This is a genomic window from Chengkuizengella axinellae, assembly GCF_030730905.1.
GTDB lineage: Bacteria > Bacillota > Bacilli > Paenibacillales > KCTC-33759 > Chengkuizengella > Chengkuizengella axinellae.
The window spans coordinates 461,373-519,043 of record NZ_JAVAMP010000002.1 but is presented as its reverse complement, the minus strand read 5'-3'; the positions used below and the strand labels follow the sequence as shown (position 1 = coordinate 519,043).

Annotated in this window: 59 protein-coding genes (2 of these 59 cut by a window edge); 12 read left to right on the top strand and 47 right to left on the bottom strand. The window is 34.3% G+C overall.

The window, feature by feature from the left end; all coding sequences use genetic code 11:
* From iolB to Q5Y73_RS08040, 17 genes are all read right to left on the bottom strand, one after another.
* A protein-coding gene (iolB, locus tag Q5Y73_RS08120; protein ID WP_305991359.1) for a 5-deoxy-glucuronate isomerase crosses the window boundary here: on the bottom strand, nucleotides 1–728 show its 5' portion. It extends 103 nt beyond the left edge of the window; 728 of the gene's 831 nt are visible here — the first part of the coding sequence; the start codon lies at nucleotides 726–728; the stop codon falls past the left edge of the window.
* 97 nt (nucleotides 729–825) lie between these two features.
* Nucleotides 826–1,746: a myo-inosose-2 dehydratase gene (iolE, locus tag Q5Y73_RS08115; protein WP_305991358.1), complete on the bottom strand. Its 921-nt coding sequence runs from the start codon at nucleotides 1,744–1,746 to the stop codon at nucleotides 826–828.
* 165 nt (nucleotides 1,747–1,911) lie between these two features.
* The gene (gene iolD / locus Q5Y73_RS08110) at nucleotides 1,912–3,777 is read right to left on the bottom strand and encodes a 3D-(3,5/4)-trihydroxycyclohexane-1,2-dione acylhydrolase (decyclizing) (protein ID WP_305991357.1); all 1,866 of its coding nucleotides are present in this window, start codon (nucleotides 3,775–3,777) and stop codon (nucleotides 1,912–1,914) included.
* A 31-nt stretch (nucleotides 3,778–3,808) separates the two neighbouring features.
* On the bottom strand, nucleotides 3,809–4,849 hold the full coding sequence (iolG, locus tag Q5Y73_RS08105; protein WP_305991356.1) for an inositol 2-dehydrogenase: 1,041 nt from the start codon (nucleotides 4,847–4,849) through the stop codon (nucleotides 3,809–3,811).
* 204 nt (nucleotides 4,850–5,053) lie between these two features.
* Entirely contained in the window at nucleotides 5,054–5,569 is a 516-nt protein-coding gene (locus Q5Y73_RS08100) for a hypothetical protein (protein WP_305991355.1), read from the bottom strand.
* Nucleotides 5,570–5,820: 251 nt separating this feature from the next.
* On the bottom strand, nucleotides 5,821–7,032 hold the full coding sequence (locus Q5Y73_RS08095; protein WP_305991354.1) for a carbohydrate-binding protein: 1,212 nt from the start codon (nucleotides 7,030–7,032) through the stop codon (nucleotides 5,821–5,823).
* 585 nt (nucleotides 7,033–7,617) lie between these two features.
* Nucleotides 7,618–8,388, bottom strand: coding sequence for an SDR family oxidoreductase (locus Q5Y73_RS08090; protein ID WP_305991353.1), 771 nt, complete (start codon nucleotides 8,386–8,388; stop codon nucleotides 7,618–7,620).
* Nucleotides 8,389–8,458: 70 nt separating this feature from the next.
* Complete coding sequence (gene uxuA, locus Q5Y73_RS08085; protein ID WP_305991352.1) at nucleotides 8,459–9,499, bottom strand: mannonate dehydratase; 1,041 nt, start codon at nucleotides 9,497–9,499, stop codon at nucleotides 8,459–8,461.
* Between the two features lie 26 nt (nucleotides 9,500–9,525).
* Complete coding sequence (gene uxaC / locus Q5Y73_RS08080; protein ID WP_305991351.1) at nucleotides 9,526–10,935, bottom strand: glucuronate isomerase; 1,410 nt, start codon at nucleotides 10,933–10,935, stop codon at nucleotides 9,526–9,528.
* Nucleotides 10,936–10,958: 23 nt separating this feature from the next.
* Nucleotides 10,959–12,032: a Gfo/Idh/MocA family protein gene (locus Q5Y73_RS08075; protein ID WP_305991350.1), complete on the bottom strand. Its 1,074-nt coding sequence runs from the start codon at nucleotides 12,030–12,032 to the stop codon at nucleotides 10,959–10,961.
* 20 nt (nucleotides 12,033–12,052) lie between these two features.
* The gene (locus Q5Y73_RS08070; protein WP_305991349.1) at nucleotides 12,053–13,216 is read right to left on the bottom strand and encodes a Gfo/Idh/MocA family protein; all 1,164 of its coding nucleotides are present in this window, start codon (nucleotides 13,214–13,216) and stop codon (nucleotides 12,053–12,055) included.
* A gap of 21 nt (nucleotides 13,217–13,237) precedes the next feature.
* Nucleotides 13,238–14,455: an enolase C-terminal domain-like protein gene (locus tag Q5Y73_RS08065; protein WP_305991348.1), complete on the bottom strand. Its 1,218-nt coding sequence runs from the start codon at nucleotides 14,453–14,455 to the stop codon at nucleotides 13,238–13,240.
* Between the two features lie 118 nt (nucleotides 14,456–14,573).
* The gene (locus Q5Y73_RS08060; RefSeq protein WP_305991347.1) at nucleotides 14,574–15,338 is read right to left on the bottom strand and encodes an SDR family NAD(P)-dependent oxidoreductase; all 765 of its coding nucleotides are present in this window, start codon (nucleotides 15,336–15,338) and stop codon (nucleotides 14,574–14,576) included.
* A 69-nt stretch (nucleotides 15,339–15,407) separates the two neighbouring features.
* A complete protein-coding gene (locus Q5Y73_RS08055) occupies nucleotides 15,408–16,088 on the bottom strand; it encodes a GntR family transcriptional regulator (RefSeq protein WP_305991346.1) in 681 nt (226 codons plus the stop codon).
* 351 nt (nucleotides 16,089–16,439) lie between these two features.
* On the bottom strand, nucleotides 16,440–16,844 hold the full coding sequence (locus Q5Y73_RS08050; protein ID WP_305991345.1) for a hypothetical protein: 405 nt from the start codon (nucleotides 16,842–16,844) through the stop codon (nucleotides 16,440–16,442).
* Between the two features lie 414 nt (nucleotides 16,845–17,258).
* Nucleotides 17,259–17,417 (bottom strand): hypothetical protein, encoded by a 159-nt coding sequence (locus Q5Y73_RS08045; protein WP_305991344.1) that lies wholly within the window; start codon nucleotides 17,415–17,417, stop codon nucleotides 17,259–17,261.
* Nucleotides 17,418–17,552: 135 nt separating this feature from the next.
* A complete protein-coding gene (locus Q5Y73_RS08040; protein WP_305991343.1) occupies nucleotides 17,553–18,263 on the bottom strand; it encodes an alpha/beta fold hydrolase in 711 nt (236 codons plus the stop codon).
* Between the two features lie 175 nt (nucleotides 18,264–18,438).
* Here Q5Y73_RS08040 and Q5Y73_RS08035 point away from each other — a divergent pair, with 175 nt between their 5' ends.
* Nucleotides 18,439–18,633 (top strand): hypothetical protein, encoded by a 195-nt coding sequence (locus Q5Y73_RS08035; RefSeq protein ID WP_305991342.1) that lies wholly within the window; start codon nucleotides 18,439–18,441, stop codon nucleotides 18,631–18,633.
* 107 nt (nucleotides 18,634–18,740) lie between these two features.
* Here the strand turns inward: Q5Y73_RS08035 and Q5Y73_RS08030 are convergent, their stop codons facing one another.
* Nucleotides 18,741–19,478 carry a hypothetical protein gene (locus tag Q5Y73_RS08030; RefSeq protein ID WP_305991341.1) on the bottom strand — a complete coding sequence of 246 codons (738 nt, stop codon included), beginning with the start codon at nucleotides 19,476–19,478 and terminating at the stop codon, nucleotides 18,741–18,743.
* A gap of 430 nt (nucleotides 19,479–19,908) precedes the next feature.
* Between Q5Y73_RS08030 and Q5Y73_RS08025 the strand changes: the two genes are divergently transcribed.
* The 5 genes from Q5Y73_RS08025 to Q5Y73_RS08005 all read left to right on the top strand — a co-directional run bounded on the left by Q5Y73_RS08025 (nucleotide 19,909) and on the right by Q5Y73_RS08005 (nucleotide 25,961).
* On the top strand, nucleotides 19,909–20,922 hold the full coding sequence (locus Q5Y73_RS08025; RefSeq protein WP_305991340.1) for a LacI family DNA-binding transcriptional regulator: 1,014 nt from the start codon (nucleotides 19,909–19,911) through the stop codon (nucleotides 20,920–20,922).
* Between the two features lie 185 nt (nucleotides 20,923–21,107).
* Complete coding sequence (locus tag Q5Y73_RS08020; protein ID WP_305991339.1) at nucleotides 21,108–22,136, top strand: ABC transporter substrate-binding protein; 1,029 nt, start codon at nucleotides 21,108–21,110, stop codon at nucleotides 22,134–22,136.
* Nucleotides 22,137–22,285: 149 nt separating this feature from the next.
* A complete protein-coding gene (locus tag Q5Y73_RS08015) occupies nucleotides 22,286–24,004 on the top strand; it encodes an ABC transporter permease (RefSeq protein ID WP_305991338.1) in 1,719 nt (572 codons plus the stop codon).
* Entirely contained in the window at nucleotides 24,001–25,140 is a 1,140-nt protein-coding gene (locus tag Q5Y73_RS08010; RefSeq protein ID WP_305991337.1) for an ABC transporter ATP-binding protein, read from the top strand. Before Q5Y73_RS08015 ends, Q5Y73_RS08010 begins: the two co-directional genes overlap by 4 nt.
* Nucleotides 25,137–25,961 carry an inositol monophosphatase family protein gene (locus Q5Y73_RS08005; protein ID WP_305991336.1) on the top strand — a complete coding sequence of 275 codons (825 nt, stop codon included), beginning with the start codon at nucleotides 25,137–25,139 and terminating at the stop codon, nucleotides 25,959–25,961. The genes Q5Y73_RS08010 and Q5Y73_RS08005 overlap by 4 nt, the downstream gene beginning before the upstream one ends.
* 77 nt (nucleotides 25,962–26,038) lie before the next feature.
* Here the strand turns inward: Q5Y73_RS08005 and Q5Y73_RS08000 are convergent, their stop codons facing one another.
* Nucleotides 26,039–26,584 carry a hypothetical protein gene (locus tag Q5Y73_RS08000; protein ID WP_305991335.1) on the bottom strand — a complete coding sequence of 182 codons (546 nt, stop codon included), beginning with the start codon at nucleotides 26,582–26,584 and terminating at the stop codon, nucleotides 26,039–26,041.
* Between the two features lie 478 nt (nucleotides 26,585–27,062).
* On the opposite strand from Q5Y73_RS08000, the gene Q5Y73_RS07995 reads away from it, so the two are divergent.
* Nucleotides 27,063–27,809: a class I SAM-dependent methyltransferase gene (locus tag Q5Y73_RS07995; protein ID WP_305991334.1), complete on the top strand. Its 747-nt coding sequence runs from the start codon at nucleotides 27,063–27,065 to the stop codon at nucleotides 27,807–27,809.
* A gap of 98 nt (nucleotides 27,810–27,907) precedes the next feature.
* On the opposite strand, the gene Q5Y73_RS07990 is transcribed toward Q5Y73_RS07995, so the two are convergent.
* From Q5Y73_RS07990 to pilM, 4 genes are all read right to left on the bottom strand, one after another.
* Complete coding sequence (locus tag Q5Y73_RS07990) at nucleotides 27,908–28,108, bottom strand: hypothetical protein (RefSeq protein WP_305991333.1); 201 nt, start codon at nucleotides 28,106–28,108, stop codon at nucleotides 27,908–27,910.
* Between the two features lie 78 nt (nucleotides 28,109–28,186).
* Complete coding sequence (locus Q5Y73_RS07985; protein WP_305991332.1) at nucleotides 28,187–28,756, bottom strand: hypothetical protein; 570 nt, start codon at nucleotides 28,754–28,756, stop codon at nucleotides 28,187–28,189.
* Between the two features lie 19 nt (nucleotides 28,757–28,775).
* A complete protein-coding gene (locus Q5Y73_RS07980; RefSeq protein ID WP_305991331.1) occupies nucleotides 28,776–29,342 on the bottom strand; it encodes a hypothetical protein in 567 nt (188 codons plus the stop codon).
* The gene (pilM, locus tag Q5Y73_RS07975; protein ID WP_305991330.1) at nucleotides 29,342–30,358 is read right to left on the bottom strand and encodes a type IV pilus biogenesis protein PilM; all 1,017 of its coding nucleotides are present in this window, start codon (nucleotides 30,356–30,358) and stop codon (nucleotides 29,342–29,344) included. Before pilM ends, Q5Y73_RS07980 begins: the two co-directional genes overlap by 1 nt.
* A gap of 158 nt (nucleotides 30,359–30,516) precedes the next feature.
* Between pilM and Q5Y73_RS07970 the strand changes: the two genes are divergently transcribed.
* Both Q5Y73_RS07970 and tlp read left to right on the top strand, forming a co-directional pair.
* On the top strand, nucleotides 30,517–31,155 hold the full coding sequence (locus tag Q5Y73_RS07970) for a DsbA family oxidoreductase (protein WP_305991329.1): 639 nt from the start codon (nucleotides 30,517–30,519) through the stop codon (nucleotides 31,153–31,155).
* 113 nt (nucleotides 31,156–31,268) lie between these two features.
* A complete protein-coding gene (gene tlp / locus Q5Y73_RS07965; protein WP_305991328.1) occupies nucleotides 31,269–31,505 on the top strand; it encodes a small acid-soluble spore protein Tlp in 237 nt (78 codons plus the stop codon).
* Between the two features lie 59 nt (nucleotides 31,506–31,564).
* Here the strand turns inward: tlp and Q5Y73_RS07960 are convergent, their stop codons facing one another.
* The 10 genes from Q5Y73_RS07960 to Q5Y73_RS07915 all read right to left on the bottom strand — a co-directional run bounded on the left by Q5Y73_RS07960 (nucleotide 31,565) and on the right by Q5Y73_RS07915 (nucleotide 44,312).
* Nucleotides 31,565–31,750 (bottom strand): hypothetical protein, encoded by a 186-nt coding sequence (locus tag Q5Y73_RS07960; RefSeq protein WP_305991327.1) that lies wholly within the window; start codon nucleotides 31,748–31,750, stop codon nucleotides 31,565–31,567.
* Between the two features lie 11 nt (nucleotides 31,751–31,761).
* Nucleotides 31,762–32,703: a ribonuclease Z gene (gene rnz, locus Q5Y73_RS07955; RefSeq protein ID WP_305991326.1), complete on the bottom strand. Its 942-nt coding sequence runs from the start codon at nucleotides 32,701–32,703 to the stop codon at nucleotides 31,762–31,764.
* Nucleotides 32,704–32,887: 184 nt separating this feature from the next.
* Nucleotides 32,888–36,328: a methionine synthase gene (gene metH / locus Q5Y73_RS07950; RefSeq protein ID WP_305991325.1), complete on the bottom strand. Its 3,441-nt coding sequence runs from the start codon at nucleotides 36,326–36,328 to the stop codon at nucleotides 32,888–32,890.
* Between the two features lie 495 nt (nucleotides 36,329–36,823).
* Nucleotides 36,824–38,449, bottom strand: coding sequence for an ABC-F family ATP-binding cassette domain-containing protein (locus Q5Y73_RS07945; RefSeq protein ID WP_305991324.1), 1,626 nt, complete (start codon nucleotides 38,447–38,449; stop codon nucleotides 36,824–36,826).
* Between the two features lie 46 nt (nucleotides 38,450–38,495).
* Entirely contained in the window at nucleotides 38,496–40,058 is a 1,563-nt protein-coding gene (locus Q5Y73_RS07940) for an ABC-F family ATP-binding cassette domain-containing protein (protein WP_305991323.1), read from the bottom strand.
* A 245-nt stretch (nucleotides 40,059–40,303) separates the two neighbouring features.
* Nucleotides 40,304–41,110, bottom strand: coding sequence for an HAD family hydrolase (locus Q5Y73_RS07935; RefSeq protein WP_305991322.1), 807 nt, complete (start codon nucleotides 41,108–41,110; stop codon nucleotides 40,304–40,306).
* A 50-nt stretch (nucleotides 41,111–41,160) separates the two neighbouring features.
* Nucleotides 41,161–42,168 carry an aldo/keto reductase gene (locus tag Q5Y73_RS07930; protein WP_305991321.1) on the bottom strand — a complete coding sequence of 336 codons (1,008 nt, stop codon included), beginning with the start codon at nucleotides 42,166–42,168 and terminating at the stop codon, nucleotides 41,161–41,163.
* Between the two features lie 173 nt (nucleotides 42,169–42,341).
* Nucleotides 42,342–42,518 carry a DUF896 domain-containing protein gene (locus Q5Y73_RS07925; protein WP_305991320.1) on the bottom strand — a complete coding sequence of 59 codons (177 nt, stop codon included), beginning with the start codon at nucleotides 42,516–42,518 and terminating at the stop codon, nucleotides 42,342–42,344.
* A gap of 126 nt (nucleotides 42,519–42,644) precedes the next feature.
* Entirely contained in the window at nucleotides 42,645–43,853 is a 1,209-nt protein-coding gene (locus Q5Y73_RS07920) for a winged helix-turn-helix domain-containing protein (protein ID WP_305991319.1), read from the bottom strand.
* 81 nt (nucleotides 43,854–43,934) lie between these two features.
* Nucleotides 43,935–44,312, bottom strand: coding sequence for a LysM peptidoglycan-binding domain-containing protein (locus Q5Y73_RS07915; protein WP_305991318.1), 378 nt, complete (start codon nucleotides 44,310–44,312; stop codon nucleotides 43,935–43,937).
* Nucleotides 44,313–44,567: 255 nt separating this feature from the next.
* Here Q5Y73_RS07915 and lexA point away from each other — a divergent pair, with 255 nt between their 5' ends.
* Nucleotides 44,568–45,185: a transcriptional repressor LexA gene (gene lexA, locus Q5Y73_RS07910; RefSeq protein ID WP_305991317.1), complete on the top strand. Its 618-nt coding sequence runs from the start codon at nucleotides 44,568–44,570 to the stop codon at nucleotides 45,183–45,185.
* A 403-nt stretch (nucleotides 45,186–45,588) separates the two neighbouring features.
* Entirely contained in the window at nucleotides 45,589–45,741 is a 153-nt protein-coding gene (locus Q5Y73_RS07905) for a hypothetical protein (protein ID WP_305991316.1), read from the top strand.
* Between the two features lie 140 nt (nucleotides 45,742–45,881).
* On the opposite strand, the gene Q5Y73_RS07900 is transcribed toward Q5Y73_RS07905, so the two are convergent.
* The gene (locus tag Q5Y73_RS07900; protein WP_305991315.1) at nucleotides 45,882–46,136 is read right to left on the bottom strand and encodes a spore germination protein; all 255 of its coding nucleotides are present in this window, start codon (nucleotides 46,134–46,136) and stop codon (nucleotides 45,882–45,884) included.
* Nucleotides 46,137–46,437: 301 nt separating this feature from the next.
* Nucleotides 46,438–46,890, bottom strand: a complete 453-nt coding sequence (locus tag Q5Y73_RS07895; protein WP_305991314.1) for a hypothetical protein — start codon at nucleotides 46,888–46,890, stop codon at nucleotides 46,438–46,440.
* Nucleotides 46,891–47,381: 491 nt separating this feature from the next.
* Here Q5Y73_RS07895 and Q5Y73_RS07890 point away from each other — a divergent pair, with 491 nt between their 5' ends.
* On the top strand, nucleotides 47,382–47,702 hold the full coding sequence (locus Q5Y73_RS07890) for a hypothetical protein (RefSeq protein WP_305991313.1): 321 nt from the start codon (nucleotides 47,382–47,384) through the stop codon (nucleotides 47,700–47,702).
* Between the two features lie 320 nt (nucleotides 47,703–48,022).
* Here the strand turns inward: Q5Y73_RS07890 and Q5Y73_RS07885 are convergent, their stop codons facing one another.
* From Q5Y73_RS07885 to Q5Y73_RS07830, 12 genes are all read right to left on the bottom strand, one after another.
* Entirely contained in the window at nucleotides 48,023–48,166 is a 144-nt protein-coding gene (locus Q5Y73_RS07885) for a hypothetical protein (RefSeq protein ID WP_305991312.1), read from the bottom strand.
* A 151-nt stretch (nucleotides 48,167–48,317) separates the two neighbouring features.
* Nucleotides 48,318–48,653 (bottom strand): hypothetical protein, encoded by a 336-nt coding sequence (locus tag Q5Y73_RS07880; RefSeq protein WP_305991311.1) that lies wholly within the window; start codon nucleotides 48,651–48,653, stop codon nucleotides 48,318–48,320.
* A 454-nt stretch (nucleotides 48,654–49,107) separates the two neighbouring features.
* On the bottom strand, nucleotides 49,108–49,593 hold the full coding sequence (locus Q5Y73_RS07875; RefSeq protein WP_305991310.1) for a hypothetical protein: 486 nt from the start codon (nucleotides 49,591–49,593) through the stop codon (nucleotides 49,108–49,110).
* Between the two features lie 547 nt (nucleotides 49,594–50,140).
* Nucleotides 50,141–50,623: a hypothetical protein gene (locus Q5Y73_RS07870; protein ID WP_305991309.1), complete on the bottom strand. Its 483-nt coding sequence runs from the start codon at nucleotides 50,621–50,623 to the stop codon at nucleotides 50,141–50,143.
* Between the two features lie 117 nt (nucleotides 50,624–50,740).
* On the bottom strand, nucleotides 50,741–50,920 hold the full coding sequence (locus tag Q5Y73_RS07865; protein ID WP_305991308.1) for a hypothetical protein: 180 nt from the start codon (nucleotides 50,918–50,920) through the stop codon (nucleotides 50,741–50,743).
* The gene (locus tag Q5Y73_RS07860) at nucleotides 50,913–51,095 is read right to left on the bottom strand and encodes a hypothetical protein (protein ID WP_305991307.1); all 183 of its coding nucleotides are present in this window, start codon (nucleotides 51,093–51,095) and stop codon (nucleotides 50,913–50,915) included. Before Q5Y73_RS07860 ends, Q5Y73_RS07865 begins: the two co-directional genes overlap by 8 nt.
* Nucleotides 51,096–51,105: 10 nt before the next feature.
* Nucleotides 51,106–51,789, bottom strand: coding sequence for an HNH endonuclease family protein (locus Q5Y73_RS07855; RefSeq protein WP_305991306.1), 684 nt, complete (start codon nucleotides 51,787–51,789; stop codon nucleotides 51,106–51,108).
* A gap of 1 nt (nucleotide 51,790) precedes the next feature.
* The gene (locus tag Q5Y73_RS07850) at nucleotides 51,791–52,627 is read right to left on the bottom strand and encodes a terminase small subunit (RefSeq protein WP_305991305.1); all 837 of its coding nucleotides are present in this window, start codon (nucleotides 52,625–52,627) and stop codon (nucleotides 51,791–51,793) included.
* 654 nt (nucleotides 52,628–53,281) lie between these two features.
* Entirely contained in the window at nucleotides 53,282–53,749 is a 468-nt protein-coding gene (locus tag Q5Y73_RS07845; protein ID WP_305991304.1) for a hypothetical protein, read from the bottom strand.
* A gap of 163 nt (nucleotides 53,750–53,912) precedes the next feature.
* Nucleotides 53,913–54,386, bottom strand: a complete 474-nt coding sequence (locus Q5Y73_RS07840) for a hypothetical protein (protein WP_305991303.1) — start codon at nucleotides 54,384–54,386, stop codon at nucleotides 53,913–53,915.
* 200 nt (nucleotides 54,387–54,586) lie between these two features.
* Nucleotides 54,587–56,161: a Kelch repeat-containing protein gene (locus Q5Y73_RS07835; RefSeq protein ID WP_305991302.1), complete on the bottom strand. Its 1,575-nt coding sequence runs from the start codon at nucleotides 56,159–56,161 to the stop codon at nucleotides 54,587–54,589.
* A 377-nt stretch (nucleotides 56,162–56,538) separates the two neighbouring features.
* Nucleotides 56,539–57,671: the 3' portion of an ImmA/IrrE family metallo-endopeptidase gene (locus Q5Y73_RS07830; protein ID WP_305991301.1), read on the bottom strand. The gene runs 7 nt beyond the window's last position; the window shows 1,133 of its 1,140 coding nt (coding positions 8–1,140); its start codon lies off the right edge, out of view — the gene reads right to left on this strand; it ends in the stop codon at nucleotides 56,539–56,541.

Genomic DNA, 57,671 nt, shown 5'->3' with positions numbered 1-57,671 from the left:
AGGTAGTAAACCTCATAACCAGGAGGGGCAGATACAGGGTGATATCCTTTAGGTACAAGTACTGCATCCCCATTTTTTACTGTTAAAGTTTCATCTAATGAAAGGTCATCTGTATACACACGCTGGATAGCAAAACCATGTTCAGGATTAACTTTATGATAGTAGGTTTCTTCTAAATAAGACTCTTCTGGAAGGTTATCTTGATCATGTTTATGAGGCGGATAACTAGACCAATGCCCTTCTGGAGTAAATACTTCTACTACTAATAGGCTATCTGCTTCAGCTTGCTCAGGTAAGATGTTGTGAATGGTACGTTCCATATTGCCTGATCCTCTTAATTCTACTCCAACATCTTCTGGAGCGATTAAACGTGCTGGTAGTGTTCCTTTTCCGGGGGCAGCACAAACAGCAAGTTGAAGTTCTGTTAACGCTAATACCTCATAAAAGTCTCCCGATGGAATGTAAACGGAATATGGAGGTATTTTTTCGAACACACTCATACGCTTTCCAATATTTTCCCATCTCTCAAGCTTTGTATTTACAGATGCTTTTCCACTTAACAAAACTATACAAATCTCTTTATCTTCCGTTACTTTTTTGATGGATTGACCTTCATTTAAGGAGAACACTTCAAAGCCTACATATTCCCAACCTGCTGATTCAGGTGTAATTGAGATTACTTGACCTTTGTCATCTGGTTGTTTCGTTGATACTATGAATTCTGACATTTTACCATTCCTTTCTACTCTAAATTTGCTGAAAATCGCTTCTGATTTGATGATGAACCAATTTATTAAGCAATGATGTCACTATCCTCCAGGTGTATCATACGTTTTGCTTGTTATTTAATTCATTAAATGTATTTTGTATATAATCCTTTGATTTTTGTGCGTACTCAACTGGATTTTTTACCGCTGGATCCTGTTCTGCTTCAAGGATTGCCCAGCCCGTGTAATTTTGTTTTAAAAGATATTCAAAAATGGGTTTGAAATCAATAATCCCATCACCAGGTACTGTAAAAACATTTTTTGCAATCGAATGTTTGAAGCTGATTTTTCCTTTTTTAACCTCATCCAATACGTCTTGTCGTATGTCTTTAAAATGAATATGTTTTATACGGTCATAATGTTTAACGAGCACTTCATATGGATCAGCACCACCATAGTAAGCATGACCACTATCAAAAGTTAAAGACACCAAATCTGGATCTGTGGTTTCCATTAATCTATCAATTTCTTCCGGGTTTTCAACATTGGTACCCATATGGTGGTGATACACCAATGTCATTCCGTTTTCCTTGCAAATTTGACCTGCTTTCTCCAGTCCTTCAACCATGTTCTTCCACTCTTTATCTGTCAGTGGTTTTACATTTGCTACATTGGAATCTCTTCTTGGATCACCAATCGTTGAACCACCAAGCTCACATGTGACAACAACTTTACATCCCATGCTTTTCAAAAAGAGCACATGCTTCTTGTATGCTTCTAGTTCACTTTCATGTTTCGATTTATCTGCAAATAATACGCCTTTCCATTGAGAAACAAGCTGCATTCCTTTCTCTGAAAGTACATTTTTCAATTCACTTGCGTCACTAGGAAACTTACTGTGCATTTCTGTACCAACAAACCCTAAAGATTTCATTTCACTTAAAATTGTACTGCTTGTGTAATGCTCTCCAAGTTCTTTCACATCTTCATTAGACCAGTTGATCGGTGAAATCCCTAGATTAAAAGGGTATCTATTCATTTATGATCTCCTCCTTGTCGCTTCTCTTTTTTTAAAAGCAGTTTACTCTTGTGACTGACTTTATGTACAGGAAGTACTGATGTCGACGTTAACCTTATGGACTTGGTTGATATTAGTAGATCATTAAATTAAGTGCAGAAATATGAGTAAACTACTTTTATTTTTCTAATACTGTTTCGTTAACTTGATATCTTGCTCCATTTGTTTATGCGCTTGTTGTACTTTTTTACTTTCAGATACTTCTGCAACGCCTACACGCCACCATGATTCATATCCATCTGTATTTGTACCTGGAAGAACTTTGATATCTATTAATGTGGAAACAGTATCTTTTTTAGATTGTTCAAGTGCTTCCTTTAACTCTTCTAAAGTATGAACTTTGTAAGCTTTTACTCCTAAGGCACCAGCATAAGCTGCAAAATCGATAGGAACATAATCCGCTGTTAATCGATTTGTTTCTTTGGAGCGAAAGCGGAATTCATTGCCGAACCCATCACTGCCATGCCCTCTTTGTAAATTGTGAATACATTGGAAACCGTGATTGTCCAATAAAATCACATTGATTTTTTGACCTTCTTGTATGCTTGTTACAAGCTCGGAGTGAAGCATTAAGAAACTGCCATCTCCACACATGGCATACACTTCTTGATTTGGTACTGCCATTTTTACTCCTAAGGCACCTGAAACCTCATATCCCATACAAGAGAAGCCATATTCTAAATGATAGGTTTTGGGCTCAGTTGTACGCCATACACGATGTAAATCTCCTGGTAAACTTCCAGCAGCACCAACAATCACATCTTTTTCTTGAATGAATTGATTGATTTCACCTAACACTCTTGTTTGTGATAAACCTTGATCACTTTCTATTGCAAATAAACGATCTACCTCTGTATCCCACTTTTTCTTCAATCTGGATAAATCACCTTGGTCATATTCTGTTTTATACCCTTCTTGAGCTAAGGCTTCTGTTAGTGATGTTAATGCTTCTTTCGCATCCGCTACAATGCTTAATCCGTTCATTTTTAAAGCATCAAATGAACTAACATTAATACTCAATATGTCTACATCTGGATTTTGAAAAGCTTGTTTGGATGAGGTGGGGAAATCAGCTAATCTAGTTCCTACAGCGATTACTAAATCAGTCTCTTTAGCTAATAGATTTGCCGCTAGCGATCCTGTAACACCTACTGCACCCATGTTTAAAGGATGCTCCCAAGACATTACGCTTTTCCCTGCTTGTGTATCCGAAACAGGAATTTGAAAGGTTTCAACAAAATCTTTCAGCGTTTCACTTGCAAGAGAGTAATGAACACCACCACCCGCAATAATCAAAGGTTTCTTTTTAGATTTAATTAGTTGTACCGCTCTTTGGCAAGTACTTTGAGGCAACGGCCTTCTATCTATGTGGAAGACTCGTTTTTCAAAAAATTCCACTGGGTAATCGTATGCTTCACTCTGTACATCCTGCGGGAGGCTTAAAGTTACTGCTCCTGTATCCACTGGGTCTGTTAACACACGCATTGCATTTAAAGCTGCCGACATTAATTGTTCTGGTCGAGAGATACGGTCCCAATATTTGCTTACAGGTTTAAATGCGTCATTTGCAGTGACATTGTAATCAGTAGGGTCTTCAATCTGTTGTAAAACAGGATCAGGTTGTCTACAAGCAAAAATATCACCTGGAAGAAACAACACAGGGATGCGATTCACCGTTGCTGTACCTGCCGCAGTAACCATATTTAAAGCACCTGGACCGATGGAGGATGTACACGCAAAGGTTTCTAATCTATTTTTTTGCTTTGCATATGCCATAGCAGCATGTGCCATTCCCTGTTCATTTTTCCCTTGAATATAAGTTAAACTTCCTGTATCTTGCTCTAAGGCTTCGCCGATTCCTGTTACATTACCGTGACCGAATATACCCATTACACCTTTAAAAAAATTTATCTCTTTTCCATCAAACTCAACGTATTGCTGATCTAAAAACTTTAGTAACGCCTGCGACATAGTTAAACGAATCGTTTCCATAGTGACCTCCTTTGAATAAAAGTGAACATTTCTATGAATTCATGATTTCACTTTTTAATTGTTCAATTTTAATGGGTTTACCTAGTTCCAGAGATTCCTTAGCTGCTTTCGCAATTAATTCCGCTTGATAACCATCATTTCCAGTACATACAAGAGGCGAATCTTGAAGTAATGAATATATAAATTCTTTCGTTTCTACAACATATGCATCTTTATATCTTTCTAAAAAGAAATATTGAGGTTTATCCCTATAAACCCCTTGGATAGTACTGATTTCAGCTGTGTTTGGATGATCGTTTTGAATCGAAACCGAACCTTTTGAACCAAAAACCTCCACTCTTTGATCATATCCGTACACAGCCTTCCTACTGTTGTCGATTACTCCAATGGCACCGTTTTCAAACTTTAATGTAATTATCGCCGTATCCACATCTCCATAATGTTTAAAGACCGGGTCTACTAAACTAGCACCTTGTACATAAACTTCTTCTACTTCACTACCTGTTACATAACGTGCAATGTCAAAATCGTGAATGGCCATATCCATAAATAACCCACCTGAGGCTTTAATGTATTCAGCAGGAGGCGGTTCCGGATCACGTGAAGTTATTTTTACAATATGCGGATCACCGATAACATCATTTTTCACTGTATCATGTACCTTTTTAAAATTATGATCAAAACGACGATTAAATCCTACTTGTAATTTCACTCCGTATTGTTCAACTATTTTTAATGCTTCGAATGTTTCCTCAGCAGAAAAACTGATCGGCTTCTCACAAAAAATATGTTTCCCAGCTTCAGCCGCTTCTTTAATCATTTGTGCATGTGTATTTGTTGGTGAGCAAATGTATACTGCGTCAATTTCAGGGTCATTTAAAATGTCCATATAATCCTTTGTCGTAATTTTAATCCCAATTTTCTTAGCCCAATCTATGACTTTATCTACATAAATATCTGAGATCGCTTTCAATTCAACCTGATCTAATGAAACTAAATTCTCTGCATGCAATTTTCCTATTCTTCCAGCACCAATCATACCTATCTTTAAAGTTTGTTTCACTGTTTCCATTCACCATCCTATCTTGTTATCACACATATGTATAAATCAATTTAAATTTAAATTAAGCGCTTAACTCACAAGCTGCAAAGATTATACCAGGGCTGTATAGTAAAAACTCAGGAAGAGTTTTAAAATCAGTTTAGGGTTAAGCGCTTTCTCAATCCTATTTTATATTGTTTTCAATCGTATTTCAAGAGTTCTTTTTTATTTTACTTAGTCTCTTGATACATGTCTTAGCCGATTAGCATGTTGTAAGATGTTAGATGAAGCATCTACTGGATTCATTTCAGTTATAATACAAGCTGATATCGCTGCAATTTCCAATCCAGATATCCCCTCAAATTCAATCAATACAATGCCTTCGCCAACGTCAATGATCAGGCCCTGAAGAGGCCCAATTGGTTGTAAATAATTAATAAGAACTCTTTTTCCAATCAATGATTTTGCTAAGTTTGTGATAGGGTCCTCACAACAAACACATTCTCCTTTACTTTTTTTAATAGGTTTTATGTTTAGAGGAAAATTTACAGGTAGTATAACAGCAGATATATTACAAATTGATAATGTACCTTGATTAGTGAAAGCAATAAAGTTTTTCACCTCATTTAATTGAAATGCGGCTGAACTCGTTTGAGTTTCAATACCAACTTCTTGACTTACTAATTGTTCTAATACAAACTGCATTGGACATACACAACAATCGCATTTTGTTTTATCAAAAAAAACCATATGATCACTTCCTTTTAATGTTTTGTAAAAATTTCAAACTTAATTCAATAATGACAATGCAGTAGTTCTGAGGCTTCGTTATCTAGTATTAATTATTGCTCTCCATATCATATGAACCATCTAAGAAATTTGCTTGGACTCCTATCCATAGGTAATTTCTTTGTTTTTTTGGACAGAAATTATAAAAAAATACCTCAACAATAAACATTGCTGAGGTTTTTCTAACATCAAATTTGAAAGTCTTTTTTTTATCAGTCTACTTTTTCAAAGTTAATCCAGTTTATATTATAGCCTCCACTTGGAATTCCAATCCCTATGTCTTGTACACCTGCTTCTAAATAAACGGTATGCGAAATCGTTTGCCAGTTCTGCCATCCACCTGTGCTAGGAACATTTAATGTACCTAATAAGGTTTGACCTGCATTTTGTTCTAAATTAATTACACCACCACCATTCAGAGAAGCTACTCGATATTCAACTCTATAATTGCCTGCTGATGGTATATTAATTGAATAACTTAACCAATCACCAGGATCAAGATAACCTACATTTTGCCCACCTTCTGAAGCATCTTCTAACTGAACACCACTCATGTAAGTATAATCTTCCGCTTCTATTTTAATAGATGGATCAGTACCTCCCCCAGCTGTATCATATATTCTTACATAATCTACTTCCATTTGCCTTGGCCAAATATTCCAATCAAATCCACCAGCGGCACCCCAATCTCCACCAACCGCAAGATTTAATATGAGGTAAAAAGGCTTGTCAAAAGGCCATTCATCATTTCCTCCATGTTTTTCATATGTGTGATAAAGGGTTCCATCTACGTACCAGCGCATTTCACTTGGTGTCCATTCAAATTCGTAAACATGAAACGCGGATTCCCAATCATTTCCTTCAATACTACCTCCGTTTTGAGTGCCAATCAAATGGTTATATGCTTTTGTATGAATCGTACCATAAATGATGTTAGGTTCATAACCTACATGCTCCATAATGTCGATCTCTCCTACTTCTGGCCAGCTTTGATTATTCCAATCAGTAGGCAGCATCCAAATTGCAGGCCATACGCCTAATCCACCAGGCAGCTTTGCTCGTATTTCAAATCTTCCATATTGAAAATCAGCTTTTGTTACAAGTCTTGAAGATGTAAAATCTTTTCCTTCATAAGGTTCTTTGATTGCTTTTATCTTTAACGTGCCATCTCCAACAAATGCATTGTCTAAGTCAGCATTCGTATAATATTGAAGTTCATTATTGCCCCATCCATGACCTCCAACATCGTATCCCCATTTGCTGGAATCAGGCAATCCATTATAATTAAATTCGTCTTGAAATACTAATGTTGGCTCAGCATTGACTTGACCTAGTGATTTATCATTTGTATTACTGCTAATTAATGTCGAAAGAATGAGGGCGGATGTACATAAAATACTTAAAACTTTCTTCTTTTTTGTCATATTATATCTCCCTTTAAATGGATTGGCTTTCACCTAGAAAATTCAAATTTCCCAGCAATCATTATATTGAATACGCTTACATTATTTGCTAACCCTATTAAATGTTCACAAACTGATTAACCTCGAACATTTAGAACTCCTATATTTTAAATTATGAATTCGATTACATTTTTTGCTAGTACTACTGAATAATCATAGATTTTAAAGTTCCCAGAATACCTTGTTTTAAATACGTTTACATTTTTGTTGGATTTTCGACAATACATAAACTCTAACGATGTTATGGTAGCAATGAAATCGATTGCAAAATATCGTGAAAAAGCAACAAACTTCTTAACTAACACTGAGTTGTCATATAACACCTCCTATTATTTTACAAACCAATCCTTTATCACAAGTTACTTTAAGAGGATCAGATGGCTTGCAATCACTATCCATTTAAGTATACTTAATCTACTATTAGAAAACAAGAAACATTTCAAGTCAATGGACAGCTATTCAACTATCTTTTTGAAACCTTTCTCTCTTCATATAAAAAGAATATTTTCTAAAATAGAAAATATTCCTTTTATTTGTTTTATTCATCTAAATCGTCATGGCTCCAAAACCACCGTCAACCCGGAGCAATGAACCCGTTACATAACTTGAAGCCTTATCTGATGCTAAGTAAACAACTGCTCCCTTCAATTCTTTAGGATCACCGAATCTATTCATCGGTGTATGCTCCATAATAGAGTTGATTCGTTCTTCACTTAATATTTTTCTATTTTGCACCGCAGGGAAGAATCCTGGTATGATCGCATTTACCCTAATTTGGTATGGTGCAAATTCACGAGCTAGAAACTGAGTTAAGTTGTTCACTCCTGCTTTTGAAGCAGAATATGTAACTACTTTAGATAATGGAGTAGTTGATGAAACAGATGATATATTGATGATACTGCCGGGGCGTTTCATCTCTACCATACGTTTCGCAAAAACTTTGCTTGAAAGAAACACACCCTTTAAATTCACATCCATGATATCATCCCATTCTGCTGTTTCAAGATCAAAAAATGGAGTTGCACTGTTTTTACCTGCTGTATTCACAATGATATCAAAACCATCCGCCCAAGCAACAATTTCATCACATACCTTCTTTAATGAACTCTCATCAATCACATCTGCTATGAATGCCTTTACTTCATCTGTGACATCATTCATTTTTGTCACAGCTTTATCCAACTTATCTTTACTTCTCCCTAGCAGTGCAATTCTAGCACCATGTTCAGCTAAACCAACAGCCATTTCAAGTCCAAGTGTACTTGAGCCACCAACAATGACAGCCGTTTTTCCTGTCAAATCAAATAACTTACTCATTTAAATCCCCTCCTTTTAATGAACAAATCATCTTATGAGCCTAGATAGAGCTGGTAGATAAAATATTCGTCTAAGTATTGCTTACCGCTTCCCATAAACCATTCAAATAGGTTGCCCCCAAGGCTCGATCAAATAAGCCATATCCAGCTTTCCCTTCTTCTCCCCATATCATCCGACCATGATCAGGACGCAATGGTCCATTAAAATTCACTTCTTTTAATGCTTTCATGATTTCCAACATGTTCACATCACCTGATGAAGACAAATGTGCAGTTTCTTCAAAAGAATCTTCACCTGTTATTTTTACATTTCTCGTATGTACGAAGTGAATTCTATTTTTTGAACCAAAGGATCTGATCATTTCAACTAAATTATTGGCCGTTCTTGCACCAAATGAACCTGTACAGAAACAAATCCCGTTAGATACACTGTCATATAAGTTAGTGAATCTCTCTAGACTTGACTGATCTACAATAATTCTAGGCAATCCAAAAATCCCCCATGGCGGATCATCTGGATGGATCGCCATTTTTATATTATTTTTTTCAGCTACTGGTATAACTTCTTGAATAAAATAATTTAGATTATCCCATAATTTCTCTTCGTTGATATTTTGGTACTGTCTCATTAAGTCATGTAATTCTTCTTTTTCATAGCTAGAATCCCAACCAGGAAGTGACAGTTCTCCTTTTACCGGATCCATCTTCTGCACTTTTTCATTTTCAAAAATAAGTGTAGTTGAACCATCTTCTAATTCGTGTTTTAGCTCTGATCTAGTCCAATCAAAAACAGGCATGAAATTATAACAAACAACAGTGACTCCTGCTTTCCCTAGATTTTGCAAGGATTGTTTGTAGTTTTCAATATACTTGTCTCTCGTTGGTAATCCTAGCTTAATATCTTCATGAACAGGTAAACTTTCAATGACAGATAACTCTAATTTTTCTTCTTCAATTTTTTTCTTTAATTCAACAATTTTATGGTAAGGCCACACTTCCCCAACCGGCACATCGTAAATTGCAGATACAATACCTTTCATACCTGGAATTTGACGGATATACTTAAGAGGAATGGGATCCTTTTTATCGTACCATCTAAAAGATAAATTCATAGTTTCACCCCATACTATCTAATCATTTAATCCATTTGGATATTAAAATAACTTACAGCATTGCGATAACAAATATCTTCAATTACGCTACCAATAAATGTATAGTCTCTTGGCAGCTCCCCATTCTCAATCCAAGTCCCAAATAAATCACATAAAATTCTACGAAAATATTCATGTCTAGGGAAAGATAGAAAACTTCTTGAGTCCGTTAACATACCTATGAAAGTACTGATTAATCCAATGTTTGCCAATGATTTCATTTGATTCAACATGCCTTCTTTTTGATCATTAAACCACCAACCAGAACCAAATTGAATTTTGCCTCTAGTTCCTTTAGACTGGAAATTTCCAATGGTAGATGCAACCACATCGTTGTGAATCGGGTTCAAGTTATAAACAATCGTTTTTGGTAGATCGTTATCTTTATCCAAATCATTTAAAAACGCATTCAAGTTACGAGCCAAATCAAAATCTAAGATCGAATCATATCCTGTATTTGCTCCAATGAAACCATACATTTTCGTATTATTATTTCGAATGGCTCCAATATGCAGCTGCATAGACCAACCTAAATCGTTATATATTTTCGCTAAATGAATCATGGTTTTGGTTTGAAATTTATTAAGCTCCTCATTAGACAAAAACAACCCTTCTAGTCCTTTTTTGAATAAATCCCCCACATCTTTATCCGTTGCTTCAGTGTATGGGAACTCTCCAAAACCATGATCCGAGATACGACATCCAAATCTATGAAAATAGTTCACTCGTTCCTCTAAAGCTGTTATGAAGGATTCATAGTTCACTATCTTTTTCCCAGTAGTACTCTCTAACTGACGAACATACTCCTTAAAACCTGGAAAATGAATATTTAAAGCTAAATCAGGTCTAAAGGTTGGTAACACTTTTGTCATTATGCTCGAATCTTCATGTATTTTATGATGATACGCCAATGAATCAATTGGATCATCTGTAGTACAAACGGCTTTCACTTGAAATCTTCTTAAAATACCATTCACCGAAAAAGAATCATCCTCGAGCTGCTTGTTGCAATGCTCCCACACCTCATTCGCATTTTCTGATGAAAGTGTTTCTTGTATGCCAAAATACCGACTTAATTCTAAATGAGTCCAGTGATAAAGAGGATTCCCCATTGTATATGGAACCGTTTGTGCCCAAGCCATAAATTTTTCTTTGTCAGAAGCATTCCCTGTAATCAATTGTTCATCTAAACCTAACCAACGCATCGCTCTCCATTTATAGTGGTCTCCTGCCAGCCATAAATCCGTAATGTTTTGAAACTTTTTGTTCTCTGCAATTTCCTTAGCCTCTAAATGTGTATGAAAATCAAAAATCGGCATCTTATCAGCATATTCATGAAAAAGAATTTGCGCACTTTTATTATTCAACATCATGTCTTCACTTAAAAAAGTAGACATATCAACCACCTCATAATTTAAACTTATCTCACACGAACAGCATCTCTTTGAGCAATTAGGCAAAGCTCAGCTGCCTTAAAAGTATGCTCTTGAGTCATTGCATTTTCTGTACCATTCAAACAGTCTAAAATAAACTCTCCAAAATATGGATACCCTACTTTTCCTTTTAAAGAAAGGTGCTGCTCACCCTCATGATTTACAAGATACAAATGATCTCCTGAAGCCTCTCTAGCAATATCAATGTACTTACGAATTTCAATGTACCCTTCTGTACCTAAGATGACAGTTCTACCATCCCCCCAAGTTCCTAATCCATCAGGAGTTAACCAATCCACTCTAAAATAAAAAGTAGTACCATTGTCTCCGACTAAAGTAGCATCTCCAAAATCCTCTAATTCAGGATAGTCACTATGTTTATAGTTCCCGACCTTACTGTTCATAACCTTTGCATCTTTAGCTCCTGCATAATATAAAAACTGCTCAATCTGATGGCTGCCTATATCACATAAAATTCCACCATACTGCTCTTTATTAAAAAACCAATCAGGTCTACTTTCAACATCACTTCTATGAGGTCCTGTTCCCATTACCTGCACTACTTCGCCAATAGCTCCTTCTTTCACTAATTGTCCAGCAAATACAGCACTTTCTACATGAAGGCGTTCACTATAATAAACAGCCCATATTAGTCCCGTTTCCTCTACTTTTTTTCTAGCAGTTTCCAGTTGCTCAAAAGTTGTAAACGGTGCTTTATCCGTAAAATAATGCTTGCCATGATCCATTACTTTTAATCCTAAATCACAACGTTCTGAAGTGATTTTTGCACCAGCAACTAGTTTTATTGAAACATCTTTTAAGATTTCTTCTTCTGATGAGGCAGCTTTGACACCTTGAAATTTCTCACAAAATCTTGCCACTTTTTGTGGGTCAGGATCATAAACCTTTACCAAACTTGCTCCTGCTTCTATCAAACCATTACACATTCCGTTGATATGTCCGTGATCCAAACCTATGGCTGCAAATGGAAACTCTCCTTCTTTTACAACTGGATCAAACTTCCCTTCTGGGGCATAGTTCATACCGTCAGATTTATTCATCTTTTACACTCCTTTTTCATCTAGTGTCTGTTCAAAGTTCCTGTAGTAATTGTATTGTCACTAAAGTTTTCAATGTTGTTTTTCTTTTCAAAAAAATGCCTAACATTTGCTTTAACTCCCTCACTAGTATAAAAAGGGTCATCTTTCGCTAGAGGAAGCTTTACAGTTTGACCTGTGTTTGCAGATTTATAGATCGCCATAATAAGCTCTAAAGTTCTTCTCCCCTGCTCTCCGTCTATTAATACAGGCTCACCTTTTTCAACGGCAGTTAGGAAATTATCGATTTGTCCAGTATGTTCCTCATGTTGCAATTTAGGATAACGATCGTAAATATCTTCAATTTTCTTTTCTAAACTTATATCTGATTCATCATGAGGGAAACCGTTTTCCTTTGCTATAGAAGCTTTAACTTTCCAAGGCACTGAAACTCTAGCTTTTTCTCCCTGAAAAACTAGCTGCTGCTCTTCACCATGATGAACTACTGAGCTAGTCACTTGACCTAATCTACCTTTACTAAATCTAAAAATAGCAACGGATAAGTCCTCTACTTCTGCATTATCGTGCATAACATTTGTTGTGATAGCTGTAACATCTGTAGGTGCCCCCATCATCCATTGAAGCAAATCAATATGATGAACTGCATGATTTAAAGTACAACCACCACCCTCTTTTTCCCAAGTACCACGCCACCATAGATCATAATAACTATGTCCTCTCCACCAGAAGGAATCAATTTGAGCATGTGCGATTTTTCCTAACTCTCCAGAGTCCAGTACGTTTTTCAGTTTAAACATCGGGCTTAAAAAACGATTTTGAGCTATGACAGAAAGGATTTTATGGTTTGTTTTTGCTGCAGCATTCATCTCATCACATTCTTTTAAAGAAGAAGCCATTGGTTTTTCCACTAATACATGTTTCCCTGCGTTAAGAGAATCTACTGTTAGGCTTGCATGTGTGTATGGTGGTGTACAAATGGATACAACATCAATATCTTCTCTTTTCAACAGTTCTTGATGATCACTATATATGTCTGCGTTTAAATTGTATTGCTCATTCAATTTTTTTGATTTTTCAGGATAAATATCCATAAGTGCGACTACTTTACACCGATCTGCAAACTGTTTAAATCCTGCAATATGTTTTGTAGAAATAGATCCTGTACCTATTACAGCTACATTAATCATTTTGATCTTCCTTTCAATTATTTATGTTAATGCTGCCCATCTATCATTTGGAAGTAATGGAAACCAATCAGGACGTTTATAATCTCGGTCATAAGGATACCCGCCTAAAGTTTGATACAATTCTGAATACTCTCCCAGTTTATCTTGATCTATTTCGATTCCTAAACCAGGTTTATTGGGTATCTTCATCTTCCCATCCTTATATTCCATTTTTCCACCCTTGATAATATCGTCAGTTAAATGATGATAATGTGCATCAATAGAAAAGGATATGTTTGGAAGCACTGCCCCCAAGTGCAGCATCGTTGCTAACTGAATTCCTAACTCACCAGATGAATGTACTGCTACACCTAACTGGAAGGTTTCACAAACAGCCGCTGCTTTAATGCATTGTCTAATGCCCCCCCAGAACGTAGTATCTAATAAGATAACATCAACAGCTTGGTTTAATATATTTTGAGACAGCTGTTCAAAATTTACTACCACAGTATTCGTTGCAATCGATAGGTTTGTATTTTCTCTTACTCTTCTTAATCCATTTAATCCCCAGGTTGGATCTTCAAAATAATCGTTGTTTAATAACTCAATTTCTTTTGCAAATTTGATGCTTTGTTCTACACTTAATGCCGCATTTGGGTCAAATCGATAGGAATCGTCAGGTAAGGCTTTCGCTAGTTCTTTGTAACATTCAAGTTCATAAAGTGGATCAAAAACACCACCCTTTAGCTTATGACTTGTGAAACCATATTTCTCCTTTAAATCTAGTGCATGTTGAATCAGTTCTTCATTAGTTTCAACTTTACCTAATCCAGACTTCTCGTTTGGATATCTGAAAAATAAATAACTTGCAAAAGAAACTGAGTCTCTTAGTTTCCCACCTAACAAGTCATAAACGGGAATACTAAGCTTCTTACCTATAATATCCAAACAAGCAAATTCAATCGCTGCCAACATTTGTGTCCGATTGTTATAAAGACTTGCAGTTGGGTTACAAATCTTGAATCGAAGCGCTTCCAATTCAAATGGATTATGACCAATGAGATATTCTTTAAGACCGAGAAATGCAAGCTCAGCGCTTTCTCCTCCACCTCCCATTTCACCCAGTCCAACAATCCCTTCATCTGTTTCGACCTCAATAATGGTACGGACAAATCTTCCCCAATGCACTCCATTACTGTGTCTCAAAGGAGCTTCCAATGGAACTGTCACTGTTGTAGGACGTATATCTACTATTTTCATTTTCACTCTCCTAAACTTAAATAAATATTAAAATTAAACAAATCTTCTACCGCAGTCTCTTTAATACGTGTGATGAGGTAAAACCACAATACGTGAATAAGTTCAGTTTTCATTACATTCATACATAACCGTTAGCCATCCATCCACCATCTACTATCAAAGTGGTTCCGCTTACATAATTAGATTCACTGGAAGCTAAAAAGATTGCAGGTCCTGCTAAATCTTCTACTTCACCCATTCGACCCGCTGGGATTCTTGCCACCATTTTTTCTGGCTTGTGAATTCCTTTGCTAATCAAATCTCTTACGATTTCTGTAACGATAAAACCTGGGCTAATGGTATTCACTTGGATGTTATGTTTAGCCCACTCTACTGCTAAGGTTTGGGATAATTGTTTTACTCCACCTTTGCTAGAGGAATATGCCGCACGTTCTGGAATCCCAGCATGAGATACAATTGATGTAATATTAATGATTTTTCCACCATTAGCCGCTTCAATCATTTGTCCACCAAGTTCTTTACACATTAAAAAGGTTCCTGTTAGATTGATATCTAAACACTTCGTCCAATTTTCTAAAGATAATTCTTCTGACTTTGACACCATAGTAATCCCTGCCGCATTCACTAATATATCTATACGTCCTAATTGTTCCATTACTTTTTTCCTAATCGAGATTACATCTTTCTCTTTAGATATGTCTGCTTCTATAGAGAGATGCTGCACACCGTATTGTTTAATAAACTCCGCTTGTTTTTCAAGTTGTGAAGCTGTCCTACTGATTAAAACAATATGTGCTCCTTCTTGTGCAAATCCTCTTGCAATCGCTGCTCCAATTCCCCTGCCGCTTCCAGTAACTACAGCAACTTTATCTTTTAATCTCAATGAAGTTAACCTCCTTCATCAATCATTTAAAATATAGCCTTCAACTCATCATTGGAATTTCATCTGTCGTCACTTAAAATACTCTGGGTATTGTTGTTTTAATGTATGTAAATCAAAATTCACTAGATTCAAGTGTTCTTTCATCAACTTTTCAGCTCGATCTCCATCCTTTTGTTTAATAAATTCTAAAATTTGTTTATGCTGAGAGATCATAATATCCCAATTATCATTGGATACTAGCCTTAACATACGAATTCGATTAAAATGTGACTTTAATTGTTCAATAATTTTCCAAGTCCTTACTTTATTGCAGCCAATAAATAGGATATTGTGGAATTCTTCATCTAATTCAAATAGGTTCTTATAATTGCCCTTTTCGGAGCATAGATGTTGTGTTGATACGTTGGTTTCTAATTGAAACAGCAAATCCTCAGGGAATTGCTCACATGCTAGTTTCACAATCGCTCTTTCCAGTTTCTCTCGAACAAATCTCCCTTCCTCTACAAAATCAAGATGAATGTACGAAACAACTGTACCGCTTTGAGGATAAATCTCTAACAATTCTTCTTGAGCTAATCTTAGAAAGGATTCTCTTACTGGAGTACGACTGACTTTTAAAGTTTCGGATATCTCTTTTTCTGAGATTTTTGTTCCTGGTTTTAACTCTAGATTCATAATTTGATTTTTTAACGTTTGATATATGTATTCCCTAGTTGATCCACTTTGCCGATTTTGTGTTTTCTGATTCAATCATGATTCACCTCCAGTTTGACATTAACACACTAGTATAACTACCATGGTAGTATTGTAGTTAGTATATCGAATTTGTTTTGAATTTTCAATTATTTTTGATAATTATACCGAAAAATATATATTTTAAATCAACTTGAAAAAGCTTTACCAACAGCAAAAGTTAGAACTAATCATGAAAGAAAAGCTTAGAAACTCACAAAATTCATAAAATAAGACCCTCATTTTCCTCTATTTCGGCACAGGACGTAACTGATTATAATCAACCACATGGACGTGAGGTGACTCGTATTGCCAAAATAGAAAAAGGGCCTTCACAGCCCCACTGTTTATCTATGTATAGTTAAGATTTTATTTCAATTCATCTAAACTTAACCAGTTTTTTCTAATTTTATTGATGACTTTCATCTTATATTTATGTAATAGCTGCCATAATAAAGCAACCAAGAAACTAATGATGGTACCTAAAATAATATAGTTTACAACAAATAAAAAATTGTTCATATAATATATTAAATCAATGAGACTAGTAATATATTTAATATAATGCACTCTAAACAATACTTCGATTAGAAATACCATAATATCGAAAATTATAACAAAAATCAGAACTACAACTATACATATGAACGAGCTGATACTTAACTTATTAAATATAGTTTGTTTTTGATTAGGTTCAGAACGTAACAATTCCAACCAGAGACTACCTGCTAAGCCAGGTAAAAATATGATCAAGACTAAAATAAAATTAACCAAATTAGCACCTCACACTCTTTTTTTCTATCATATCAATTTTCTTATATTATGAAAATATGAACATACTATCCATCCAAGGAAAACAGCACACAAATTTTTGATAGAATTTTTTTTATAAACGATCATAAGTTTTAACTTCTTGAACCAATGAAAACCTCACACAAACTGTTATTTCCCTTCTCGTCTTTGTCCAATTCAGCTTGTTCCATTTCTTGTTCCCTGATATAAGAAATATAGGATTGATCATATTTACTGAAACCCTAATAAGGATTCCTTCATTGGCTATTTGTCTGATTCTCCTATCACTGTGCTCCGATCTGTACTTTAATCGTTTGGATCACGACATAGAGGAGAGGAGAACCCTTTTTTAGCAGGAACAGAGTATATATCAATAATGAGTAGCTATCTTGTTTATCACGCCGTTATCCTCGAAAGTTCACCGCCATTACGCAATATCCTATATATCACTTCAAAAGCAGTAAATGAAACACCACTCTCATCGTTATTTGTAACAGCAATTTGCACCATTGAGTCAAGCAATACCTGTGTTTTCTCTGGTTCTTTGACAAACACTTCTAAAGTTAAAACTTCTTCAGGACTCCCATCAGTAAGAAAAATCGTATCTACTCTCCCATATGGGTTATTTACCGAAACAAATAAGTAATAGCAGATTGAGAGAAATATTCAAGTGATACCATTGTTTTATGCTTATGAGTCTTCGTTAGATTTGTTTTCTTTTAAATCATTTATAAAATCTTTTACAATATGGTTAAAAATATGGGGTTTTTCAATATTTGCAGTGTGTCCTGCACCAGGTATTAAACCTATCTTAATTTCTGGATTCTTACTCTTCATGAAAAGTGCTGCATTTATTTCATGTAGATCATTGCTACCATTTAAAACTAGAGTAGGCAATTTAAATGAAGATATACTCTCTTCGGCAACTGTGGGATATTCATACGTCATGACATAAAGCACCTTTTTTAAAGTATCTTTATACTTTTCACCGTGGACACCTTCTAAGTAAATTGCAGTCTTCCTATCATTTTCTTCAATATTCATAAAGTATTTGTACTGATACTCCATGATATCTTTCAAATCTTCAGGTATAAATGGCGTATAGCCAGTTAAAATAATCCCTTTTACCAAGTTCGGTTCTTTTAAAGCTGCATGAATTGCTAGAGAAGCACCTAAGGACAATCCGATAATATAACCTGCACCTGTTAATTTCAATTGCTCTATTAACCATTCAAGTGTATTCTCAAAATAATGACTGCTAGCTTCTATTTCTGATAGACCATGGCCAGGCAAGTCAAGATTTACAATTTCCATATGATCTTTGAAAAATTCTACTTGTTTTTTAAAGTGCAAATCACCAGTTCCCATAAACCCATGCAACATATAAATACGATCCAACATTTAATACCCCCAATGTTTCAGTGTTTATTGTAATTTTAACATATTATTTAACTTTATTTTGTATAATATTCCATTTTAATCACTAAAGTATAATAGAGAAAAAATGTTATACTTTTCCTATGTTTGTTACAATTGAATTAGAAGTAATAAATGAATTGAAAAAGGATGGTTTAAAATGAATCATAGAGGAGCAGGTGTGATTTTCCTGTTAATAGCTACATTGTTATACTGTTTTCAAAATAATATTTATCTAGTCATACTGGCTGTCTGTATTGGGGTAGTTTATTTATGGAGAGATATCAAAGGTATTTCAATGAAAGTTATCCATTGGTTAACCTCATTGGAAGACAGTTATGTCAAAAAAAAATAACACCGTCCCTATTGGAGTCTGTCCTACAAAAACAGTTTCGAGAAATGTGTATGATTATATACGAGAGTTTCATCATAAATTGCAGCCAATTTTGTAATAGAATCACATTATTCTTCTACTAGTTTTAGTGATTCCAACATTTTATTGATATCCTCATTGTATAGATTTAATATATGATCATTATAATCAACAACCGTTTCATCATTTTTTTTAGGATTCTCTTTTTCATATTTTGGTCTTAATTGCAGCCATATATAATTTTTTGTATAGTGATCCACGTCATATTCAAAAAACAATTCATTTTTATCTTCTAAACCTAATCCTTCTATAAGGATACCCGTTATCTTCCTAGTATCTTCAATACTTAACATCTCTTCTTTGTAACTTTCAAGATAGTTAAATAAGCCTTTTTCCATATCCACATTGTTGAGTTCAGCAATGATTAAAATTGATTCATATCTAAGTGCATTAGTAGTGGCGCTTTGGAGGATTTCTATCGGGTTTATATAATCTGTATTGTCTGACATTACCCTATTTATTACTAACCTTTCAATCCACTTATTGATATATTCCTCAGATATAATAACTTCATACTCATTATTAGCAAAAGTCACAGCATACTTCTCATCCTTAAATTGTTCCAAAATATCATTTTTCAGCTCTACTGCTTGCTTGATATCATTGGCATTAAAAGGAGGATTGAATTCCATTTCATCATTTTCTGATAGAGGTGTTTTTGAGATGTTTGGTTCCTCATTAAATAAGGTGTTGGGTGCTAAAAAAACACTCATGAAAATAAAAAGAATAAATATAAAATAATAGTGACATCTTTTAAGTTTCGCCATAGAACCACCTCCGACTTAGAATACAGTTTTTATTAAACAGCTTAATTTATACAATCAAAATTTAATCATACATTACCCATATATTTATTACAAAAAAAAATCTGCTTATACCAACAAAAGAACTATCAATATAACTCTAAAAATATGAGTGAGTGCAATTAGAAGTGAAGGAAGTGAAGTTTACATTTTGTGTCCAAAATGTTACAAAAAAGTGTTGACTGATCATTATCTGTAGGTTAACATTACCATATCGACTTTCGGTAACGTTACCGAGAACGTTTCCATAAGTATTTTCTAATTTTTAAAAGATATAAATTTATTTTTTACTCATACTTGTAAGCGTTAACAAAATTATTTGCTCATTTTCGGTAACGTTACCGAGATCTTCTTCACACCATATAAGCACTTACATTTAGGAGGTGAGTCAGTATTGGTCACCATAAAAGATATTGCAAAACAACTAGGTATTTCTGTATCTACCGTTTCACGTGCGCTAAATAATCATTCTGATATAAAAAAAGAAACAAAATTAAAAGTTTTAGAAACAGTCAAAAAACTTAACTATCGTCCTAATAGTATTGCTAGAAGTTTAATACATCAGCGTACTTTTACAGTTGGTTTAATGATTCCAGATATTACAGACCCTTTCTTCTCTACTATTGCTGTAGGTGCTCAAGAGCTATTGTCAGAACAAGGTTATCAAGTCATTATAGGCAACACTTTACGTGATAAAGACAAAGAAAAACATTTTATTGATAGTGCAATCGAAAGAAAAATGGATGGATTGATTGTTACACCTGATCATCTGGATGAAGAACTAATTGAATTGTTAGCAAATCTAAGTATACCTGTTGTCTTTTTAAGAAGAAAACCACCCAAAAAATTAAAATTGCCTTATGTTGATGTAAATCACTATAAAGGGGCATGTGAAGCTGTTGAACATATAATTTCTCTAGGACATAGAAAAATTGGCTATCTTGGAATGCCTCTTGAATCCCAAATTGCTATAGACCGTTTCCAAGGGTACAAGGATACATTACAAAAATACGATATTCCATACATAAAAGACTTTATCAAACTTACAGGAGGCAGAACAATACAATCAGGTCGAGAAACAATGGATCAATTCATCCCTAAATTACCTCAAATGACCGCCTTGTTTGCTTATAATGATTTGTTGGCTATTGGAGCATTGGAATCACTTGCACATCATCATATTCGAGTTCCAGAAGAAATTTCAATCATGGGATTTGATGATTTGGAAATATCAAGTTTATATTGGATTCAATTATCAACTATGTCTCAACCACGAAATCAAATGGGACGTTATGCTGCAGAGACCATACTGAAAATGATGAATCCATCCGTGACAAATGAAATACCAGAATATATCATATTGGATTCTACTTTAGTTCAGAGGAATACTTGTACACATGTTGTTTGATTATCATTCATTATTTCTTTACATCATATGGTTAAACGCTTACTCTCTACTGTTCCAAGATATAACTTCTATATCATCAGCTCTTTAAGTGTTCAATGATATTTCATTAAGGGAGGGGATAACAAGTCATTCTGCATTCACTTGTTCGTTGTATTTATTCTTAAATTTATGGAGGGGTCTATTTTATGAAAAAAATGATTTTAGTATTGTTCTCTGTATTGTTGATGTTAAGTATTGTTGCAGCGGGTTGCGGATCAGGGTCTAACACAGTATCCGTTTATACTGCATTTCCAGAGCAGGAAGTTATCGTTTATCTTGAAGCTTTTAAAGAAGAAACAGGCATAGAGGTAAAACATGTCCGTTTATCTGCCGGTGAAACATTAGCACGCATTAAAGCTGAATCATCAAATCCACAAGCTAGTGTTTGGTTTGGGGGACCATCAGATACTTTTGTGGCTGCAGCAAATGATGGTTTATTAGAAGCTTATCAGCCTGAGGGAGTATCCAATATTCCAGAGCAATTCAGGGATGTTAAGAAGGTATGGACACCGATTTATGTAGGAGCTTTAGGCTTCGCTAGTAATAGCGAATGGCTTGAAAAAGAAGGGTTAGAACCTCCACAAAGTTGGGCTGATCTTTTAAAACCTGAATATGCAGGTAATGTAACAATGGCTCATCCAGCTTCATCTGGTACTGCTTACTCTATTTTTGCAACACTTGTACAGCTTAAAGGAGAGCAAGAAGCACTGGATTACTTCTTACAGCTTGATGAAAACATTAGACAATATACAAAATCAGGTTCTGCACCAGCTAAACAAGCTGGCTTTGGTGAAACAGGCGTTGGGATCTCCTTTGCACATGATATCTTAAAACCTAAACATGAGGGTTATCCAATTACGCTTTCTTTCCCAACTGATGGCACAGGTTATGAGGTAGGTGCTGTAGCCTTAATTAAAGGTGGTCCTAGCGATCAAGCTGAAAATGCGAAGAAGTTTATTGATTGGGCTATAAGCAAACAAGCACAAGATTTGTATGCTGACTCTGGATCTTTCAGATTACCAGTTAACCCTGAGGCAAAAGTACCAGAAGGTGCAGTTAAACTATCTGACCTAAGTGTAATAGATTATGATGCAGTATGGGCTGGAGAAAACAGAGATGATTTATTAGATAAATTTGAGTCTTATGTAGTTGGTAAAGAATCTGTAGTAGAATAATTCATTATTTTTTCATGGAGGCAGCCACTTTGCTGCCTCCATATGAATTACCCATCAGCTCCATTTACCCAATATCAAATATCAGTTCATTTATCAACCGTTGGATCCTTAACCAAAATATTATTTTTCGTATAAAGGAGTAGAGGCGCTTGGCAAATACAAATACAACGCCATCAACAAACAAAATAGAAACCAATGGAAGTAGACAGCTCAAACGTATGAAAATGCTCATAAAAGAGCCTTACTTGCTTGCTATAATCATCATTATCTTTGTTTCTTTATTTGTATTTTCAATTTATCCAATCTATCAAGTATTTAAAATCACAGTAGTAAATGATGAGGGACTTTTAGATTTATCATTAATCGTAGAAACGTTTACTAGCAGTTTTTTTCTAAAAACATTATGGAATAGTATCCAGCTTGGTATTTTATCAGCCATTTTTGGGACGATCATCGGGTTTATTTTTGCATACGCGGTAACACGTACCGAAATGAAAGGGAAAAAGTTCTTTAATCTTGTTGCACTGCTGCCGATTATCTCTCCACCATTTGTCATCGCATTGTCTGTCATTTTATTATTTGGTCGAAATGGGATTATCTCAAATGGATTATTTGGTTTTGATGACAGCAATGTCTATGGTTTAAGAAGTTTAGTATTTATACAAACATTAGGTTTTTTCCCTATTGCTTATTTAAACTTAAAAGGGGTTCTTGAAGCCATTGACAGCTCTGTAGAGGATGCAGCATTAAATTTAGGAGCTTCTCGTTGGAAGGTGTTTAGAACCATCACTCTTCCATTAGCTGTTCCAGGTATTCTTAGCTCGCTGCTTCTGGTTTTCATCAAAGCGATTGAAGACTTCGGAAACCCAATGGTTATCGCAGGAGAATATCAAACATTAGCTGTTCAAGCATATCTGCAAATTACAGGGATGTATGATTTAAGAGCTGGATCATTTTATGCTGTTGCTTTATTATTGCCTTCACTTACTGCTTATTTCATTCAAAAGTATTGGATAAATAAAAAATCTTATGTCACCGTTACAGGAAAACCTACACAGGCCAGGATGAAAATTAATGAAAAACATATCGTTCTTCCTTTATTTATTTTCTGTGGTTTGATCACAGGAGCCGTTTTACTTATATACGGAACTGTATTATGGGGGGCATTTGTTAAGGTTTGGGGTGTTGACAACACACTCACGCTCGATAATTTTAAATACACATTTACATTAGGATTTGATTCCGTTCAAAACTCATTGCTCTTATCAGCATTGTCGACTCCTATTACAGCTATCTTAGGTATGATCATTGCCTTTTTAATTATTAGAAAGCAATTTATAGGCAAAAAACTAATGGAAGCATCATCCATGCTTGCTTTTGCAGTGCCCGGTACGGTCATTGGTATTGGATATATTTTAGCATTTAATCAGAAACCATTATTATTAACAGGTACCGCTTTGATCCTAATTATTGCTTTTACCTTTAGAAACATAACTGTAGGAATAGAAGCTGGAACTAATAGTCTTCGTCAAGTGGATCCTTCCATTGAGGAAGCATCTACCAATCTGGGAGCTAGTTCATTTACTACCTTTAGAAAGATTTCACTTCCTTTAATGAAATCTGCATTATTTTCAGGTCTAGTATATTCATTTGTTCGTTCAATGACATCTATTAGTGCAGTTATATTTTTAATATCCGTCAATTGGAATTTATTAACTGTTACTATTTTGTCTCAAGTAGAAGATGCTAGCCTAGGCGCTGCTGCCGCTTACTGTATTATCTTAATCGTTATCATATTAATTGTAATTGGTTTACTAGAATTTTTTGTGAATTACTTATCATCATCCAAAAGGAGGAGTTACAGATGACAAACGTCAGCGCACCTATCAAAACACATTCAGTGGATGTAAAGCTATCTAACCTATTAAAAATTTTCCCCACTCACGACGGAAGTGAAGATTTTTATGCGGTAAATGAAATCGAATTAGATATTAAAGCAGGTGAACTAGTTACATTACTTGGACCCTCAGGCTGTGGTAAAACAACAACATTAAGAATGTTAGCAGGTTTTGAATTGCCCACATCAGGTTCCATTCATATTGGTGCAGACAATGTAACAAATGTTCCTCCCAATAAACGTAATGTGGCTATGGTATTTCAAAGTTATGCCCTCTTCCCTCATCTATCAGTATTTGAGAATATTGCATATGGTTTAAAAATTAACAATGTGCCAAAGGGGGAAGTCATTGATCGAACCTTCAAGGTTATCTCATTGATGCACTTAGAAGAATTTAAAGACCGTTTGCCATCTCAGTTATCTGGCGGACAGCAGCAGCGTGTAGCTTTGGCAAGAGCAATTGTTACTGAACCAAGGGTATTATTGTTTGATGAACCTTTATCCAATCTTGATGCTAAATTAAGAGAATATATGCGGGATGAGTTGAGGAAGATACAACAAAGATTAGGGATCACTAGTCTCTATGTTACACATGATCAAACAGAAGCAATGGCTATATCAGATAAGGTCGTCATTATGAACCATGGGAAAATTCAACAAGCAGACAATCCCATCGATATTTATACTAGACCAAATAATCATTTTGTTGCTGGCTTTATGGGAAAAGCCAACTTCTTGCATGGAGTTGTAAAAGATGTGAAAGATAAAAAAGCAATCATTAATATACTAGGCCAAACCATATCCGTCAGTGTAAATGACAAAGTGAAGCTTTCCGAAAACGGTCCCGTTGATTGTGTAACTCGTCCAGAGTTTTGGGAACTTTCAGAGGAAGGGAAATTTAACGGTGAAATTACTAGAGTTATCTATTTAGGAAATCACGTAGAATACGAAGTAGCTTTAGGAGATGAAACCATCACCATGATGGATTTTGAGCATTATAAACATGGGATTAAACAAGAAGGAGAACGAATTAAACTTCACTTAAAAGAAGAATGTGTGAGTTTATTACCTCCTAGGAAAGAATATGTTAAGGAGGGGCTTGTTTGAATAACTACTTAGAAGTTGCAAAACAAATCGCAAAAGAAGCCGGACTCTTATTAGAAAATAGAGTTACAGATGAATTTCAGGTTGAACAAAAGAAGAACGTTTTTGATTTAGTTACCGAAATGGACCTAGCCTCCGAAAAATTAATTAAAAAACAAATCAAAAAGCACTTTCCTGAACATCAAATCATTGGAGAGGAAGGTGTTTCGGATGGTACAGATAATCTAGAAGCTTTGTTTGATCACATTGCAGACATTCCATTTGCATGGATTGTTGACCCTATTGATGGAACTACAAATTATGTTAACGGACTTCATAGTTATACAGTATCCATTGCATTAGTCTCTTATGGGAAAATTCTAATCGGAGTCATCTACAATCCCTCTCTTGATGAAATGTTTTGGGCTGAGAAAGGAAAAGGAGCATTCTTAAACGGAAACAGCATTCATATTAATCCTACTGAAAAGTTAAACGAAAGTGTCATCTCCACAGGTTTTCCTACAGATATCGAAGGAGCTCGTAAATATGTCCTTCAAGGAATATCTCAGCTTGGTATCGTTGCTCGCAACATTAGGGTATTGGGATCAGCCGCCCTGCATTGTGCTTATGTAGCAGCTGGAAAGTTAAATGCTTATTGGGAAATAGGCATCAATGTATGGGATGTAGCAGCTGGAGTCTTAATAGTAAAAGAAGCTGGTGGTAATGTTATAGATACATTAGGCAACCCCTATCAATTATCAACTCGTAATTTGATCTGCTCAAATGGAAAAATAGATCAGGAGCTTGTCACCCAACTCAAAAAAGCACAAGCAACTGGTTTTTAATAAATAGATACAAAAAACCATGGACTTTTCGTCCATGGTTTTTTGTTAATAATGGATAGAAAATATCCCAATTTTTTTTAGGCAGAACTATCTTTTATTTTAATATTTAGCTGTTTAACTTGTTTATTTGCCTCAGAAGAATGATTCCATTTATCAATTTGATCAAAGCTATACTCCTCTAATTCTGGAATCATAACCTGAATTGTTCCATTATCAACCCATTGATAATCAAGTATAGGATACTCAAACGCTTGTATTTCATTTTCTAGTTCCAATTCTATAAAATTTTCTACATCCATTATTAAAATATTACTTCTTATCACCCGATTCATTTCATTCCTAGCAAACAAAAAAGCTAGATTTTTACCATCTGGTGATAATTTGACCTCTTGAAACAGGCCAAACTCTAAGTGTAAACTATCTATCCGTTGTTGGTTTTGTTTTATTAGTAAGAAATCTCGCAACTTGACAGCACAACCATAACGAAGTAAATAATAATCACTTGAACCTGTTGAATTTAATTCATCTATGTTCATACAGTTCGTTTCCGTTTCAAGTTCAATTCCCATTCCTTCAATAAAGGCATTTAATATAGGCAAATCAGATGATTTTGCCTCGAACACTCCATTATCATATGGAACTTTTAACCCCCCCCCCTTCATTCATTGGTACATAACTGAAGAAAACAATAAAACCAATGACAACTGCAAATACAATTACAGCAGCGTTCTTTTTGTTCATAACTTCACCTTTATTGTATTTTCTTGTTTTTATATCTTTATCTTAACACTGCTTCATAGGAGAAACTATGAATTTATCTTTCACCTCTCATTTCCTAGGAAATGAGAGGTGTTTACAATTTGCACCAATCCAACTATAATATATTCTATCTTTTTAAATGGGGTGAACTGGATGACTTTCCATATTGTTCGAAGTAACTAGTTTCAGGACTGAGAATGGTCTAGTATTAGACCGACATTCTTTTAATAAACTATAGATTAGGATGTTTTTGTTATTTTTACGGTTCTGGAACATAAAAATCACACTAAGTAAATGTAGGCGTAGACTATCTATTACTCTATTTAAAGGTGGAACAAAATAATGAATGAATTAGATTATGAAAAATTTTATGATAAAGTCGGTAAAACAAATGGCTGGGATTTTAGTCAAATGAAATGTAAAACGGAAGAAGAAACATGGGATTTTTACCAAGATGTCACCAAAGAGCTTAAAAAGTCTGATGTATTACTTGATATCGGAACTGGTGGAGGAGAAAGTCTATTAGAAATCGCATCCTCAGCAATGATGTTAATAGGAATAGATTTATCACATTCTATGGTTGATACAGCACAAAAAAATGTATTAAATTCTCCATACGAAAATGCAGCTTTTTTTCAAATGAATGCAGATAACATACAATTTCCAAACCAGTTTTTTAATGTTATATCCTGCCGTCACTCTCCATTCAGTACGTCAGAAGTTGCTAGGGTCTTAAAAGAGAATGGGACTTTTTTCACTCAACAAGTAAGTGAACATGACAAATATAACTTGATGGAGAAATTTGGACGCGGAACAATTCATAAGAAGGATGGCGAACTTAAAAATCGTTATCTCAACGAGTTAAAAGAAATTGGTTTCTCTGAAGTAAAAGCATATGAGTACAATGTAGCGGAATATTATGAGACCGAAGATGATCTTATATTTTTATTGACACACACACCAATCATTCCGAATTTTGGGAAAGACAAAGAAGATTTTAAGCTGCTAAAACAGTTTATTGAAGAAAATCAAACTAAAAAAGGTATTGTTACAAATTCTAAGCGATTTAAAATAGTAGCTCGAAAGTAATTCATACTCCAAAATATAAATATACTAACAGGCAAGTTACTTTTTCTCTTTAAAGCAACTTGCTTTTTTATAACATCAGAGTTTTTGTGACTGACTTATTATTTAGAATCATCATAATCATAACGCAATCCATCTAAAGATGTAACCTCGTAACACTGTTGATTGTCATTTCTTGGCAAATTTTGCAATTTGTTTAATACTTCACGGTAATTTAATGAATTTCTATAACCATTGCAATTACGTATCGCATCATTTAATGCTTGTTCGATCGTAGCCATGTCTTTCGAAGTTAAATTCATAACACTTTCCCCCTTACTTCAATATGGAAAAATATAAGTTATATTTTGTCCAAGATTAATCATCTCATTCTAAAACAATTAATCAAAATAATGAATGAATAGCTTGAGATGGAGTTGAATGAGTTCATCTTCATTTCCTTGGTCCTCTTGTTCTGAACCTTGATCAGAACGCTTAGTCTCCCATTCCATCAATTGTATGACCTTTTCTAGTCTCTCTAGATCATTCATAAAATCAGTTATATCTTGTAAACCTCCTGTTATAAATAACGAAACCGTTTGTCCTAAGAGCTCGTATTGTTCATAATCTATCCATTGAGATGGACTGTATTTAATATAATGGATGTCTACGTTGTTTTTATTGGCAATCAAATTTAAATTGATCGTAAAATCTAAACTATCTTCTTGATTTGCTATTTCAAATTTGTCTTCATCAACAAAATCCATTTGTTTCTGATTTATAATAAGATTGGTTTCATGCTTGCGTTTTATGAACTGCTCTTCTGTAAATTTTATTTGCTTGGTTAAGTAGCTCGATTGAATTATTTTAGGAACAATCCAAGTTAATGCTAATACAAGATGGATCGCTAAGCCAGAAAGTAAGATGATTACCATCATTCGTTTTTGCTTAAACCACCAGGTTTTATTCATCTTACATCCTCTCTTCATTTTAATTTTCCTGGGTCAATACCTCAATACGTGCAGTCCCTAAAGTACTTTTTATTTCCGTTTCAATAGCCTGATCCTTCATTGTTTCTATAGTCATTTCTTTAATTTCTAGATGATCAATGATTTCGTATTTTTCAATTAACTTTAACTCATTCAGAATCATTCTTAAATTTCCATCCAAGAATTGGAAAGTAAGTATATAATCTGTTTCATCTTGATTTGCCAAACCCAGCATTCGTAAAGATGGATTTTTTTTCTTTAATTCGTTAAGTGTTTGAAATAATTTGAAACTGTTTTGGCTTTGAAGTTCTAACTTATGAAATGCCGATGTGCTTTGATTTACATTATTCTCATCTATTTCACCTGCATGATTATTTAAGAATATTTCTAAATCTAACTCTAATTGATGCATTTCATTGGACAATCGTTCTACTTTATTATGATATGTTATACTAATATAGACCATGATAGGCAAACTAATAAAATAGATGATCATGATGAAAATTACAAGGATGATGGTCGATCTACTTATTTTTTTATGGTAAGGTAATAGATTGATTGTTTGCACTATTGTCTCCCCCTCAAGGCTAGTCCTAAAGGAACTGCGAAAAATGGCAACAAGTCATCCTTATCCTGAACTCCTAAACAATTACCTTCTAAGATTTTCACTTCATATGGAAACATTTGATTAAATGCATAACCTATTTCATGTAATTCTTTTATATCCCCAGATATAATCATATACTCAAACTTTTCCTGCCCCTTATTTATTGAATAAACATAATGATGAACAAACTTTTTCACCTCTTGAATTAAATAATTAAATACATCATCATTTTTATCCACCATTTTAAATGAAACAGATTCCTTAGCTGAGTTTCTAACACTGCTGTATTTTTGAAAAGATCTCTTCACAGGGATGACTCGGATTGATTGAAGTGTTCCTTTTTCAAATATGCTCATTTCTGCCACCATCTCATTTATTTCAATGATTAAAAAAGATTTTTCTGTATCTATAAACTCCATAACATGGATTAGTCGATATAAAGACAATGCTTTGATTTCCATACTTATCGGTTTTAAATCTGCAGCTTCTAATGCTTTAACATAAACCTTGATTTCATCTTGTTGTGCTGTGAGCAGAATTACTTCTGTATTTTGATTCGAATCTATATTTAATTTAATAATGTCATAATGCGATTCTTTAAATGGAAGTATTATTCTATTTGAATTCATTGCTTCGTAAATCCATTTATGAATATCATCTACTCTGATATATGGAACCTTAACATAATGTAGATGGACTAGATGACTTGGTAACATAAAATGGACTTGATTAGTCGTTAAATTCATTTCCTTTACCATCGTTTTTAATATATGTATGACTCCTGTTAAATTAATAATCAGTCCGTCTTTGATCAAATTTGCATGAATCGGTTTCATATTGGCCTGATGAATTGTAAAACCATTTTCTTTATCCGATTTTACCTCCACTAACTTAATAAAATCATCTGTTATTTCCAATCCAAGAAAACAATGAATGGAATTTAATTTTTGCTTAAAATATTCTATCAATTTCATCATTTAGCCTAAGTTAAACTCCTTTAACTAACAATATACTTCACTTCCCCATCATATATATATTCGTATCAAGTACAAACTATTCCCACATTTCACTTTACAAATTTTCATAAGTATTGTAAATTACTTATTGTAAGTAAATGACTGTTGAGGTGATTCAAATGACAATTGAAATAAAAGTTTTTTCTGATTATGTGTGTCCTTTTTGTTATATAGGAAAAGCGACTTTTAATGAAGCGATAAAAAATAAAAATGTGAATGTGAGATGGATGCCATTTGAGCTAAGACCTAGCTCTGCTCCTCCAATATATCCTGAACAGATGCAAGGCTTATTTGATCAAGCAGTAAAACCATTAGCTGAACGATTAAATGTCAATATGTCTCTGCCTGAAATGTCACCACACCCCAGAACCCCTATCATCCATGAAGGATTCTTATATGCAAAAGAGCACAATAAAGGAACGGAATATAATGAGATGGTTTATAAAATGTTTTGGGAGGAACAAAAAGATATCGGAGATATTGCTGTGTTAAAGGAAGTTGTGAAACAAATTGATCTAGATGCCGATGAATTTGAAAATGCACTGAACACACGCAAATATAAAAATGAACTGGAAGCATACCTTAAAAAAGCGGCGGAAGATCATATCAGTTCAATCCCTACTTTTATCATTGGAGGTCAAAGACTTCAAGGTGTTCAATCCAAAGAAACCATTGAACAGTTGATACAAGCTGAAAGTGATAAATTCAATTCAACAGATTTGAGCAATGCCAGTTGTAATATTGATGGCTGTGACTGAAAATTGATTTTTTTGGTTTAAAATGGAATGTTTTTCATCTGTGCCTCTTGTATAAATCTTTTATAATCTAGACATCTTATTAATGTTATTAAAGTTCTAATAAGGAGGCATTTATGAAAGCTAAACCTGACAATAGAGATGATAATGTGGAAAAATTACAAGAAGCCGTTCAAAATACGATCGGCAATCTAAGAGAAGCTGAGGATTATTTAGAAGAATTCGGCGATGAACTGGGAAACAATGAGCAACAAGCCATCGAATCAAAGAATGACCGAAGAAAAGAAAGTATCCGAGGATTTCGTGAAGAGATAAAGGACGAAGCTCAAGCAGAACAACAAAGAAACTCCTAATAGAAACAAATAAGAGTCCACATATTTTATGGACTCTTATTTGTTTCATACACATCCTATTAACCTGAACCATAGTCATTTCCATTTATATATGATGATCTTTTAAAATTTTCTAATTCATTGTTTTGGTTTTTTAAATTTTTGGTTTGATTTTTTGTCTTTTTATCCTCAATATTGGCCAAAATAATAAACAAGGTTACTAAGAAAGAAAATAGGGTTAAAAAAAGTATTACTTTAATCAGCATCTCATCCCCCCTTATTCATGATTCCTTTTAATAGGAAATATCCAAAAATCATGGGCAATATGCGTATTCTCATGAACACTTTTCGCTTCTTGAAGTAATCGATCTAAACCTTCATCTTGATACCTTGAGCTTATATGAGTCAGAATTAATTGATCTACATTAGAATCCCTTGCTAACTTAGCTGCTTGTAAAGCTGTTGTATGAAAATACTTATAAGCTAAATCACATAAATCTTCAGTAAATGTCGATTCATGAACTAATACATCAGCGTCCATGGCTATTTGAGGAGAAGTATTGCAAATTCTTGTATCTCCCATAATAACAACTTTTCTTCCTCTGAGTTTTGGACCAACATATTGAGACGCAATCAACTTTTCCCCATTCTCTAATGTAATGTCAATTCCCTTTTTTATTTGAGAAAACAGAGGTCCTGGTGGAATACCAGCTTTTTGAAGTTTTTCAATTAATAATGGACCCGGTTGATCCTTTTCTGTAATGCTGTAACCGTAACTGTCTATTCGATGTTCAAGCTTTGCTGTTTCGATTAGAAATTGATCATCCTCAAAGACAATGCCTTCGTTTAAACTTTCGGGAATTTCCTCTATATGTAAATCATATCCTAAATGAGCTTGACTAATCAATAATACCGACGTCACATAATCTCTAATGCCCTTTGGACCATAAATGGTTAAAGGAGAATTTCCTCCTGAATAAGCTCGACTTGTTAAAATACCTGGCAGTCCATAAATATGATCACCATGTAAATGTGTGATAAATATTTTTTCTAATTTACTTAACTTTATTGTAGATCTCAAAATTTGATGTTGTGTTCCTTCCCCACAGTCGAAAAGCCAAACACTACCTCTTTCTTGCAAAAGTCGTAAGCAAATGGAGGTTACATTACGATCACGTACAGGCATACCAGCAACAGTACCTAAAAATTCCAGTTCCAAATTTGATTCCCCCCATGATCTATACTACAGATTTAATGTACAAAAACTTCAATCGGAGTTTTTAAGAGATGTTATGTTTGAATAAAAAGAGCGTAAATAATTTACGCTCTTAATTTAACTACTATTTAAAATATTCATCTAATTATTGTTACTCAAATTCTGAGTTTATATCCCAAAAAATAGTTTATCCTTTATCTACACTAAAATACTTAGCTTGAGGATGAGCGAACACCATTGCAGATACCGATGCTTCAGGCTCCATCATAAACCCATCTGTCAACTCTACTCCTATTTCCTCTGGCTTCATCAATTCAAATAAAGGAGCTTGATCTTCTAGATTCGGACATGCAGGATATCCAAAGGAAACTCGGATTCCTTGATATCTTGCTCCATGTCTCTTTTTCATCGTCATATCAGGTGCATCTGGGAATCCCCAAACATCTCTCATTATATGATGTATTCGTTCGGCAAATGCCTCAGCAGTTTCTAAAGCTACTGCTTGAATAGCATGTGATCGAAGATAATCTCCTTGATCCTTCCATTTCTCTGCTAGATCCCTAATCCCTTTTCCTGCTGTAACTACAAGGAAACCAACATAATCCATCACTCCACTATCCACAGACTTAAGAAAATCTGCAAGACATAGATAGGGTTCAACCTGCTGACGAGGGAATGAGAATGTTTTAATGATCTTAGAATGATCATTTGGATCATAAATCAAAATATCGTTTCCACTGGACTGTGCGGGATAGAATCTGTACATTCCATGTGTTTCGATAATCTTCTCGTGAATTGCTTCCTTATATATTTGATCTACGACTTCTTTCAGCTCCAAAGCCTTCGTGTCGTGAGATTCTATAAGGTGATCCACTTTACCACGTAAACCCAAATGATGACCTAATAACATTTGCATATTTACATATGGAACAAGGTGATCCAATGGATAATTTTTTAGTACATGTTTCTCTAAATCAGGAGGTGTAAACACAGGTGCATCTTGAGAAATATCTGATCGTACTGCTCTAGAGAGCTTAGGCTTCACTTTGTCCTTCCCTGAATCCATCACATCAGAATCTTTTAGTTCACGCATCTTTTGAATGAGAACCTCTCGTTGCTCTGTATCGCTGATCTGATTTGCTAAATCTAAACCATTCATTGCATCTTTTGCATATAATACTAATCCATCATATTCCGGTCCGATTCTGTTTTTCGTAAATTTACGGCTCAGTGCGGCTCCTCCTACAAGGATTGGAACATCTATTCCTGCATTTTTTAAATCTTGTGCGGTAACTACCATTTGCTGTGCAGATTTCACCAATAATCCGGAAAGACCGATTGCATCAGGTTTTTCTTTCCTATAGGCTTCAATTAACTGTTCTGGTGGTACTTTAATACCTAAATTAACAATTTTGTATCCGTTGTTGGATAGAATGATTTCTACTAAATTCTTTCCTATATCGTGGACATCACCTTTTACAGTGGCTAACATTATTGTCGCCTTTACAGAAGTTTCAGACGTCTCCATATGTGGTTCTAAATAACTTACAGATGCTTTCATAGCTTCTGCACTTTGCAATACTTCGGCAACAATTAATTCATTATTATTAAATAAACGTCCTACTTCTGCCATCCCGTCCATTAATGGACCATTGATGATATCAAGTGGTTTGTACTTTTCTAATGCTTTATCTAGATCAGCAAACAATCCCTCTTTTGTTCCCTCAATAATATAGGAAGCCAAACGTTCTTCTAATGACAAGTTTGAGATTTTTTCTTTTTTCTCTACTTTCTTTTCACGATAAAAAGCAACAAACTCAGCGAGAGTTTCATCATTTGTTTCGAAGATTAATGCCTCTGCTAAACGACGTTCATCTTCAGGGATAGATGCAAAACGCTCTAATTTCTCCGTGTTTACTATAGCATAATCCAAGCCTGCTTTTGTACAATGATACAAATATACTGCATTTAATACTTCACGACCTGCTGGTGGCAATCCAAAGGATACATTGCTTAGCCCTAAAATAGTATGACATTCTGGCAACGCTTCTTTAATCAAACGTATTCCTTCAACCGTTTCTTTTGCTGAACCAATATATTGTTCATCCCCTGTACCTACTGGAAATACCAATGGATCAAATATAATATCCTTAGGATTTAATCCATACTTATTGACCAATAGATCATACGATCTTTTTGCTACTTCAAGCTTTCCTTCTCGTGTGATTGCCTGGCCACTTTCATCAATCGTACCTACAACTACAGCTGAACCATATCGATGTATAAGTGGTACAATGTTTTCAAACTTTTCTTCTCCATCCTCAAGGTTAATGGAATTAATAATGGCCTTTCCTTGTGAATATTTCAATGACAGCTCTATAACATCTGCACTAGTAGTATCTATAACTAAAGGAACCTTCACTTTTTTCACAACATATTGTAAAAACTTCTCCATGTCTTGCACTTCATCCCGATCTGGATCCTGTAAACAGATGTCCAAAACATGAGCGCCACCTTTTACTTGTGCTCTAGCGATTTCAGAGGCTTCTTCAAACTTACCCTCAGCGATAAGTCTTTTGAATTTCCTTGATCCAAGCACATTCGTTCTTTCCCCAACCATATAAGGTCTGCTATCAGTGTCGATATAAACTGTTTCAATCCCTGATACGGCTGCTAAATGTTTACCTGTTTGTGAACGTGGTGTAAATGATTGCATTGTTTCAGATAATACTCGAATATGTTCTGGAGTAGTTCCACAACATCCTCCTGCAATATTTAACCAACCTTGTTCAGCAAAGCCTGCCATTTTAGCTGCTAAAGATTCAGGTGATTCGTGATAATGACCGTCTTCATCAGGTAATCCTGCGTTAGGATAACAGCTTATTGCAGTATCAGCTATTTGGGAAAGGCTTCGAATATGATCTCGCATAAATTCAGGACCTGTTGCACAATTCAGTCCAATGGATACAGGTTCTAAGTGCTCCAATGATATATAAAATGATTCGATGTTTTGACCAGCTAACGTTGTACCCATTGGCTCAATCGTACCAGAAATCATGACAGGTATTTTTTTTCCTAGTTTTTCAAAAGCACGTTGAATTCCAATGCTGGCTGCTTTTACATTTAACGTATCTTGCGATGTTTCAAGCAATAATACATCTACTCCACCTTCAATTAGTGCTATAGCCTGTTCATGATAACTGTCTTCCAACTCTTGAAAAGTGATACCACCTGTAACAGACAGTGTTTTTGTCGTTGGACCCATAGCTCCTGCTGCATAACGAGGCCACTCAGGAGTCGAATATTTATTCACAGCCTCTACTGCAAGTTTTGCTGCTTCTATGCTTAATTCTCTTGCACGATCTTGAAGATCATACTCTGCCAAAACGACACTTGCTGATCCAAAGGTATTTGTTTCAATAATATCCGAACCTGCTTCTAAATATTTCTCATGGATGTTAGAGATCAATTCAGGTTGAGTTAATACAAGCATTTCATTACAACCATCCAATTCCTCTCCACCAAAATCTTCAGGTTTCAAATCTGCTTGCTGTATCATCGTACCCATAGCGCCATCTAATATAAGAATTTTCTTTTTTAATTGTTCTTGAATTGATATTTTACTCATTTTCCTTCCACTCCGCTTCAATATATGTCCGTTCGATGATTTCAAGGAGCACTACTGTCTCCAGTATCACCTAAATGTGATTTTCTATATAGTCTACCAAATTTGTCGGAATTGTAAAGAGATGAATATCAGTCTCTTATAATCCTTTTTTTTAAATAAGAACGATTATCATAGACGAATTATATCATATTTAATTGCATATTGGAGTTCATTACAGAAAAAAACTTTAGAGGAGTAAAGAAATATACGAGGCAAAGGTAAACAAAACACTAAGATAATAATATTCAACATTCTCGCAGAAGTTATAACAAGGTTAAAGTAGGCTTGGATGATAAATAATGGATGAGGAGATTGAGGATAAGTTATATTACAAGACATCGGTGTTTTAGAATAGGGGAATTTCGTTCCCTTATAAGGAACGAAATTCCCCTATATTATTGATTCAAAAAGTGTTAGTCATCATAATAATCACATGGATGTTATGCTGAATTCCACTTAGACTTGAGATACACTGTACATTTTTTCTCGTAAATTCTGCACCTCAGTACTTTCCAAATACTCATCATAACTCATTTGTCTATCAATAATTCCATTTGGCGTAATTTCAACAATTCGATTGGCTACTGTTTGAATAAATTGATGGTCATGAGACACAAACAACATCGTACCGTCAAATTGAACAAGACCATTATTTAGGGCTGTAATGGATTCTAAGTCTAAGTGATTGGTAGGCTCGTCTAATATCAATACATTTGCAGCACTAAGCATCATCTTAGACAACATGCAACGAACCTTTTCTCCTCCTGATAAAACATTACATTTTTTCAATGCTTCTTCACCAGAAAACAACATTCTTCCTAAAAAGCCACGAATGAATGACTCATCTTGATCCTTAGAATATTGACGCAGCCAATCCACTAAGTTTAAATCTACATCAAAATATTCTGAGTTATCCTTTGGAAAATATGCTTGTGAAGTGGTTACTCCCCAAGTATAAGAGCCTTCAGCTGGTTCCATTTCACCCATTAATGTATTAAATAAAGTTGTTTTTGGTATTCCATTTGGTCCTACAAAGGCAATTTTATCACCTTTATTTACAACTAAATTTATTTTGTCCAATACTAAATCATTTTCTAAAGAAACCGTTAAATCTTCAATAAATAATAATTGTTTCCCGGCTTCTCTTTCTGATTTAAAATTAACAAAAGGATATTTTCGATTAGAAGGTCTAATATCTTCCAACTTCAGCTTCTCTAATTGTTTACTGCGTGATGTTGCTTGTTTGGATTTTGATGCATTTGCACTGAATCGAGCAATAAACGCTTCTAATTCTTTTCGTTTCTCTTCTGTTTTTTTATTCTTTTCTTGCATTAGCTTTAATGCCAATTGACTTGATTCATACCAAAAATCATAGTTACCGACATAAAGCTCTATTTTCCCAAAATCAATATCTGCAATGTGTGTACAAACTTGATTTAAAAAGTGACGATCATGAGAAACTACAATCACAGTGCCATCAAATTTAGCTAAAAAGTTTTCAAGCCACTGTATAGACTCTAAATTTAAATGGTTCGTAGGTTCGTCCAGCAATAATATATTTGGGTTGCCGAATAAGGCTTGCGCTAATAAAACACGAACTTTATCATTTCCACTAAGCTCTGACATCTTTAGATCATGTAACTCTTTTCCAATCCCTAATCCAATTAATAATTCACCAGCATCAGCCTCAGCTTGCCAACCATCTAATTCTGCAAACTCTCCTTCAAGTTCAGCTGCTCGCATTCCATCTTCATCAGAAAAATCTGGTTTTGCGTAAATCGCATCTTTTTCAACCATTATGTTATAAAGTTGACTATGGCCCATCATTACTGTTTTTAAAACTTCGTACTCATCATATTCATAATGATTCTGTTTCAATACTGCAAGTCTTTCACCAGGTGTAATATTAATCGTTCCTTTATTTGGCTCTAACTCACCAGATAAAATCTTTAAAAATGTGGACTTCCCAGCTCCATTGGCACCGATCAAACCGTAACAATTACCTGGTGTAAACTTAATGTTCACATCTTCAAACAAGGCTCTTTTGCCATATCGAAGAGATATATTATTTGCTGAAATCATGTAATAACCCTACTTTCAATATTTTTCTTCATTTTCTACATTTATATTATCTTTGCAAGGAACCGCTTTGTGCCCACTCTTCAACATTCCAAACCTTTGTAATCCAGTCTTCATAAAACTCAGGTTCATGGCATACAAGCACTATCGTACCTTGATATTCCTTTAGCGCACGTTTCAATTCTTCTTTTGCAACAACATCTAGATGGTTCGTTGGCTCATCAAAAGCAATCCAGTTGCTTTCTCTCATTAATAATTTACATAAGCGCACTTTTGCTTGTTCTCCACCACTTAATTTATTTAAGGGTCTTGATATGTGCTCTTTTTTCAAGCCACATCGCGCTAGTGCTCCTCGTACTTCATTCTGATTCATGTTAGGAAACTCATTCCATACATCATCAATTGGAGTAAGATGACCAACTTTTACTTCTTGTTCAAAATAGGCAGGGATCAAAAAGTCCCCTTGATGTGTCTTCCCACTGTAAGGTTTGATTAGACCTAGCATTGTTTTTAACAGCGTGGATTTCCCTACTCCATTACATCCCACAATAGCAATTTTATCTTTACGTTCAATGAGCATATTCATTTCGGGCAGCAAAGGTCGGTCATAACCTATTTGTAAACCTTCAGCTTCAAACACAGTTTTCCCGCTTGCACGTCCTTCTTTAAAAACAAACGTTGGCTTCATGGCCATTTCTGGTCGGTCAATACGATCAAGACGATTTAATTGTTTTTGCCTACTTTTTGCTCTTCCAGATGTTGAGTATCTAGCTTTATTTCGTTGAATAAAATCCTCTTGCTTCTTGATATATTCCTGTTGCTTTTCATAAGCATCAATATGTTGATTTTTATTAAGTTCAGCCATTTGTAGAAACTTTTCATAATTTGCAGTATACCTTGTTAGTTTTGAAAACTCCAAATGATATATGACACCTACCACTTTATTCATAAACTCCGTATCATGAGAGATAAGCATAAAGGCTGATGGATATTCTCTCAAATAGGTAGTTAACCATTCGATGTGTTCAGTATCCAAATAGTTTGTAGGTTCATCTAATAAAAGCACTGCTGGCTGTTCTAACAGAAGCTTAGCCAACAATACTTTTGTCCTCTGTCCACCACTTAATTCAGAAACATCACGATCCAATCCAATCGCAGATAAACCTAGACCATTAGCCATTTCTTCAACTTTATTATCTAAAAGATAAAATCCGCTGTTTTCTAACCGTTCCTGAATCTCACCCATTTCTTCCAACAACTCTTCTAATCTCTCAGGTGAAGCCTCGGCCATTTCCTCTGTAATTTTGTTTAACTTTCTTTCTTTCTCTAATAAAGGTAAGAATGCGTCTTTTAACACATCACGCATTGTTTTTCCAGGTGTTAATTTTGTATGCTGATCTAAATATCCGTAGTTCACCTTTGGTGTCCATTCCACTTTTCCAGTATCCTTTAAAACTTGTCCTGTTAATATATTCATTAAAGTAGATTTCCCTACGCCATTTGCCCCTACAAGTCCAACATGTTCTCCTGGAAGTAATCTGAATGAAACATTTTTAAATAAAACTCGTTCTCCAAACGTATGACTTAAATCTTCTACAGTTAAAAGACTCACGATTCCCTAACTCCTAACATTTAAATTAATATGCCTGTACATATATTTAATTTATATAAAACTTGATTAATCATTAATATTTAAAAATAATACTAAGAAAACAATTCATTATAACATATATTAATCGAGAGTAAATTAAAATCATCAAAAATTGGATACCAACCTATTAAATACAGAACATAACAAAGAGCCATACATCTGTTATAATCAAGTTAGATGTATGGCGTCCTTTTGGAATCAACCCTTTATAATAATGCTTTTTGATTGATAGATTCTATAACTTCATGAAGTTCATTTAATTCCTTTATTTCATAGTCTGGTTTGATTTTATCGGAAGGTTCCATGTTTTTACGATTAACCCATACACATTTCATACCCACACTTAATGCACCTTTTATATCTGTTGTTAGCTTATCTCCAACCATGATACCTTCATGTGCTTCAATTCCTAAAAGACTCATAGCATGTTCAAATATTGCAGGTGATGGTTTTCCTTGACCAAAACTTCCAGATACCATGATTTGATCCATATATGGTGTCAACTTCGGCAAAGCAGCTAATTTTTCATTTTGAATATCTGGAGATCCATTCGTTAAAAGCATTAACTTATGATTTTCTTTTAGTATGTCTAATGTTGGATATGTCGCATCATATACATAAGTCCTCGCACGTCTTTCACTTGGGAACAACTCACCAAGCGTTTCACCTAACTGTAAATCATCAATTCCTATAACCTTTAATCCTCTGGTCCATGCTTCCTTACGATACTCAGGTGCTATTTGTTTCAATCGACTGAAATGTTCATTTTCATCATTAAAATTCCCCCATAAAGCTTCAAAGGGATTAATGCCAATATTTTTTGTATATTCAAAAGTCTCATAAGATTCATACAATGCTCTTGCCTCTTGTCGAACAGCCTCTTCTAATTTTACTGAATCAATATCATAATGTTGCTTTACGGACTCACAAGTAACTTCAAATGCTTCCTTCACACAACGATCATCCCAAAGTAAAGTATCATCCAAATCAAAAATCACAGCTTTTATAGTCATCTTTCCACTCACCCATTTCAAGTATATTCTTTATCATAACTTTTATCTTTTTATTTTGATAAATCAAGAGTTAAAGTTCTTTTGAATTTATCAATAAATCGATTAGGATATTCATCATCCAGAGCACTGATTTTATCAAGCTCATTCCACTCGTCAGCAGTTAATTTCCAATCAAGCGTTCCCATATTTTCTTCAAATTGATCTAGCGTATTTGCACCAAATATCGGAGATGTAATCCCTTTTTTATCAAGAAGCCAGTTTAAAGCAACCTGTGCTGGTGATGCACCTCGCTGTTCTGCAATTTCTACTACAGTATCAAGGATCTTCCAATTCTTTTCCGTATTGCGATTTTGCCAAGAGGATTCGCCCATTGCTTTATGGAGTCTACCTTCACTAGGCTGAACACCTTTTTTGTATTTTCCCGATAAAAACCCACTGCCAATTGCAGCCCAAGGCATAACGCCTACATTCTCTTCTATACACAAAGGTAATACCTCTCTATCCATCTCCCTACTGACAAGACTATACTGAGGTTGAATGGATATATATCTGACAAATCTATTAAAATCACTATAACATAATGATTTCATTAATTGCCATGCTAAAAAGTTGGAACATCCTATGTATCTAACTTTTCCAGAGGTTACAAGATCATCCAAAGCTCGTAATGTTTCTTCTACAGGTGTAAATTCATCCCAGACATGTACTTGATAAAGGTCAATGTAATCCGTTTTCAAACGTTTTAAACTTGCCTCTACTCCATTCATAATATGTTTACGAGACAATCCAGCGCTATTCAAATCTTTTCCTGTTTGAAATCTTACCTTTGTAGCTAATACTATTTCAGAACGACGATCCTCAATAGCTTTTCCCACTATCTCTTCTGACTTACCTTGTACATAAACATCTGCTGTATCTAAAAAGTTGCCTCCTCTGTCTAAAAAGCGATGCATCATATCGATCGAATCTTTTTCACTCGTTGTGTGTCCAAATGTCATCGTTCCTAAACATAGTTTCGAAACTGCTAAACCACTTTTCCCAAGCAATCTATGCTCCATCTTAGTCCTCCTTTGACAATTGAATGAATATTTATTCATCATTTTATATATTTTTTATTGTATACCTAATGATATAAAAAGAACAAGATCACATTATGATCTTGTTCTTTTTCGTATATTACAAAAAAGCTCTGATTGGTTTTCTATCAAAAATGAAGTTGAAAGTATGCAAATTACTTTTCATCATCTACAATTTCGATATTATCCAATTGTGCTCTAAAGTTTTTTCTAAAGGATTTTAAATATTCCTGACGTAACTTTTGTTGTTCCTTCGTTTCTTGAGCATTCAAACCAACTGCTTTCTTTTTTCTAGCAAGCTCGTTTATTCTGTTAATTTGATCACTGTTCATACCATTTAATCCCCCTATCTACCTCATTACTTTGACATTTCAAAAAAAAAATGTCAAGCAGGGGTGTTGAAACAGTTTAAACATTTATTCTCTTTTCGTTATTACTTCCTCAGATTCATCTTATTTTCATAGTTCTAACCATTTCAGATACTTCTTTTTAGAGAGTCTAGAATCAACAGAAATATGTGCGGCACCTAAAAATCCAAGAAACCTATGAAAACATTTTATTAAGTCGTATTTAAGTTGTTCGGTGATTTCAAGATCAGGCTCCCACCACCAATTTTTTATAATCAGTGTCTTACTTTCTGTATCCAAGGCAGGTTCAAATCTCGCTACAAAACGATCATTACATAATAATGGAAGTACATAATAACCGTAACGACGTTCATTAATAGGTTTATAAACCTCCCAAATGTACTCAAAACCAAAAAGTTCCTTGATTTGTTTACGATCCCACAACATATTATCTAAAGGAGCAAGAATTGCTGAATAACTTTGATCATCAGATTGTATTAGAAATTTCGCATCATATTTTCTCATATAAAATGTATTGGAAATTCCGTCTATTGATACTTTAATTAAGTTTCCAGCTTCAATTAATCGTTGGAAGGATTTCTTTCGATCAGAACTTTTCATCCCTCTAATCCCTAACCATGCGTCCCCAGATCTATCCCACAGTAGACCAATGGCTCCAATACGCCTCATTACATACCAATCCACATATTGATCAAACGTTTGATTAGGATCCTCTCGGCTTAAAAGATAACTAGGGATATTTCTTTCTGTAAGATCGTATATTTTACGAGTTCGATTTTTGTTATAAATAATTAAATCTCCCACAAAATATAAGCTTTCTAGAACTGCTCTTGATAGTCTAGTAGGTGCCCATGGCCATTCAATGATCTGATCATAGGATAAATCTTTTGATGTTATAGGACCTGTATCTTTAATCAATTTAAGCACATCCTGCCTAATTTCCTTTACTTCCGGTACAGTGCTTAATTGCTCCCTCTTTCGCTCTCTAAATCTAGAAAAATATGGCCAATCCTCCGTAAGATATATGGACATGTTTTTATCCCATCCGTCGATCAATACCCTATCCTTATATAATAAGTTAGTTAACATTTCTGGTTTGAAATCATGAATTCTAGATTGAAGTACCAATTCTTGATTAAATCCTACAACATTTAATGGATCAAATTGAATACACCCAACACGTCGAATATAATCAATAATCCCTTGTTTTCCTAATTGTTGATTAGAAGCTCTAAAACCATGATAAGAGGAAAGGAAACGGCGTGCTTCATTCTTTGTTAATGAAATCATTTTATCCATCTCTGTAAAAACTCCTTATTCAATACCATCTAATATTCACTATTATTCCTCATTTACTTTAGAATTGACCTATATTTAAATTTATTTCGCGATTTTTGGAATCATTATTGTTTGTCCAATGGAGAGATTACTGCTCTTCAACCCATTTTCATCTTTTATTTTATAAATAAAATCTCTTATGTCTATTGTTTCTGATCTATGTAATTTAGCTATACTCCATAGAGTATCACCTGACTGAACATGTATTATGATTCTATCTTCTTGTGGAAACTGAACTTCACCTGTTCCCTCTGCTGCAAAAACGTTAATAATAGCGCCAAACATAAAGCAAAAAGTTGCGATTATAGTGATTAAGCTCATGATCAATAACCTTTTTCTATTAAAGCTGGATTTATTTTGACTTGTAGTCTGAAATGCACCTTTGGTATTTATAACATTGCTTTTATAAATTAAATGCATAATTTTCTCCCTCCAAACATTTGTTCTAAAAAGAGGATAACACGAACAATTGTTTGTGTCAATGTATTTTTCGAACTTACGTTTGTGCGAAATAACGTTCTATGTTATACTTTAATAAAGCAAATTCTCATGAATGTGAGACTTTTATTTTCAAGATAAACATACTACATAAGAAATACATGACAAATGCACATCGTTCGAAATTAAAACATAGATCGTTCATAATTATGTACATTACTTGGGGAGGGAATACAATTGAACAAGTTGTCTGCTAGACAAGAAGCCATATTGGATTTTATTAAAGATGAGGTGCGAAAAAAAGGCTACCCTCCTTCCGTTCGGGAAATCGGTGAAGCGGTGGGTTTAGCATCTAGTTCTACAGTGCATGGTCATTTAGAAAGATTAGAAAAAAAAGGATTCATTCGAAGAGATCCCACAAAACCACGAGCTATCGAAATTTTAAATGAGGAAGATGCAGCGATTATCACTTCATCTGTTGCACAGGTTCCTTTAATCGGAAAAGTTACAGCAGGTCTTCCAATACTTGCAACAGAAAATATTGAAGAATACTTTCCTCTTCCTACTCATTATGTTGGTGATTACAATGTATTTATGCTTCAAATTGTAGGTGAAAGTATGATTGAAGCAGGTATCCATGATGGGGATTATGTCATCGTAAGACAACAGCAATCTGCAAGCAACGGTGAAATTGTAGTTGCAATGACAGAAGACAATGAAGCAACGGTAAAGAGGTTTTTCAAAGAGTCAAATCATATTCGATTGCAACCAGAAAATTCAACAATGGACCCAATTATACTGAATGAAGTTACAATTTTAGGAAAAGTTGTTGGGTTATTTAGAGACATTAGTTAATAGCACAACTTAATATAAGCACTTTTATAAAAAGAGGCTGGGACAAAACCCAGCAAAAATGAATAAACCGCATGAAATCAAATTTATAAACCTTGATTTCATGCGGTTTTAATTATGCTTATTGTACAAAAACCAGCTAGATTTCAACTTATGTCCCAGCCTCTTTTTATGCTTTACTATGATATCAACGCGAATCTGAATGAATCTTTAGTCCAATCATTCATTCAGATTAAATATAGACATTCGTTGAATTTTACAAAAAATAGTAAAAAAGTATAATCAAAATGAAATTCTGTTCATACATTATTAAGGCACAAAAATTTTACATTTCATTTACTGAAGCAAAATATTTTTGTGCTATTGTGTTGTTATAAAAAAATAAAAATACTGTAGGAGTGAGAACATGGATTTATATGGATATGGGGATTTTAAGTTGCCTAGCTATCATGAAAGAAAGAGACATCATCTTTATGAGCAATTTGAGAAATCAGAAGAAAAAAAATCATTAAAAGGTCCAAGAGAGTCAGACTTATCTATTTATAATTTTAGAAGATAACACGAATTTATGAACTAAATAAGAAGAAGAACAGACTTTATCCCTCTCGAGAAAACCTTGGCATGAACCAAGGTTTTCTTTAATTTCATAGCGACTGGTTCAATTTTATATAAAATATTTCCTTTTTATGAACTTTACCTTTAAACAAATAAATACGGGAAGACACTATCCTCAATTCCGAAATTATCTTGAGTTTGATCTTTAATATCAGCATCAATTGTATTGGTTGTACTTATAAAATTATTTGTTCTTGGTAAATCTCCTCTATTAAAACAACCACTACCAGCATATGCTTTTGTGTATTCTACAGGTGTTATCTGAATTGAATCACCTGTGCGCAACAACGCACCACTAGAAACATTAATGACTTTGGCTACTCCTAAAATCGATGGCATAAAATTCACCTCTATTTAAAAAATAAACTCTCCTAAAAGCTTTGACAAAATCTCTTGCATCTTCACCTTTAACTCTTTTCATTTATTCCACTCCTTGTATTTATAATAAAGAATTGCAAATCAAATAATTCCTTTTCACAACTTATGTAGATATTAGACTAAGCGAGTGGATGTCTGCCTATTCAATTTAATTCCTTCAACAAGATATTTAGTAAGAAATGATTGTCTCAACACAAAAAGACGTATTTCTACGTCCTTTCTTTAACCGTTTAATCATAATACTTTTTTAAAAACCGTAGCTCTACAATGTAAATACTGTTGCTTTCAGACTTCGGGAACCAACAAAAACAAAGCCAACGGTTGGAGTAATTACACTTGTGCACCTAAGATGATACGTATTCATTCCTAGACTTGGATTTTTGTCCACTAAAGGGAAATTTGGAAAATTCATATGTCTTCCATCAACTACAGAATCATAATCCATTTCATCACTGATCATTGAAACACAATCATCATTTCGAATGATTTGATATGTTACTTCAAAAGTTTGATCTATCATAGTAAGACCTAATACAGCAATTTGAGCCATGGTATCAAGTTTAATCTGTGTTTTATGTGATACACACACATCGACTGAAAGCACATCAACAGGTGTACCATCAAAAGGAAGCTGAATTACATTTGGGTCAAAAGTATATGGGTCATCTACTGAAACAGTATCAGCTACAATAAAAGGTACTCTATCCAATCCCATAACTTCACCTCCCAACATTAAATTATCCGTACATTTTATCTTATGTACCATGTAATGAATTTGATTGGACTGGTATCCATAGACAATTTCAAAACAGAGTACAGTTACAGTCATACCCTCCTTGGAACCATTCATTATTCATTTATCTTATGAACAATCTAATCTAATGTAGCTGGTATGGACTGGTGTCCACGGGGCTGGAATGTAAAAAACCCTACGATGTCATATCGTGAGTGTCTCTTTATTGTTAAATTTATTATTCCAACACACATATTGGATATGTTTTACAACTCAAAGTATTATCATCTAAACTTTCAGAAACATTGAAAACTGTAAGACACAATAAAAGAGACATTAAAACCATTTTCATCATAAACACCTCACTTTTTAAATGACTGAGATAAGTTAAATTACACTACAAAAGGTAATTAGTGTAACCTATAGTACTAGTTGTTATGTTAGAATAAACTTAAAATGGAGGTTAAGGTCAATTGTTTTATGAAAATATTCCTTTGTGGTTGTTGGTTACACATTATTCATTTTTATTCTTTACATATTTAATTGCAACATCTAACTTTTCTAGAAAAAAAGTGAAATATTTTTCACTTTTAACTTTAATTAGTACGTTTACTCTTCCTCTTGCAATCATTTTTCAAGCGCTTAATAGAGGACCAGGACTCAACGAATATGAATATATAGTAATCATGTTAAAATCAGGTTCTAAACTATCAATGTATATTGTTTTATGTCACTTATTAATACTAGTTTTCTGGGTTGTTTTTATTTCTGTTTTCATTAGAGAAAAAAAGTGAATACATGTAGTTCATAAAGTATTATAAACCAGACATAGCTTTCATAGAGCTGAACAATCTATTATTTACGAATACTAACTGTTTCAAAAAACAAACCTCTCATTGTATCTTTTTGAGTCTCAGAATTCATGTTTTTAAACCAATCCAATTCCATATCTTCCTCTTTAAGTACAGTTCCCCTCCAAAGAGTTAAGTTGAGAAAATGTATACATGTAACCTAAGGATGCATCCTATCTCGATCATATGGAGAAATTTCATCTAGGGTCTTAACAAGTTCAACAGCTCTTGTGTTAAATATGTCAACTTTACTAACCTTATTCCTACTTTAGGTTCATAATCAATTTTTCCATTACTGTTTGAGGACCACCCGTTAAAGGAATTATTCTCTGGTCATTTAGAAAATCATACGGATCAACTACTGAAACGCTTTGAGGCACAACAAAAGGCTCTTGTTTAAGTCCCATAGCCCTACTACCAACTCATTAAACTATCTTATATCTTATGAACAGTCTAATGTAGTTGCTTGGACTCTTATCTATGGGCTGGAGAAAAAAGAGCGCTGTTTATCAGCACCCTTCTCGTTTAATCATAAAATTTTATTTTTAAACTTTAGTTCTATAATGTTATTACTGTGGCTTTTAGACTTCGGGAGCCAACGTAAATACTATTGAGTACGGGTATACTTAATATCAACTGCACAACTTTCAGTTGATACTTATTTATTCCACGATCTGGTGTCTTATCAACTAAAGAAAGGCTTGGAAAGTTTGTATGTCTTCCATCATTAACATCAGCATAATCCATTAAATCATTTATTTCTGCAATAGGTGTGTCATTTCGCTGGAGTTGATAAAGAACTCCGATAACCCCGTCTCCACCACTTATTGTGATAGCGTTTTGAAAGAAAGAATCAAGTAATACCTGTGTTCTCTCAGGTTGTCTGACACACACATCAACAGACAGCAGGGTAACAGGTATTGGAGTAATTATAACATTATCTAGTAGTATTGTAATTGATCCTTCCCCCCGTATGGATCTAATGCTGAAACCGTATCATAAACAACAAAAGGTTCTTCTTTTAACCCCACAATCATTACCTCCCAACTCATTAAATTATCATTTTACAATATCTTATGAACATTCTGATCAGTTCGCTTGGACTGGTACCCCTAGACATTGGTACAAAAAAAACAAGGGAATTAAAACAAGTAACTCCTTGGTTTTCACAGATAATTTAAGTTGGGATTGATTCATTTTATGATTCTTATTTTTTTATGATTGTACGAATGCGGATAGGTTAAATAAATAGGTGTTTTTACACTCCAACTCGCAAATTAAAAAGAACGTATTTCTACGTCCTTTCTGTTAACCGTTTAAATATAAAATTTTATTTTTAAATTGGTATCTAGCATTCAAACAGACTAGCTTTTAGACTTCGAGAGCCTATTGTAATAAACGGAGAGGGATTAGGACTAAAATTTGTGCATCTTAATACATAGGTGTTGTTTCCTTGATTTGGATTTTCATCGACTAAAGGAAAATTAGGAAAGTTATTATGCCTTCCATTGACTCCAGGTGTGCTGCCTACTGCCAAGTAATCCATTTCATTAGTAATTGAAGCAATCGTAGTTCCATTACGTTCTAACTCATATTCTACTACAAAGGTAACATTAACTGGAAATGGTGACAATGTTGCTCGAACAGCAACCTGAACCATGGAGTCAAGCAATACTTGAGTTTTATGCGGTTGTTTAACACACACATCAACAGTAAGGACTTCTTCAGAATCACCAGGAGTAGGAATAGAAATTACATCTGGATCGTTCCGATCATAGGGATCATCTACTGAAACACTTTGATCAACAACAAAAGGTCCTTTATTTAACCCCATAAATTAACCTCCCAACTTCTTAGATTAAAATATCATTTCACACTATCTTATGAATAATCTAATGGAGTTGCTTGGACTCTTATCTATGGGTATATACATAAAAAAGAGCTCTTATGTGCGCCCTTCTCGTTTAACTATAAAATTTTATTTTCAAACTTTAGGTCTATAATGGTATCACTGTGGCTCGAAGACCTCGCTGGATATGTATAGATTAATAAATAGTGTTTAACGAACGTGTAGAAACACAAGCAGATGGATCCATAGAACTACTTAATATAGTACCTCTTTTAGAATCACATTTTCGGCCTTAAGGTAAGCTGCATCGTCAATCAGTCCTTCAACTAACTTCCTCTTGGATTCCTCAACATCTTTGAATATATCGGTTAATTTCTCATGTTCTCTCTTATAAATTCCACTTTTCGTATCAATTCAAAAAACCTCCAGTCAATTTCATAATTTTAGGTCTGTGTGTAAATCGTTCGGTCTTCTAGGTTTGTAGTCTTGAATTTTGATGGGGGGGGCTTAAGTACTTTAGCCTGACTGGCTTTCAGTCAGGTGAGCCAGGTGATATATTATTTATATTACAAATAGATATAGCATGTAAAAGAGGTTCACTTGGATCTTGTAAAATGACAATACCCTCTCCTAAATCCGCAATAGAACCGGTATTCACACCATTTAAATATCTAATTCGTAATAACTCAGTTTTGCTTCGAGAATTTAAAAAATCATTTGTTGGATCTTCACAACAACTGCATTCACCCTTTTTACTTTTCCTACTTGGTTTTAAATTAACTTGCTTAGAAGATGAAAATGTAACAGCAGATACATTGCAAACTGGCAAATATTCATTCTCTTGCTCATCATTATTAAAAATAGTTAAAATAAAATTTTTCACTTCTATTATTTCTGAATTTTCAATTTCATCTGTTGTTGTGATTATACTCACTGTTTCATCTTTTAATTGATCTAATACACATTGCATTGGACATACACAACATTCACATATCGAATCATCAAAAAAACCCATATTATTAACACCCTTTCATAATTTTAATGTTAAAGTATAATATGAGTTATAATCATTATTTGATTGGACGTATATAATGTCTAACAAAAATTCCACTAATGCCAATATGAACAACTTTTAAACCCTCGTGATATATAAAACATCCTTGGCATTAAAACAATGCTCTATTTTAAACATGTTCACACGAGGACTCTCCTCACTGAATAATTCCACATCTCCTGTCACTTCAATTACCTGATCATTTTTAAGTATGACTTTATATTTTCTGATTTCATTGTCTTTAGGCTCTTCACTCATCTTCCATCCCATCCTTCCATTCACAATGAATATATTTAGTAATTGTATGAAGTCTATCTTCTATCACTCGCTTAACATCATCGCTTGCATTCTCATAAGCAAATAACAGTATAGCTAATAGTTGTTTAAATGCATTGGTATCCTTTACACTTACGCTTGCCTTTAATTCCTTCACTACTCACACCTCACTCCACATAATGTTCAAACCACTTCTCGATGTATCCTTGCCATTCATCCTGCCTGTACTGTCTCTCTTCATCTACTGCTAAACGTTGTAAGCATTCCTCTTTACTTACATCAAGGAATATAGGTTCAGCTCCTAAATCATTAATAACCTTCTCTCGCTTATACTTATCTGCATACCCTCCTATGATCCATGCGTTATACCACTTGCCATGTCTTACTTTGATATTGTCTAGTAACTGATTGTAGATCCCTCTCACATTCATCAAGAGGTTGTCAGGCTTATCATACTCAGGCTGCATTGAAACAGCAGAATATAACCTATCCATATCAATGATGATATCCCCTCGTTGTACATGTCGTTTTACAAATGCTTGCTTTCCTGCTAATGGTGGACCATATACAAGATATACTTTCTTTTCTGCTTTATATCCGAAACGGTTATGCAATATGTTATGGCAGTCAAAGCACACTAAGTCTACTAAGTCAGGATTTAAGCTTATGTTGTGGTCATGTACATTCTCTGGTGTGAGTTCTATTTTATGATGGCCTATGATTTCTTTTGATATTGCTATGGTCTGTTTACATCGTGAACACTTATTACCTCTTTCATTAATCAAACCTAACCTAAATGTTTTCCACTTATCGGAGTTATAGAATCTATCCAAGACTTTATGTTTCGCCATGCTACCACTCCTTGTTTTGTTGCTCTCGTTCACTTAGTTCTACTCTGCGTTTATCCAGTTCATATTTCTTCTGGTCCAGTTCTGATTTAGCAGTTTCAATCATTCGTTTATGTTGATCTGGTAATAGATCAAAGTATCTTTCTAACTTCTCTAGTGCCTTCATCTTGTCATGGAGTTTGATTGAAATACCGTCTTTGCTTTTCTTCACTTCACTTATCATTCTTCCGTCTACTTGATCCATATCTTTGAAATAGACCTCATTTGATGATTGCAGCATAGGAACTATATCTTTTACACTTAGATCATCTGAATTTAACAGAGCTTCAACTTCACCTGTTACAATGTCTTTCCTATAGAAAGTAATGAAGTCTGTAATGTCAGCAAAAGCCATTTTGATATACTCATTCAAGACATCCATTGCATCTAAAAATACCTTTTGAGCCATTGCTCCCTTTAGGTATTTTATTTCTTCTGCAACCTTAGCATTTCTTAGCAACCTATTCCCTTCAACATGAGCGCTATCTGCTGCATATCCTGCATTTATTGCTGCTTGAGTAGCATTGAAGGATTTAATATAGTAAATACAAAAAAGCCTTTGTTTATCGGTTAATTCATCCGATTCAACAAGGCTTTCTACTACTTCATTTGATTTGGTTTTCTTGGATGCATCCTTTGCAACCTTTTTTGCATCCTTTTTCTTTAAGGTTGCATCTTTCTTCCATTTTTCTCTGCTCTTTCTACTCTTTAATGTTCCAGATTTAATACCGTACTTTTCAGCTAATGCCTTTAAGGTGATATCTGTTGTTTCATATTCTTTCCTTATCTCTTCCCAGTTCATTTAAGTCATCACCTCACCTCCAAATATTGGTTTGAGTTTTTGCAGACATAATAAAAAGCACCCATAAAGAGTGCTTAAAATTAATTGTCTATGACTGCACTTGTGGTGGATCTTTCTTCCCTCCTGAAGCATCGGCATTTCCTGTCATCCCTACAGCAAATATAAAAGCTGCTACAACTACTACCAATAGTTTTTTCATTATTACACCCCCCAGCTGGTAAATAGTGTAATTATATTGTATTTTTTCAACAGTGTAAATATATGGAGAAGAGCTTGTATATTATTCAAATTTAATAATTTATTCTCTCTTTTGATATGATTAGTTTATTTAGTAATTGGAATAATATAAAAGCAAGTTGTTTGTATTAGTCCTTATTGAGAGTAATCTTGATAGGGACTTTCTATTTTTACGGTGATTATTAACGCTCACCGCTAGCGCTCCCGATCTGTTTCTTAATCGCTGGGATCACGACCAAAGGAGGACGTAATTAGGCAGGAACAGAGTATATATCAATAATGAGTTATTTAATTGTTTATCATCCTGCTTCCCTCCCCTAGCATAAGTGGATGATATTTTCCCAACAAAAAAAGACGTATTTCTAGGTCCTTTCTGTTATCCATTTAATCATATAATTATATTTTTAAACTGTAGTTCTATAATGTTATTACTGTGGCTTTTAAGCTTCGAGATGCAACACGCGGAGGGAATTCAATCATACATTTCAAATCTGTACATCTAAGCACATACGTATTGATTCCATGACTTGGGTTCTTATCGACTATAGGAAAGTTTGGAAAGTTTGTATGTCTTCTTAAGTTAGTGATCTGATAGTCCATTTCATCATTAATTGTTGCAAGTACATCGCTATTACCACTACTCTTACGTAGAAGCTCATATTTCACTTCAAAAGTCCCATCAGCTGTAATTACTGCAATTTGTGTCATTGAATCAATAATAACTCTTGTTTTGAGTGGTTGTTTGACACATACATCTATGGTAAGAACATCTACAAATGATCCATCAGTAGGAAGTAAGATTACACCTTGAGTATCAGGATTATATGGATCCCCTTCTACTGAAACGCTTTTTGCAACAACAAAAGGTCCTTTTTCTAGCCCCATAAACTAACCTCCCAACTCATTAGATTATTCTTTTTCTTATCTTATGAATAATCTATAATAGTTGCTTGGACTCTTATCTATGGGCTGGAATGTAAAAAAGACGTATCTCTACGTCCTTTCTGTTAACCGTTTAATCATATAATTATATTTTTAAACTTTAGTTCTATAATGGTATTACTGTGGCTTTTAGGCTTCTGGAGCCAATGTAAATACTATTGAGTACCGTTATATTTATTATCAACTGCACAACTTTCAGTTGATACTTATTTATTCCACGATCTGGTGTCTTATCAACTAAAGAAAGGCTTGGAAAGTTTGTATGTCTTCCATCATTAACATCAGCATAATCCATTAAATCATTTATTTCTGCAATAGGTGTGTCATTTCGCTGGAGTTGATAAAGAACTCCGATAACCCCGTCTCCACCACTTATTGTGATAGCGTTTTGAAAGAAAGAATCAAGTAATACCTGTGTTCTCTCAGGTTGTCTGACACACACATCAACAGACAGCAGGGTAACAGGTATTGGAGTAATTATCACATTATCTAGTAGTATTGTAATTGATCCTTCCCCCCCATATGGATCTAATGCTGAAACTGTATCAAAAACTACAAAAGGTTCTTCTTTAAGTCCCATATCCTTACCCTCCTAACTCATTAGATTATCCTTCGTTCTATCTTATGAACAATCCAATGTAGTTGCTTGGACTCTTATCTATGGGCTGGAATGTAAAAAAGAGCGCTGTTTATCAGCACCCTATATTTATCCTCTTATTATATAGTGGCAAACGTATGACAAAAAGAGCCCCTTTCGGGACTCCCCTTAAACGATATATATTATTGAGTTACTTCATACTCATTCACTTCAAACGTTAGTATATTATCATGAATGATATAATCTGTTCTGTTTAAGAATGGTCCAACATTACCTGTTTTTTCTATGGCATATGCTACTGTTAATTTACTTTGATACCAGTTAATAAAGTCCTCAACTTCACTCATAGTTAAATCATATTCTTTCTCTTGTCCGTTTTCTAATACAATCACTAATATTGCTCTATTGTTATTTATGACTACTGAGGCTTCAGGTGTTGCGGAAGCTTCGTTTGAATTTTCGCTTTCTCCTGCTGAGTTTACTGCGGATACTACATAATAATAAGTTGTTCCATTTACCACGTCTGAATCAAGGTAAGATGTCTCCGTTACGCTTTCTGCTATAATGTCATATTGACCACCTTGTGTTGTTGATCTTTTAATTGTATAACCTTCAGCACTTTCTACTAGATCCCATGAAAGAGTTATTTGTGAATCTCCCGCTGTAGCTGTTAGATTTAATGGAGTACTAGGGATTGAATTAGTGTTATATACTTCTACACTTGATAAAGTACCATTACCATATCCACCTATGGCATAGATTTTCCCATCTATCACTTCTGCTCGATAAGCCGTTCTTTCAAAATTCATACTCGCTACTTCTGTCCATGAGTCTGTCGCCGGGTCATATACCTCTACACTTGAAAGAGTACCGTTATTACTACCTCCACCAATCGCATAAATTTCTCTATTAATAAATTGTGTCTCATGGTCATTTCTACCTTGGTTCATACTCCCACCCTCTGTCCATATATCTGTCACCGGGTCATATATTTCAACACTTGTAAGAGATTCAGAAGATCCAACATAACCACCTATTACATATATTTTACTATCAATTACTTCTGTTTGATATCTATACCTTCCCTGATTTAAACTAGCTACTTCTATCCATGTATCTGTTAATGGATCATACACTTCTACGGTTGAAAGAGCACCATTGATATCATTTCCACCAATTGCATATATTTTACTTTTAATTACTTCAGTCTGAAAGTCTACTCTTTTGTAGTTCATACTTGCAACTTGTGTCCATATATTTGTCACTGGGTCATATACTTCTACAGACGATAAGCCATTCCCACCGATTGCATATATCTTACCTCCAACTATTTCTGTTTGAAACAAATGCCTTCCTTGATTCATACTAGCTACTTCTGTCCATGAGTCTGTATCCGGATCATACATTTCTACAGATGATAAGGATATGTTGTTATCGTATCCACCTATCACATAAAGTTTTCCATTTAGAGTCTCTAAGTTGAAAGTATTTCTAGCTTGATTCATACTAGCAACCTCTGTCCATACATCATTTACAGAATCATATACCTCTACACTTGATGAATAGCCATCCAAACCATACCCACCTATTGCGTATATCTTCCCATTAATAACTTGTGTCTCATGATTATTCCTACTTTGATTCATACTAGCAACCTCTGTCCAAACACCTTCTTCTGCTGCAAAAACAGGAACAGCAGATAACAACATCACCATAGCTAAAACAATTGAAAATAATAATTTAAATGACTTCTTCATCTTTCTACCACCTTATAGTAAATTATGTAATAACTTTTGATAGAATAATATAGTATAACTGTAATGTCCATGAAATTAATGCATAATATGTGTATTTCCTGTTGATCTACATAATATTTTCTTACTGAGTTATCCCTAGACAAAAACAAAAAAAGAGGCTGGGACAAAACCCAGCAAAAATGAATAAACCGCATGAAATCAAATTTATAAACCTTGATTTCATGCGGTTTTAATTATGCTTATTGTACAAAAACCAGCTAGATTTCAACTTATGTCCCAGCCTCTCTTTCTCTTTATTTATTTTTTGCTTGGTTCATGCTTGAACTTTTTGTTTGTCAGTTTTCAGTTCTATGACCAAATCATTTTCTTCTTTCTTTTCAGATAGCGTTCCTTTTTCTAATCCTAACAATAATTCTGTCTTCTCTTGATTCATATTTATTTCTTTTAAAAACTGTCTTGGAGTCAATATGGTTAATAATTAAGTTCACAGCTTTATTTAATGCAGTTGGTTCAGGAATAGGAATTTCGTCATCTAAAGGCTCTTTTGTTCTCCATTTATGGAAACCAATCTGTCTCATTAAATATTGATATTGATTATAACTTATTGCATCCAAGTGGTAGGCACGAATAATCATAGCTTGAATAGATACTTTCCACTTCTTTTTGAGTTCAATATAATATTCAATCTTATTCGGCTTTATTAAATCATTTAAAAATGCTTCTTTGGGTAATAAGAAACTGGAAGCGAATTGATCCGCTTGTTTCTCTATAATTTTGTATTCTTCACGCGATATTGTTTCCATGTCCAAAGCCCATTTGTGCATAATTAAATGTCCTAACTCATGTGCACAATCAAATTGTCTACGAACTGCTGTCCTTTTATCGTTACCCAACACAACAATACACTTTTCTTCTGATTTTACAACTTGTAAATTACTGCAAGCATCAACCTTCTTTGTATTGGTAGGTAATGATGTTACAATAAATCCATTTTTCTCTAGAACATAGACCATATTGGAGATAGGTTCATTACCTAAATCCCAATACTCTCTAAGATACATTGTTAACGACTCAATATCATTTATCATGTTGTCTGAAATATCACCAGTTTTAAATTCTCCTACTTTTAAGATCTCATCTAGTTCACCTTGATTGAATCCAGTAATATCAAGATCAATTACGCCATCTAATTCACTTAATAAACTTTCAAGTTTTAATTGATCCCAATGACCTTGAACTTTATTTAAAGCTAAATTAGCAGCCTTCTCCTTTATTTCATCCATTTCTACAATGACACATTCAACTTCTTTTACCCCTTGTTCCATCAATACCTTAAACCTTTGATGTCCTCCTACCAAATTACCTGTTATCTGATTCCATATTAATGGTTGTAACACGCCAAATTCTTCAATGGATGATTTTATCTTTTCATACTCTACATCACCAGGTTTTAAGTCTATTCTTGGATTATATGGTGCAGGGTTAATTTTATTTATTGGTACAGTTTGTA

Bases quoted from the DNA above. Each gene is read 5' to 3' on its own strand.
- Q5Y73_RS07835 (WP_305991302.1), bottom strand. From the start codon at position 56,161: ATGAAGAAGTCATTTAAATTATTATTTTCAATTGTTTTAGCTATGGTG.
- pilM (WP_305991330.1), bottom strand. From the start codon at position 30,358: ATGATGAAATTGATAGAATATTTTAAGCAAAAATTAAATTCCATTCAT.
- Q5Y73_RS07900 (WP_305991315.1), bottom strand. From the start codon at position 46,136: ATGCCATCGATTTTAGGAGTAGCCAAAGTCATTAATGTTTCTAGTGGT.
- Q5Y73_RS08070 (WP_305991349.1), bottom strand. From the start codon at position 13,216: ATGATTAATGTAGCTGTAATAGGTACAGGATCTATTTCTACAAAACAT.
- Q5Y73_RS07935 (WP_305991322.1), bottom strand. From the start codon at position 41,110: ATGACTATAAAAGCTGTGATTTTTGATTTGGATGATACTTTACTTTGG.
- Q5Y73_RS07850 (WP_305991305.1), bottom strand. From the start codon at position 52,627: ATGAACTGGGAAGAGATAAGGAAAGAATATGAAACAACAGATATCACC.
- tlp (WP_305991328.1), top strand. From the start codon at position 31,269: ATGAAAGCTAAACCTGACAATAGAGATGATAATGTGGAAAAATTACAA.
- iolD (WP_305991357.1), bottom strand. From the start codon at position 3,777: ATGGAAACGATTCGTTTAACTATGTCGCAGGCGTTACTAAAGTTTTTA.
- Q5Y73_RS07875 (WP_305991310.1), bottom strand. From the start codon at position 49,593: ATGGGGTTAAATAAAGGACCTTTTGTTGTTGATCAAAGTGTTTCAGTA.
- Q5Y73_RS07915 (WP_305991318.1), bottom strand. From the start codon at position 44,312: ATGCATTTAATTTATAAAAGCAATGTTATAAATACCAAAGGTGCATTT.
- Q5Y73_RS07905 (WP_305991316.1), top strand. From the start codon at position 45,589: ATGGATTTATATGGATATGGGGATTTTAAGTTGCCTAGCTATCATGAA.
- Q5Y73_RS07865 (WP_305991308.1), bottom strand. From the start codon at position 50,920: ATGAGTGAAGAGCCTAAAGACAATGAAATCAGAAAATATAAAGTCATA.
- Q5Y73_RS07895 (WP_305991314.1), bottom strand. From the start codon at position 46,890: ATGGGATTGGATAGAGTACCTTTTATTGTAGCTGATACTGTTTCAGTA.
- Q5Y73_RS07855 (WP_305991306.1), bottom strand. From the start codon at position 51,789: ATGGCGAAACATAAAGTCTTGGATAGATTCTATAACTCCGATAAGTGG.
- Q5Y73_RS07840 (WP_305991303.1), bottom strand. From the start codon at position 54,386: ATGGGACTTAAAGAAGAACCTTTTGTAGTTTTTGATACAGTTTCAGCA.
- Q5Y73_RS08090 (WP_305991353.1), bottom strand. From the start codon at position 8,388: ATGAGTAAGTTATTTGATTTGACAGGAAAAACGGCTGTCATTGTTGGT.
- Q5Y73_RS08010 (WP_305991337.1), top strand. From the start codon at position 24,001: ATGACAAACGTCAGCGCACCTATCAAAACACATTCAGTGGATGTAAAG.
- Q5Y73_RS07945 (WP_305991324.1), bottom strand. From the start codon at position 38,449: ATGATTTCAGCAAATAATATATCTCTTCGATATGGCAAAAGAGCCTTG.
- Q5Y73_RS08095 (WP_305991354.1), bottom strand. From the start codon at position 7,032: ATGACAAAAAAGAAGAAAGTTTTAAGTATTTTATGTACATCCGCCCTC.
- Q5Y73_RS07845 (WP_305991304.1), bottom strand. From the start codon at position 53,749: ATGGGGCTAGAAAAAGGACCTTTTGTTGTTGCAAAAAGCGTTTCAGTA.
- Q5Y73_RS08030 (WP_305991341.1), bottom strand. From the start codon at position 19,478: ATGGCGAAACTTAAAAGATGTCACTATTATTTTATATTTATTCTTTTT.
- metH (WP_305991325.1), bottom strand. From the start codon at position 36,328: ATGAGTAAAATATCAATTCAAGAACAATTAAAAAAGAAAATTCTTATA.
- Q5Y73_RS07985 (WP_305991332.1), bottom strand. From the start codon at position 28,756: ATGAATAAAACCTGGTGGTTTAAGCAAAAACGAATGATGGTAATCATC.
- Q5Y73_RS08035 (WP_305991342.1), top strand. From the start codon at position 18,439: ATGAATCATAGAGGAGCAGGTGTGATTTTCCTGTTAATAGCTACATTG.
- uxuA (WP_305991352.1), bottom strand. From the start codon at position 9,499: ATGAATTTATCTTTTAGATGGTACGATAAAAAGGATCCCATTCCTCTT.
- Q5Y73_RS08065 (WP_305991348.1), bottom strand. From the start codon at position 14,455: ATGAAAATAGTAGATATACGTCCTACAACAGTGACAGTTCCATTGGAA.
- Q5Y73_RS07930 (WP_305991321.1), bottom strand. From the start codon at position 42,168: ATGGAGCATAGATTGCTTGGGAAAAGTGGTTTAGCAGTTTCGAAACTA.
- Q5Y73_RS07870 (WP_305991309.1), bottom strand. From the start codon at position 50,623: ATGGGTTTTTTTGATGATTCGATATGTGAATGTTGTGTATGTCCAATG.
- Q5Y73_RS07885 (WP_305991312.1), bottom strand. From the start codon at position 48,166: ATGGGACTTAAACAAGAGCCTTTTGTTGTGCCTCAAAGCGTTTCAGTA.
- Q5Y73_RS07990 (WP_305991333.1), bottom strand. From the start codon at position 28,108: ATGAATTTAACTTCGAAAGACATGGCTACGATCGAACAAGCATTAAAT.
- Q5Y73_RS07925 (WP_305991320.1), bottom strand. From the start codon at position 42,518: ATGAACAGTGATCAAATTAACAGAATAAACGAGCTTGCTAGAAAAAAG.
- Q5Y73_RS07920 (WP_305991319.1), bottom strand. From the start codon at position 43,853: ATGGATAAAATGATTTCATTAACAAAGAATGAAGCACGCCGTTTCCTT.
- iolG (WP_305991356.1), bottom strand. From the start codon at position 4,849: ATGGAAACAGTGAAACAAACTTTAAAGATAGGTATGATTGGTGCTGGA.
- Q5Y73_RS08040 (WP_305991343.1), bottom strand. From the start codon at position 18,263: ATGTTGGATCGTATTTATATGTTGCATGGGTTTATGGGAACTGGTGAT.
- Q5Y73_RS08075 (WP_305991350.1), bottom strand. From the start codon at position 12,032: ATGAATAAATCTGACGGTATGAACTATGCCCCAGAAGGGAAGTTTGAT.
- Q5Y73_RS08100 (WP_305991355.1), bottom strand. From the start codon at position 5,569: ATGGTTTTTTTTGATAAAACAAAATGCGATTGTTGTGTATGTCCAATG.
- Q5Y73_RS07995 (WP_305991334.1), top strand. From the start codon at position 27,063: ATGAATGAATTAGATTATGAAAAATTTTATGATAAAGTCGGTAAAACA.
- Q5Y73_RS08020 (WP_305991339.1), top strand. From the start codon at position 21,108: ATGAAAAAAATGATTTTAGTATTGTTCTCTGTATTGTTGATGTTAAGT.
- Q5Y73_RS07970 (WP_305991329.1), top strand. From the start codon at position 30,517: ATGACAATTGAAATAAAAGTTTTTTCTGATTATGTGTGTCCTTTTTGT.
- uxaC (WP_305991351.1), bottom strand. From the start codon at position 10,935: ATGTCTACTTTTTTAAGTGAAGACATGATGTTGAATAATAAAAGTGCG.
- Q5Y73_RS07960 (WP_305991327.1), bottom strand. From the start codon at position 31,750: ATGCTGATTAAAGTAATACTTTTTTTAACCCTATTTTCTTTCTTAGTA.
- iolE (WP_305991358.1), bottom strand. From the start codon at position 1,746: ATGAATAGATACCCTTTTAATCTAGGGATTTCACCGATCAACTGGTCT.